Here is a 56,137-nt window from a genome sequence, read left to right as displayed (position 1 = left end):
CGTACCACAATAAGTGTTGTTACTTATCCAACCTTAGGCTGGATTTCTCATGTTACTATTCCAACCTTAGGGTTGAGGGTCGAAAAGCGCTAAGACGGTCGATGTTCCACCGGAAACCATTTCTATTCAGCCTTAGCCTCACCTCCTGATCTGCATTTAGAGGCTATGCGATAGAAGTGACAGAATTAGTATGTTAAGGAGAATAGTCGCGTTCAGTTCGGTGGGGAGTAAGAAGAATCGTCGATCTGCTCGTACATCTCATCCGGGAACGGAAGGCTCCCATAGATCGAGTACGGACATTGGTCGCGCCCGATGCAGTACCGCTGCATATCATCATTCGTACAATTAATCGGGAGGGAATCTCACCGCCGATATCGTTGGTGAGTTCATACCGGATCTAGTACTCCGTCGTTTCTTCGTCGTACCAGGGCCATCGCGAGAGCAGGTCTTTCACGTCGCTGATGAATTCCTCTGTGCTGGCGTCTCGGTACTGGGGAAGCCACCACGCCATCCGCACCAGATTGAACAGATCCTTCCGGACCGGTTTCTTCCCCTGGAGACGTTCGTGATCGACTTCAGGATTATACTCGCTCGGCCCCTCATGATCGTCAGCCCCAGGTACGTATCTACGCATCGAGTTGGGCAGCAAAGAAGGTCCACGGGAGGTCAGTCTCGTCCTCGTTGGAGTCGTTCTCGTCTTCCAGCGTCTCGGGAACACCCCAACTGTCGACAACATCGAAACCGGCATTCCGTAACTGGTCCCGGGTCGCTTTCGCTCCAGCGATGTTCCACTGCATCTCAACGCCACTATCGAGCCAATCTGGATTTTCACCAATCCATTCGGTGGTCCCTTCGCACACGAGGACTCGACCACTGGGGCCCAAGACGCGTGCAAACTCGTCGATTACGGTCTGATGATCCTCCATCGGGACGTGGATTAATGACCAGTAAGCGATGACGGCATCGAAAACACCGTCATCGAATGGAAGGGCAGTCATATCGCTCTGCAGGAGCGAAACACCGGGGGCGTTCTGCCTGGCAAGCTGGAGTTGTTCGCGTGAAAAATCAACGCCGATAGCCGTCGTTTCGGAACTGATTCGCGGAAGAACAGGTGTTCCCTGTCCACAGCCAGCGTCGAGAATGCGAGACAATTCCGAGCACGAGTCGAGAAATTCTGCTAAGACTTCCATTCCACGACCATCTTCGGAACGATGGGTGGCGTACGCTTCACTCATTTCATCGTATGCGCGACGCACAGCTTCCTTCTCAACCATCAACGAGAGATATCGAGCCAGAACGATTCAATCTTTGGAGTGGCCTGCTCATGTACGCTCGATACGTAGCACGAACTACCGATGGCCTGAATCGTCGTGCTGATTTTTGTCGCATCACGGTCAAAGTCCTCCGAGTCAACTAGACCGTCACGTTCGATACCGGTGTCGAACGAAACGTCGAGGCAGAGCCGTCGACGACTAACTGACGTGAGCGGCAATCTCACCGCAGCGACGAGGTCTCGGTCCGTCGGTGCCGGTCACTGTCCATCAGTAACGACACGACAGTGATACCGACATCCGAAAACACGGGAGCTTCGACTAGCCATGACACACTACGTGATGGAACGCTCGATGCTGCATCGGACGTGACGGCAGGCCGACGCAAGTGATATCACAATCACTGCTATTGTTCTCGTCCACGCTCCGCCACTGACCCATGGGGCGGGTGGAGGCAACACGAGACGCTTACGCCAGTCAGCCGTCGATTGCACGCAGAACGAGAAACCACACGCAGAGCGGAAAGAGAGTGCCGTTCCGGACTCCCTGTAGTCGTCCGTCACTCCAATGGCTGTCGTACGGACGTCTAGATTCACGAGCCGTATAAAGATTGTTCGTATAACTAATTGGATTAAATTTCTATATAGAGGAATCAGCACGTGATCACAACCGATAGTACTGCAAACGACCGTTATCTACGGGAAATTATCCCCCCGTCCCGGGGGTGTTGTGAGCGTCTCTGGGACGACGAGAACACCCAGGATTGTGATATTACTCTCGCAATCAGGAGCCTCTATCGGCGAAGAAGACCAAGTGCCTCAGGGTGTGACCTCGAGGCGATTTACTGGCAGTGCAGGCGAATTTCCTTCAGTGGCCGGGATGCGTCGCGATGTCGGCCCAGACGAGCCGGTGGTCCGAGGCCGTACTGACGTCCTCGCCAAGGTTCTGCTTCGTTGCGTTCTTGCTTGGCCAGACGACCGATGAGGCGCGAAGCGAGAGGTCTGGGGAGGGGAGGACGTAGTCAATCTGTTCGACAACGCCCTCGAAGTCACCGCCGAACCGTGTTGCAGTGGGGAGACCGCGTTGCACCCCGCCTGGACTCGTTGGGAGGCGGCCGGTGTAGAAGTCGTCGTTGTCGACGAGGAACTTCTGGGCGGGATGGAGTGGCCGCTCGTCCCGACCCAGACCTGGGCCTGCATTCATGTCACCCATCAGAACATAGGAGGCGTCGTCGTCGAGACCGCCGCGGACGCCACTGTCGTCGTAGATGTAGTCTTCGCCAGCGACGTAATCTGCGAAGAACCGGACTTCGTCGTGGTTCCACCTTCCGTTGAAGTTGTTCGCCCCGTCGAAGCCGGGTGGCGTCGGGTGCGCGAAGAGGCCGTGGACCGTGGCCCCCTCAACCTCAAACGGGATATCGATGTGGGTCTTCGAAGGAAGTCGATAGACGTCGAGGTCCTCCTCTGTGAGGTAGATTGCGGTTTCGTCGTCCTCGGGGTCCGTGACGACGCCTTCTTCGCCCGCTACCGGAATGAGGTTCCCGGGCATATCCGCCCAGTTGAACGTCTGGAAGGAACGAACGCTCGACGTGTCGATTGGGTATTTGCTCGCGATCGCGAATGCATAGTGACCTGGATACACCCCGAACCCGAACGCGTCACCCGGCCGTTTGCCGAACGTCCCGTCTTTGTTGAAGTCGTAGTCCTGTTCCGGGAGGACGCCTGTGTTGCTCTTTGGCTGGAGCGTGTATTCGTAGTCAATGCCGTCGAGGTCGTCCCGTTGCGGGACGCTGAGGTAGTTCTCAACGAACGCGTCGATGTTTGTTCTGTCGGTGTATTTGTCCTGCTGGAGGTTGTTAGTGAGTTCATTGACGACGAGGATGTCTGGCCGGACCTCCTGAATGACTCGGGCGGCCGCTTCAGCCTGCGGATCGCCCGGCTTCTGGACCTGCTCTGTCTCTAGTTCGATCACGTTGAACGCCGCGTAGCGTGTCCCACGATTCTGTTTTCCGTGTCGGGTCCGCTGTCGACCGCTCACGGTACCGACAAAACCGGCTGCAGTCGCTGTGCCACCGATCGTTTTGAGTAGCGCTCGTCTGGTCTTAAGTCGAACCATCGAGCGCACCAATGTTACTCCCCCACATCAATATTTTCAAAACAATAATTATGGTTAGTAGGGGTGTTGCGGGACGCCGTCAAGAATCCCGAGAATGGTGGGTACTGGAATGGCGATCTCGAAATCCACGAGAGCCGCGTCGGTGAGGACATGCTGTAGGCGAGTCACCGGCCGGCGGCTCGCGTTCTCACTGGACTTCCGTGCTCACAGGCCTACGAGAACGGTGTCGTGCCGCAGGAGACGATCGACGACCTCGTCGAAACCTACTGTCTGCATCTCACCAACCGCGTCACGAACACCGAGCACGAGCGTGGCGAGGAACACATCCGCGAGACGCACACGAACCTTATCACTGACCAGCTCTACGAGAATCCGTCGCCGAACACGCCGACACCCTCACCGACTTCGACGCCTGGACGCAGGCCAGCGCCGACATCGACGCCACAGACGACGAACTGCGAGACGACTGGCAACACGACCTCGTCCGCTGGCTCGAAGACATCGCGCGGGCAAAGCACGCCGGCCGCACCTCTGTCCCGGAACTACGTCGTGGCGACTACGAACGTGATCAGGCCGACTGTGAAGAGACAACGGCGTATTGACGTCGAATAGATGCCATGTGCACTTGTCGATACGACTGTGCTCTTTACAGCCGCCTACCAGCAGGATAGTGCACACGCTGACGGACTGCAATAGTCCGGGGTGTCGATGACGGGTCACTACCGGAGGCAGTAATTCTCGACTTTATTCTGGTGGAGACGTTGAACGGACTGACGACACATACAGGACATGAGGCGGCTGTCGACTTTCTTGACCGAATCGAAGAAAATGCTCACTTCCACGTTGAATCCCTAACTGCAGATACGTTCGCGACAGCGATAGCCCTCTTTCGACAGCGCCCACCATTTTCGTTTGCTGGTGTCACTCTCGTCGCCTATATGCATGCTGAAAGATTAGGATATTTGTACGTATTCAATGATTATTTTGGTGCCGCTAAAGATATCTATCCACTCGGTACACCGACGAATCCTTCTGATCTCTAAAGTGGTCCTCGGCTTCCGATGGGACGAGGAATTCGTCGGCGTCTATCGGTTATGAGCCAAAAGAGGTAATTCATTGTATTGCATATATGTTATTTTATATACTATTAATCGTCAAAAAAGTTGCTGTGCATACGCCTTCATCACTCGGCGCTCGATGCGCTGAAGACGGTCGCTTACTGTTCCGGGAGAGAGATTCAAGGACTCGGCGAGTTCTTGGTGGGTCGTCTGTCGCGGTACTTCATAATAGCCCGCTTGGATAGCGTACTTGAGCAGTGCCTGCTGGCGATCAGTCAACTGAGCGATTTCATCATCTTCACTCGGGTGAACGTGCTTGATCTTCTCGACAGAAATATTAACTGTGCTAGGGAGATCAGCAGTTGCACCCTGGATACCTGTACTTGTTCCGATGACCGTGATCTTGGTCTCGGGGGTTTCACCGGTTTGTTGATGTACCATCGGCCAGTTGACGACGAGATCGTGATGATACAGAATCGAAATTAGTTCCTCAACCGGCTCGATATTCTGATAATGAGCATAGACGAGGCTGTACTCATCAGTGCCTGTGATAGCATACTCCAGTACCTGATCGTTCGCGTCGAATAGTTCTTCAGCGGCCGCGAGATTGCCAGTCAGCCTGGATAATCCGATGAAATACTCGTTCGCTGACGGACCTAGGTATCGAGTTGATTCGAGGGAAACTACGTCAGACTGGTGTATTGAATTGAAAATAGCAGTCTGTTGCGTCTGAGAGAGCAAGATAGTAGCTTGGCGAAGCGTTTCAGCCGGCATACTGATCTTTTACAGTGTGCGTACATAGTAGTGCGGACTTCTACCCGGGTAGGTGATGGCGTTAATCCATCCTAGTATGCTAGAAGTTAGTCTCATCAGTTGTACGAGCATACTTGCTCTTGATGAGCACGGACCCAGCGATTAAGGAATTCCCTCCGGGACCGTCTGGATTGCCGATTGTTGGTGCGATGCCGCGTTCGATTCTGGGCGGGTTAGAATTTAGGGAACGGATGGCACGTGAGTATGGTGATATCGTCCACTGGAAAGGTCCCGGCGATCATTTCTATCAGCTTAATCACCCGGAAGATATCGGGCAAGTTCTTGTCCATAATAATACCAACTATGTAAAGGGCGAACAGTTCCAGCGCGTCCTCAGGCCGCTAACCGGTAACGGCATTCTCAACAGTGAAGGTCAGGAATGGCGGCGGAACCGTCATCTCATCCAACCTGCGTTCCATCCCAATCGGATCAATGTCTACGCAGAGATGATGACAGACCAGACCGAGGCAATGTTGGATGCGTGGACGGATGGAGAGACACGCTCCATCCACGAGGACATGATGGAGTTAACGCTCCGAATCGTCTCTCAGGCGTTATTCGGGGTTGAGATCGACCGCTACGTGGATGATATTGAATCCGCAGTCAACACGTTCCTGCCCGCAACGTCCAGCCTCTCGAATCTCCTTCTTCCGGAGAGTGTTCCACTCCCGTCTCGCCGAAGGATGGCGCAGGCTCGTGAAACGCTCGACAGTGTCGTGACCGAAATCATTCAGCGGAAACGCGCCAACCCGGGTGAACACGACGTCATCTCGATGCTACTTGATGCACGTGATAATGACGACAATCCGCTAAGCGACAAACAAATTCGTGATGAGGCGATCACCCTCATTACTGCGGGTCACGAAACCACTGCGGTTTCGTTGACCTATACGATGTATCTGCTCGCTCAACACCCCGAAATCGAAGAGAAATTTGTCAGGGAGCTCGATGCAGTGCTCGACGGTGAGCGCCCAACAATGGGCGACTTGTCCGAGCTAACCTACACCGAGCAGATCGTCAAAGAGTCAATGCGGCTGTTCCCTCCAGTACCAAGCATTGTTCGAGAAGCGAAAGAAACGGATCAGATCAGCGGTTATCGGATTCCAGAAGGTGCGAAGATCTTCCTGAGTCAGTGGGTCGTCCATAGAGACAACCGGTGGTACGATGACCCGCTCGCGTTTCGACCTGAGCGTTGGGCGAATGACATGCAGTCCTCGCTGCCTCAGCTTGCATATTTCCCGTTCGCCGCTGGACCGCGTCGCTGTATCGGTGATCGGTTCGCGATGCTCGAAGCCCGACTCCTGCTCGCGATGATTTATCAGAACTACCATCTCGAGCTCAGATCTGATCGGAATCTAGAGGTAGTTCAGACAATCACCTCGCGCCCGAAGGAAGATATTCGAATGACAATTCACGAGCGCTGATATCGCTGTCTATGGCTGTGTGTACAGGAGGGTGCGGGCACGTACAGAAAATGGTTCTCGTGGGCGAACGGTCTCCGAGTAGTACGAACACGGTAGGAATCGCATGAACCGCCTCGGGGCGTGACCCCGAGGCACTCGGCCTGCTCCGCCTGTAGAGTTAGGAGCCTTGCTTAAGGAAGTCCACATTGCGGAATTCGAACCGGGCCCCGCCACTTGCACTCTCAGTTATCCGACATGACCTCCCATACACTGTCGCCAGTTCCTGCACGAACGCCAACCCCAATCCCGTTCCACCCTCGCTGGCGGCCGTCGTCATGCCCACCTCGAACACGTCTTCCCGTTTTGCCGCGGGGATTCCAACTCCGTCGTCCGCTACGAAAAACCCGTCCTCCAGCTCACCGATACGGACCGTGACATCTCGCCCGCCGTACTGGACGGCGTTCTCGAACAGGTTCCGGAATAGGTGGCGGATGTACGTCCGATCGGCCTCGATTCGGGCATCGATGTCGAGCCAGTCCGTGAACTCGGCAGCCTTTTCGACTATCCGCCGCTATCTTGATGCAACGGATCTCCGTCAGAGACGGAACCGTGAGATATAGGACGACAGGCTGTCTCTCGGTGGATATGTCTCACGAGCGCGTCACAGTCTCACTCGATGCCGACGCGAAGGCCGCTCTCGACGATCTCACCGACCGAACAGAGGGGGGCCAGAGCGCGGTCGTCAGACGGGCGCTGACGTTTTACGCGGCGAATTTCGAAGCGGTGAACTCGACGAGAAGCGCCGATAATCTCGCAAACTACTATAAGATGCTTTCGGGCGGTGAACACGTTCTGCTGGACGTCGATTTCTTCCACGCGTTTCTCGACGATATCGATCTGGACGACCGCGACGAAGCGTTTATCGAGACGGTCGATCGGGTTTCCGAGTATCACGCCAGCGAGTACGCCGAACGGTTCGACGACGTCGGTGAAGTGCTGGACTGGCTCTCGCTATGTGGTTTCCTCGCCGTCCGGAACTCCGATGGAGATACGTACCACGTCGTCTTTCCCTCGGAGTCGATGCGGTGGTTCATGACGCGGTTCCTCCGGAAGAGTTTGACTGACGCCTCGTTCGACGTGGAGATCAAAGAGAGCGTCTCGAAAATTCTCGTTCGACAGCAAGGATGATCTAAGTTCACACGGCGTATGAAGTCGTATGATTGCGTGTTCACTGATATTAATAATTCTTTTTGTGCAGAAAAGACTGGCCATCGATAGTCATTCACATGATACACGGACTCACGGAACGGCTACGATCAATCGGCCCTGGAGCGATGGTCGCGGCAGCCTTCATCGGTCTAGGTATGGTAACGACCGCGAGCGTTACCGGTGCCGCCTTCGGCTACGCCCTCATCTGGACGCTGGTGTTCTCCATCGTCGCAACCATCGTCCTGCAGGAGATGAGCGCCCGCCTTGGCCTCGTCACAGGCGAGGGTCTCGGCGAAGCACTCCCGAAACAGTTCGAGAACGAGATTCCGCGAGGGTTCAGCATCGTGCTCGTCGTCTCCGCGATCGGCGTCGGGACCGCAGCCTACGAAGCCGGAAATATCCTCGGCGGCGCGGCAGGTCTCGAGGTCGTCACCGGCATCAGTTCCAACATGTGGGGCCGGTGATAGTACTCGTCGCCGGTGCGCTCCTGTGGACGGGCAAATACGAGTACATCGAAAAAGCGCTCGTCGGCCTCGTCGTCGTCATGGCTACCGCGTTCATCCTCTCCGCTATCATGGTCGGCCCCAGCTGGGGGGACCTCGCAGTCGGATTCGTTCCCGCGATTCCCGACGGATCGCTCTACCTGGTGACTGGCCTCATCGGTACGACCGTCGTCGGATACAACCTCTTTCTCCACGCCTCCAGCGTCAGTGATCGCTGGGAGGGAGCGGGTAACCTCCCTGAATCACGGACCGACACCGTCCTCTCTATCACTATCGGCGGGCTCATCACCATCGCCGTCATCGTCACTGCCGCCGCCGCCTTTCCCACCGGTACAAATCTCGACAACATCGGCCGGATGGCCGAGCAACTGGAACCGCTCGCAGGGACCCACGCGAAATGGCTGTTTAGCATCGGTATCTTCGCTGCAGGGTTCACCTCTTCCACGACCGCTCCGCTCGCGGGAGCCTACGCGACTGCTGTGGCACTCGGCTGGGAGAAAGACATCTCCTCGACGAAGTTCCGGGCCGTTTGGGGAACGATCATCGCAGTCGGCATCCTGTTCTCCGGTCTCGGCTACAGTCCCGTCAGGGTCATCGTTTTCGCGCAGGTCGCCAACGGAATCCTCCTGCCCATCGTCGCCATTTTCCTCATCTACGTGATGAACGACGACGATTCGCTCGGCAAGTACACGAACGGGACGTGGTCGAACGTCGCAGGTGGAATAGTGACCCTCGTCGTTATCTGGCTCGGTCTCCGAACGCTGTTGTCCATCGCTAACATTCAGCTCCTGTAAAATGACAGAACGACCTCGACTTGGTGCAGACGTAGGCGGAACGTTCACCGACGTAGTACTCGTCACTGGAGACGACCTCGTTACGGCAAAGGTTCCGAGTACTGCCGACCAGAGCGTCGGTGTGATGAACGGCATCCAGAAAGCGTGTTCCGAAGCCGGCATCGACTCGTCCGCTGTCGACGAGTTCACGCACGCGATGACGGTCTCGGTCAACCGCCCTTCTGGAGAAGACGGGCGCAAAGACGGCGCTCGTCACAACCGAAGGCTTCCGCGACGTTCTCGAAATCGGCCGACAGGACCGTCCAGACCTGTACGACCTCTCTGCGAGCCGTTCGGAGCCGCTGGTTCCGCGACGTCGCCGCTTCGAGATTCCCGAGCGAGCGACGCCGAACGCCGTCGAAGAGACAGTCGACGAAAAAGCCGTCCGCGAGGTCGGGGCACAGATTCGGGACAGTACCGCCGAAAGCGTCGCGGTCTCGCTCCTCCACGCGTATGCCAATCCACGCAACGAGAAGCGAGTCGTCGAGATTCTCGAGGACGAACTCGACGTCCCTATTTCCGCCTCTCACGAAGTGCTCGCAGAGTTCCGGGAGTACGAACGGACGTCGACGACGGTCGTCGATACGTACGTCACCCCGAAGATCGACAGTTATCTGGGACGTCTTACCCGCGACGCTACCGAAAAGGGACTCCCCGAACCGCTCGTCATGCAGGCCAACGGCGGTATCGCTGACGTAGACACGGTCCGCGACCACGCCGTCACTACTACGATGTCCGGTCCGGCAGCCGGTGTCGTCGGCGCAAACGCTGCCGCAGGCAAACTGGTGGACGAGCGCGGCCTGCGCGGGCTCGTCACCTTCGACATGGGTGGGACGTCAAGCGACGTGAGTCTCGTCCGCGACGGGGAAGCCGAACGGACGACCGACGCGGAGATCAACGGCCAACCCGTCCGGACGCCGATGGTCGACGTGACCACCGTCGGCGCGGGTGGGGGGTCTATCGCGTGGGTCGACGACGGTGGCGCGCTCCGCGTCGGTCCGCGGTCGGCAGGCGCAGAGCCTGGCCCAGCCTGCTACGGGAAGGGCGGTACGGAACCGACCGTCACCGACGCAAACCTCGTCCTCGGCTACATCGGCGACAGCACGGAACTCGGCGGCGAACTCTCGCTGGACGCGGGTGCAGCCTACGATGCACTCGCCGAACTTGCAGACGAGGCCGGCCTCGACGGAGCAGTCGAGGCTGCACAGGGCGTCTACCGCGTCGCGAACGCGAACATGGCCCGCGCGATTCGCTCGGCGACGGTCGAGCGAGGCCACGACCCGCGAGAGTTTGGTCTGGTCGCGTTCGGTGGCGCCGGGCCGATGCATGCGGGTGCGCTCGCTGCCGATCTCGACATCGGAACGGTCGTCGTGCCACCTGCGTGTGGTGTTCTCTCGGCCTACGGACTGCTGGCCGACGACGAGAAACACGACGCCGTCCGTACACATCGCGTCGCGCTCAACGAGGTCGATCCCGAACGCGTCGACGACCTGTACGAAGGGCTCGAATCCGAGGTCCTCGAGGAGGCCCGCGACGTCGCGTCGGCGAGCATTCAGCGTCACGCCGACCTGCAGTATGCTGGTCAGAGTTTCGAACTCTCGGTCGAGGTCGGTGACACGTTTCGTCCGACGCGGACCGCCGAGCGCTTCCACGAGACGCACTGGTCGACCTACGGTTACCAGATGGACGAACCGGTCCACCTCGTGAACTTGCGGGTGACCGCGACGACTACCCGGAGCGACCCTGTCGTCGCCCACGAGTCCACGGAGGGAGAACGGTCCGGAATCCGCGAGGCGCGATTTACCGATGGAACGGTCCACGAAACGCCGGTCTATCGACGGTCGGCGCTGCCAACCGGTCAGACACTCGACGGTCCCGCCGTCGTCGAACAGGCCGAAAGCACGGTCGTCGTCCCGCCCGCATGGACGGCCGAAGTTCGTGCAGACGGGTCGCTCGTCCTCACGGAGGAAGAGACATGACTCAGAACGACACCGAAAACGAGAGCCACGTCGATCCGGTCACACTCGAAATACTGCGAAACCAACTCGAAGGAATCGCCGAAGAGATGGGGCAGGTCCTCATCCGTGGGGTGTACTCGCCGAACATCAAGGAGCGGCAGGACTGCTCGACAGCGCTCTTCGATGCCGACGGACGAATGATCGCCCAGGCAGAACACATACCAGTCCACCTCGGCGCGATGCCCGAAGCCGTCGCTACAGTCCGTGAACGAGATCCCGAACCCGGGGAAGTCTGGGCGCTTAACGATCCGTACGACGGCGGAACCCACCTGCCGGACATAACGCTCGTCTCGCCACTGGCCCTCGACACCGACACGAAAACGGAAGACGAAATCATCGGCTACGCCGTCTCTCGCGCTCACCACGCCGACGTCGGCGGATCGACGCCAGGAAGCATGCCCGCCGGTGCACGCGAAATCTACGAGGAGGGCATTCGTCTGCCAGGCGTACGTCTGGTCCACGACGGTGACGTCGTCGAAGACGTGTTCGAGCTGTTCCTCGCAAACGTCCGTACGCCCGACGAACGTCGAGCCGACATCCGTGCGCAACTCGCAGCCCACGACCGTGCGACGGAGCGACTCGGTGACCTGTTCGACAGCTACGGCGAGACCGTTCTCGACGCCTTCGACGCGGTCATCGACTACTCGCGTGAACGCATCGAATCCGAACTGGCTGAGTTTCCCGACGGCACCTACACCGCCCAGGACGTGCTCGAAGGCGACGGCGTGACCGACGAGGACATCCAGATCGACGTGACGGTGACCGTCGACGACAGTACTCTCGACGTCGATTTCGCAGGGACTGCGGAACAGGTCCGAGGGAACCTCAACGCACCGCTCGGGGTGGCCAAAAGCGCGGTCTACTTCGTCGTCCGCTGTCTCACGGATCCCGAAATTCCGCCGAATCAGGGCTGCTACGGTCCCGTTACCGTCGATGCGCCCGAGAGGTCGCTCCTGAATCCGACATCGCCGGCCGCAGTCGTCGGGGGAAACGTCGAGACGAGTCAGCGAGTCACCGACGTAGTGTTTGCGGCGCTCGCTGATGCAGTTCCCGAGAGGGTACCTGCACAGGGACAGGGCACGATGAACAACCTCATCATCGGCTCTCGCGACGGTGATTTCGCCTACTACGAAACCATCGGTGGTGGCGCAGGTGCGACGAGCGAGGCCGACGGTCTGGACGGCGTGCAGGTCGGAATGACGAACACACTGAACACTCCCGTCGAGATGCTCGAAGCGGAGTATCCGCTGACGGTGGAACGCTATGCTCTTCGCCCCGGGACCGGCGGGAGCGGCGAGTATCGCGGCGGACTCGGTCTCGAACGGTCGCTCACTGTCGGGCGTGATGCCTCCGTCTCGCTCCTTACCGAACGTCGACGTTCCCAGCCGCGAGGCGTCGCTGGCGGTGAGAACGGTGCTACCGGCCAAAATCTTGTCGACGGCGAACCCGTCTCCGCGAAAACCACCGTCGACGTGGAGGCAGGGACTACCGTTACGGTCCGTACACCCGGTGGTGGCGGACACGGGGCTCCTGCCGACCGCGATCCTGAAGCGCGAGATCGCGACCGTCAGGACGGTAAAATCGAGGACTGAGTCCCTCCCCGGCCGAACTCTTCGACTTGCTTTCGTAGGAGTCCCCCTGAATTCGCTGCACCTGAAAGATAGAAGCTCCGTCTGCCTACCAGTCCGCTGAAGGCGTTCAGTTCGTGGTGTGCATCTAGCGCTTGCTGAAGGACGGTCGTATGCCTGACACGGAGTCCGTCGCCGAAGAGTTCGAGCGAGCGCAGACAGCACTTGCTGACGCAGAAATCCTGCAGAACGGCGACGGCTCTGACGAAGTAGTCGTGAATCGCGTAGAGCGTTTGCGTGCGCTGGAACGCAATCACTGGGTTTTTGCACCAGAGCGTGGCAGACAAGCGTATGCGGCTTGCACGATTGCTCACTCCGGACGGCCCCGTCACCGGCAGGTACGACGAAGGCACCATTTATGCCACCGACGGTATCTACGAGGTCGGTGTCGATGGTCGGCTTCTTCCGCCCTGCGAACCGAGCGCACTCTACTGCGTCGGCCGCAACTACGCCGAGACGCTCGAACAGATGGAGTACGAACGTCCGGAGGAGCCGGACTTCTTCATCAAGCCCCCGGCGAGTATCGTTGCGGACGGCCAGTCGATTTCGTATCCGTCGTGGACTGACGAACTCACCTACGCCGGCGAACTGGTGGCCGTCATCGACGAACGGTGTCGGGACTTGACACCCGAGGAGGTGCCCGAGGTAGTTCGCGGGTACACCGTCATGAACGACGTCGACGCGCTCGACCAGGTCGGCCGCACTGCGCGAAAAGCGTTCGACGGCTCTGCGCCGCTCGGGCCGTGGATCGAAACCGAGGTCGACCCGACGAATATCGACATGGAGACGTACGTCGGCGGCGAAAAACGGCAGGAGGCGAACACGGAACTGATGCTGTTCGACCCGTACGAACTCGTCGCACATCTCTCGGAGCGGTTCACTCTCCGTCCGGGCGACTGTATCGCGTTCGGTAGCCCGGCGAATCCCGGTCTCGTCGAACCGGGTGACACCGTCGAGATAACGTACGATGGCGTCGGAACGCTGACGAACGACGTCGTCGACGCGTCGTTCCCGTAGGCGGCGAGGCCGATGTGAGGGTGTCAGTGAGCGCTTGGAAAGATTCGTTCTGCCTACGACCGGTCGTCAGGTAACCCATCTTCGTGGTCAGCCATCAATCCGAGAAGCGGCGCAATCTCGTCGAAGGTGCTCGAGCGGACGTGTCGTAGCTCTCATTTCAATCTGGTCGGGAGCGTCGATGTCGAAGCTAAGCTGTACCACGACGCGAATCGTGGAGTTCTCTGGCCGAGAGTACGATTCACAGCCAGGGGGGGAGGATACTGCAAACGTGTTATCCGAGTCTCCGGGAGTTCTTCGGCTTCGAGTGACGGAGACTGTTAAGCACCGACGTTCGTGAGGTCATCGGACTGCGCGGCACCACCTCCGAGATATTGCTCTAAAAGAGCAAACCCGGAGTCGAGCGTGATAGCGAGTAGGGCACCGGGAACTGTCCCAGCGGACGAGTATCGCAGTAGCTCCGGGACCAACACGAGCTTGACGTGAGTCCAGAGCACAGTGAGGAACAGGCGGTTCAACCGTCTTGCACTCTGTTACCGCTACAGAACAGGAGTCTCCGATCGTTTGTCTTTACGAGTAGCCGTCTTCCATCTCGACCACCTCATTCTGTATCCCGATCACGTAGTTTGCGCCGTTGAATTTTCCCGGTCGTCGTCGTCGGTAAGTCGGCAACGAACTCGATTTCGCGAGGGTACTCGTATTTTGCGAGTCGGCGTTTGACCAACTGCTGTATCTCGCCGCGGAGATCGTCATAGTTGTCTGTGGCAGCGCCAACGGGCTGGACGAACGCTTTAATGATCTCACCGCGAGTGTCGTCGGGGACCCCCACGACAGCGACTTGTTCGACGCCGGGATGTTCGAGAATTGCGCTCTCGACCTCACCGGGTCCAACGCGGTAACCCGACGTGATAATGACGTCGTCGTCTCGCGCCTTGAACCAGAAATAGCCGTCCTCGTCACGGTAGCCGAGATCGCCAGTCAGGTGCCACGGCTCCCCACCATCAGCGGCATCCACGCGCACCGCTTCGGTCTTCTCGGGGTCGTTCCAGTACTCTCGGAAGATGACCGGATCGTCGCCGTGGCGCACCGCAATCATACCAACCTCGTCGTCCGGTACACGCTGGCCGGACTCAGAGTCGATGACTGCCACCTCGTGTCCGGGAACGGGCTTGCCCATACTGCCGGCCCGTGCCGGAAACCACTGCCGACAGTTGGTCACCAGCAGGTTCGCCTCCGTCTGCCCGTAAAGTTCGTTCACGACGACGCCCTCCAACTGATCGGCAGCCCAATCCAGAATCTCGGGTGTCAACGGCTCACCCCCCGTGCAGATGGCCGCCAGCGAGAGGTCGAACGTCTCGGTGGGGTTCGCGGTGTTCATCATCATTCGGATGGCCGTCGGCGGGAGGAACGCGTTGGTCACGTCGAATTCCTCGCAGAGGTCGAAGGCCGTCTCCGCGTCGAACCCCTCCATCGGGTAGCCGACGACGGGTTGTCCGTAGTGCCATGCCGGGAACAGGAGGTCGCCCAGCGCACCGATCCACGCCCAGTCGGCCGGCGTCCAGTACACCGAGTCGAAGACGTCCTGTTCGAAGTACATACGGAACGCGGCGCAGTGTCCGGCCCAGAGCCCATGGGTATGCAGGACGCCTTTCGGCGGCCCGGTCGAGCCGCTGGTGTACATAATAATCGCCGGCGTCTCCTCGACCGTAGCAGCAATCTCGAACGTCTCTGGCTGGTCCGCGTGGAAGGCCTCGAACGGTTCGGCGTCGTCGGGCGTATCGTCGGCGCCGACGGCAACGACGTGTTCCAAATCCGGACACTCTCCTCGGACTTCCCGAACCGTATCGAGCATCGATTCGTCGGCCACGACCACGCGCGACTCGCTGTCCGCAAGACGATACCGGAGAGCATCTGGCCCGAATAACACCGACAGTGGCAGCGACACCGCCCCCAGTTTCCAGCATGCGAGGTGTGTCAACGGGTTCGCCGGCTTCTGTGGTACTACTACCGCGACGCGGTCGCCGTACTCGACACCGCGCTCTGCGAGCGCGTGGGCGACTTGATTCGATAGTTCGTCCAATTCCTGGAACGTGTACGTCTCTCGCCGGCCGTCGGGATAGGCCTGATAGAGCGCCGGCCGGTCGGCGTCATCGTGCTTACGCAGACAATCCCATGCGATGTTGTAGTCGTCGGGGAAGTCCCAGGCGAACTCCTCGCGTGCCTGTTCGTAGGTGTCGAAATCGAGGGACACGTGCCAAACCATCGGCATCCCGTCTTTGAATTCATATGGTATAGAACCCCACGACTAGCGCGGCGGACCTACCTGCATGGAGTTTCCACGGTCTGTCAACGAAACAGCCGGGGGTTGTAATAGCACTCCCCGGAAGGAAGCGAAGCCCAGACGTGGCTGCTTGTATCGAGAGCCACGTGAACAAAATCTATAAAACTGAGTAGAAACGTTCCGGTTTGAATCGGGTTGGTTCCGTTTGTTCTCCTACCTACGCCTATATTTCTTTTCTTTATACGAGAAATATACCGTGTGGGATGGATGGAGACGATGACGGACGGACGAAGAGAGGCGACGACGCGCCGTGCTGTTCTCAAAGCGGCCGGTTCGACCACCGCAAGTGGAGCGCTGGCCACGCTGTTCGCGCAAAACGGAGCTGTCAAGACGGTCACGCCTACGAAGCCGGACGACCATAATTATCTCCACGGCTACTTCGGCGGGTTCGGGCGCGTTGCCGAAGAGGCTGTGGACTTCCTCGTCCATCTGGGTGACTTTGGCTACGAATACGCCGGAGACGGCCAGCAGCCCGGCCGAGATATTCGCCTCCGCAGCGGGAAGGATATCGCCCACGGCCTGGAAGACTTCCGGCATCTCTACCGGACGTACCGGAGCGACGAACTCCTCCCTATCAGTAGTCGATACGTACGTGGTGCGTATCTATTACTCGTTGGTCAGTTGACTCACTGTAATGGTTACCACTAAATCGGGTACTGTAGTATCCCGACAGAGAGCGCACCAACGGACATATTGTCCGGGAATCTCTTAGTTTGGATATGACTGCCACAGTCGTCGAAGTGGAAATCCCTGCTACTCAATTTGCTCTTAGCCAGTCTTTCTCCGAACTCGAGGGATTGAGATGCGAAATCGAGCGGATCGTGGCCGACGACGACACCCGCGTTATGCCGTTCGTCTGGATGAGTAGTGACGAGAACACGCGCGAGGAGATCGAAAGCGTGCTCGGAAAGGATTCGAGCGTCGAAACTATCGATCTCCTCGCGGATCTGGACGAAGAGTGGCTGTATCAGATGGAGTGGATCGACCAGATCGAGACGCTCGTCCAGATTCTCGTTACAGAGCAGGGAACGATTCTCGCGGCAACGGGTGACGACCGCTGGTGGAACCTCCGAATCCTGTTTCCCGACCGGGAGGCGCTCTCACGAACGCACGAGTACTGCGAAGAGAACGGCCTCACGCTCGAGATTCTGAACATTTATCACCTGGACAAAGGACGGCAAGGTCGCTTCGGACTCACGGACGACCAGCAGGACGTACTGACGCTCGCACACGAACATGGCTACTATCAGATTCCTCGCGAGTCGACGGCCAACGACCTCGCCGATGAGTTGGATATATCGCACCAGGCCGTGTCCGAGCGCTTGCGTCGTGGGCACGAAAGCCTCGTGAAGAACGCGCTCATCCTCGGCCAGGGTGCCGACGACCCGGACAAAAAATAACGTACGCTCCGCCTCTCAACCTTTCAGTTCCCTTCTCAGGATGGTTCTCTGCCTTTTAACGCCTATGTAGAAGGGATACTCGCCGGATACGAGAGGCGAGCTATTTCGAACGAATCACGCCGTTCTATCGTCGAAGTCGAACGTCTCCTCGCGGAGGTGTGGCGCTCGGCAGTGAACACCGTTCCAGCGCGGCTCTTCGAGCCGTTTCCCCTTTTCCGGGCGTTCGTGCGTGCCACTCGCCTGGATGGAGTTTCCCGGCAGTGACGAAGCAGCGCTTCCGGAGTTCTCAAACGACCCTGAACACGCGCACCGTGTCGCGCTTGCTCGGTTCGGAGACGAGTTGGGCGAGGCCGAGGTCGGAGAACACTCGCTTCCAGTTACGGTAGTAGAGCGGGAAATCGTCGTTGACGTAGCTCACTTCCTCACCCGCCCGGCCGCGCTGGGGACTGTTCCCCTCGTTCTCGGCGGTTATGAGCAGATCGCTGGTAATGCGAGTCAGCTCCTCGAACACCCACTCGTTGTCGGGACGGATGTGCTGAAGGGTTTCCACCGAGTAGACGACGTCGAACGCATCGTCGGGAAACTCGGGGACGACGTCTTCGATCGCCCCGGTGTGAAACGTTCCCGTCGCGGCGAGTTTCGGGTACTGTTCGGCCATCACGTCGAACGATTCGTCGTTGATATCGATACCGGTGAGATTCTCGAATCCGTTCTCGCGGAGGTGGGCGAGATGACGGCCGGAGCCACAGCCGACCTCGAGGATCGCGGCATTCTCACGCGCGTAGTACTCGACCACGGTGGCGAGGGTCTCGCTCACCTCGTTCGGCCCGATCTGGGCGTAGTACGCAGGCGAAAACTTTCCCGAGCGTTCGGCCCAGCCGTGATAGTCGTCGTCCGGTTCCATACAGACCGTCTCGTGGCCAGGGAGTTAAGACCCATCTTCGTCACGCATGGGAATGCCAACATCGACTTCTATCGGCGCGAACGCTCTCAGTCCGAAGAATCCCGTGAGCCGATAACGTCGACCATCGGCCAACTGAAGACGCAACCCAGCGCTTCGGTGACAGATATGCATCAGTCGTCGACCGTCGCTCGAGTCGACGCATCCGGTGCAGGAGCCGGTGGCTCGTGGGTGCCGAAGTCCGGATGCGTCTCTTCCATCCACAGATACACGACTGCGCCGGAGACGAACATCAAGATGGCAGTCATATAGAAAGCGGCCTCAGCGTTCACGAACTCCATCGAGAGGCCAATCAGAATCGCGCCGACGCCATAGCCGGCGTCGCGCCACATCCGGTAGACGCCCATCCCTGCCGACCGCCAGGTCGGGTGAGCAGCGTCGCTCGGGACCGTCATCAGGTTCGGGTAGAGCAGCGCCATCCCGAGCCCGGAAATTCCGGCCAGGGCCGCCCATGGGAGGTAACCGTCGACAAACACCATCCCGAGGACGCCTGCGCCGGCAAGGAACATCCCCGCGACGACCGGCGGACGTCGGCCGATGCGGTCGGCGAGCCCACCGGTCCCGATCTGGAGGAAGTACATCGCGCTGTGGACGCCGACGACGACACCGACGGCTTCGATTGCGAGGCCCTGACTCGTGAGATACAGAGGGACGGCGATCCAGAACAGCGTGTCAACGAAGTTCTCGAGGTGGCCGGCCTGCGCCGCCGCGAATAGCGTCTTATCGCCATAGGTTGCTCGCTTCAAAACCTCGTTGAACGGGAGGTTCGCATCGTGGTGGTCGTCGTCGCCCTCCAGCTGGGCGAGCTGGACCGTCTCCTTGATGAGGAAGACCGAGATGAGGAACGCTAGCACCACGACGGCGGCGAGGAAGTAGAACGGTTCCGGCCGAAGATTGGTCCGGCCGGCAATGACGCCCGTGATCCACGCTCCAGCCGCGACGCCGGTGTAGCCGAACGCCTCGTCGATGCCGACGGCGAGCCCGCGCTGGTCGGGGCTCGCGAGGTCGATCTTGGCGTTGATCGCCATGCTCCAGGTTAGCGCTTGGTTAATCCCCAGCAGGATGTTCCCGACGGTGATCCAGCTCCAGCTCGGCGCGAAGATGAGGATCACGGGAATCGGCAGCGCGGTGAGCCAGCCGAGAATGAGCACTGGCTTGCGTCCGTACTCCTCACCCCACTTGCCGGCGTAGAGGTTGAGCAGCGCCTTGACGAAGCCGAACGAGACGACGAACGAGCCGATGACGAAAAACGACTCGACGCCGAGTACCTCTTCGCCCAGGACTGGCACGACGGTGCGCTCCGAGCCGATGGTCAACCCCGTCGCGAACACCAAGAGGACGTGTAGCGAGAACTGTCCGAGATGCTCGCGAATGCCCTGTTTCAGGTCGGTTTGCCCGCTCATGGATTACTCGGCTGCACAGCGGTCGGGCCCCGGTTCGGACAGTTCGTCGTCGGAGACGTCGACGTTGATGCTGCCCTTGATGTGCCAGTCGTCGTAATCCTCCCGGTGGCGAACGTCGAGGACGAGACCGTCCCTTCGTCGGCCCGTAACCGTTCGCCGAGTTCGTCCGGACTCACTTCCGTCATCAGTGTTCACTCGTAAGGGGTGTTTTTGAATATAGGTGGTGCCGGTCATGACCGGCATAGATATTTGGATGGAGACTGAATAGTAGTGTATGAGCCTGTACGAGGCCTCGTTCCGGGTGAAACACGAGTGTCCTTACCGGGAGATTTCGGAACGGCACCCGGACCTCACGATACGCGAGTGGTATTTGAGCGACTGTCAGGTGCTCGAAATCACCTCCTCGGAAACGCCGACGGACGACCTGCTCGAAGAGATCGACGACCTGGGAACGATTCTCCACCGGTCGGTCGACGATTCCGGTCTGCACGTCGTCACACAGTCCTGCCTCTGTCCGGTCGAAGGCTCTATCATCGACCGATTCGAGGAGTACAACTGCCTGTACCAACCACCGACGATTCACCGCCAGGGCTGGGAGCACTACACGGTGATCGCGTTCGACGAAGCCGACGTTCGGGCACTGATTCGGAATCTGGAGTCCGACCGAGACATCGACGTGCTCTCCAAGACCGCCATCACGGAACAACGGATTCCACACAGTATGTTAGCTCCGGTCGATCAGCTATTCGAGGAGATCACCGAGCGACAGCTGGCAGCACTACGGTTGGCCCTTGAGAGCGGGTACTACGAGCAGCCCCGGAAGACGTCGCTACGCGAGCTGGCCGATCGGACGGCCGTGGCCCGTTCGACGTACGAAGAACACCTCCGGAAGGCGGAGAACAAACTCCTCACGAACGCGGGAGAGTTCCTGCGGTTGGTGACCGCAACCTCCTCGGGAGACCCTCTGCAGGTCGATCGGTCGGGGACGCCCGAGCAGAGCGCCGACTGAACGCCACGTGTACTCGAAACGGCCGCGAAGTTAGCCGACGGTAAGCGCTTTACCGCCGTCTTCGACGACGCGAAGACGAATACGTCGACCGCGAACAGGTGTATCGGCGAGGGAGAGAAGCCGGACTGTACGATCGAGAATTTGCCCGCAGGCCGACCTTTCGCTGGCGGAACAACCGGTCGGACACGTACTACCGGGAGGGAATCGCGACGGAAAAGCGAGCAGCGGCGATGCTACGACTCGCGGAGGAGATCCACCGGCACGTCCTTCAGCTCGCCGGGAAGAGCCACGAGTGCATCTGTAGCGACGTATAATTCCACTATCCTCTCCCGCGAAGCGAGCCGGCAGTCGTCCGGGACCCCTATCTCGGCCCGGGGAACTCCTCGAAGCCGTCGATGGAGATATGCACGCCGTTGCTCTGGTCCGGCTTCAGGACGTACTCCGTCGGGTACCGACCGTCAGTGAAAAACGCCTCGGGCGTCGTCACGTCCACAGACGTCTCCTCGTCGAGGCTGGCGAAGAACTCGGTCGTGACCATCGGCTCGACGAAGTGAATCCGCCCCTCTCCATCACCCTCGAAGACGGGCACCTCTCGCGTCTCGTCCCCCAGTTCCAGCTCTTCGACGCCGCTCGGGTTCTCCGGGTCGATACTCGAATCGTACGCCCCGTAGACGTACGTGTGGGTGAACTCGCCGTCGTTGAACTCCGGGGCCGTCCCGTCGAGCAGATGTTCGCCCATCTCGGGCTCGATGAGACGCGAATCTTCGAACACGAATCCGGACGGGTGCTGTTCGTCGGGAACGTCGTAGGCGGCCACGCCCAGTGGGATCCCTTCCACGGCGTCTTCCGCCATCATGTAGAAGTGGAAGTCGAAGTGAGGGACGGTGTAGATATCAGGTGGCGGGTGTCCCACCGGGTTGAAGTGGAAGCCCATGAACGTGAACTGAAGCGTGTCTACCGCATCCGGGAACGAAAGGTGGGCTGCAACGCTGTCGTGCGGTTTCGATTCGTCCACGTCGACCGACGCGAGCACGCCGTCGTCGACGTGAACACCCAACGACGAGAGTTCCTCTGCCGAGTTCGTCGTCGCGTACGCCGTTACGGTCCCGTCCCCGACGTCGACTGATTCACCCTCGTGAACCTCACGATCTTCTTGTTTCACGCTCGCGCCGACGGTGCCAGTTGCGAGCACCCCACTCGCCAGCACAGCCCCCGTCTTCAAGACGGTTCGCCGGTCGATGTGTCTCGCTCGATACGTTCGTGCACGTCTGGTTGGCATAGTACCCCGCTCTCTAGGAGCGGACTACGTGCATCGTCGTCGTAAAACGCTAGTATAGTTTCTCAATTTTATGTGTGGATACAGCGATTACTATCGATTTCGAAACCAGCGATATCGGGCGACTCGAACTGCAACCGACCGTTAAAAGTCAAGGGTGTATCAGGACGACGGACCCCGACTTTCGGACAGCGAAGGACGCGGCACTGGTGGAGCGTCCCGTTCGAACTACGGACGTGTGTGGTCGGAGACGAAGGGAGCGCGGACGGTCAGAGGTCGTCCTGGTACGCTACCGGATCCCGCGTCTCGCAGTGCGGGCAGCGGTTCCGATAGCGCTCCAGATTCGTCCCGCAGTACCGGCACGTGTAGTCGCCCGGCGGCGCGTCCTCGTCGCTCCGGCCGTCGAAGACGCCGGCGCGCAGTGCCAGCGCGCCGCCGACCGCGACCACACCGACGGCGACTCCGAAAATGACCGGCAGGCCGACGGTGCCGACGACCGGCAGCATCAGCGCGTCCGGCGTTTCCAGCAAGCGGCCGCCACCGCCGCCAAGGAAGCGCCCGCCGGTCGACAGCAGGACGAACAGTAACAGGAGCCGGAACAGACGACCCCGACCCGGACCTCGGTTCCCCCTCGGATTCATACAGGTTCTCGGGGTCGAGCGGAGATAAGGCTTCGGCGTGACCCGAAACGGTTCGCCGGCACAGCCTCGCGGCGACGTCGCCGGGCCACGTCGACCGCCACGACTCTCCGTCGGTCGTCCACCGTTCCCGGCGACGTCTCGGGTGCTTCCGGCGGAAAACGCCGGCGTCGACTCAGACGGCCCCCCTCGTCAGGTGAGTTCGGGGAAGAAGCGGCCGTGGAAGTCGAACGGGATAGCGTGGGGGAGTCGCGCTCGCGCCAGTTCCGACAGCGACTCGCCGTCGAGGACGAGGAGGTCGGACCGCTCGGCGGCGTCGTCGAGTGCGACGACGAGCACGACGCCGTCGTCCTCGCGCGTGCCAGCAGGTCGCGGGACGAAGATGGGTTCGCTGTAGTGGTCGTCCGGGTCGCCGAACGTCGCGGTGTCTCCCGTCTCGGCGTCGATTTTCACCACCGACCCCGGCCACTCGGTCACTGGGAGGTCGGTTCCCTGGGCGTACACGTAGCGGTGCTCGCGACACCAGCGCGCCGGCGAGACGGTCGGCAGCGCCGTGCCGCGGTACAGCTCCGTGCGGTCGACGGCGGGCGAAGCGGGGTCGACGCGGAACCGTTCGAGGCGGCCGCCGAGCGCGTCGAGGTCACCCGATCGCAGTCCGTCGAGGTAGAGGCTGTCGATGGCCGACGGGTCCGGCACCGTTTCGAGGTCGAGCACGAGTTCGTCGCCGTCCTCGTAGGCGTTGGCGTGATGGAACCCGAAGAACGGCTCGGTCCGCGGTTCGGCGACGAGGTCGCCGCTCGCCCGGTCGAGGACGAGAAACCGGGTGCCGCGCTCGGGTTTCCACTCGAAGTTGTCGACGAACGGACCCTGCTTGCCGGGCCTGAGGAACGCCATGGGGTCGACGACGAACGGGAACTCGGTGAGCACGACGTAGTTCGGCGTCAGCGCGAAACTGTGCATGTACGCCGGTTCCTCGACGGAGACGGAACCGACGTGGTCGCGCTCGGTCGGGGTCGACATCGCGTAGACGTGGTACTGGCTCGTCGGGCCGAACGCGACCTCGAAGTTCACCATCTGGTCGGTCGCCGGGTCGCGGTTCATGTGCGCGCAGGCGAGGCGACCGCTCGGTTCCGGCCCGTCGTACCGGACGTGGCCGCGGGTTTCCAGCGTCTCGGGGTCGAACGCTACCCAGCGCGGTGTCTCCGTCAGTGCGAGATACCGCTCGCCGACGCGCTCGGCGATGACGTTTGCGTTGTCGTAGGGGTCGTCGAGGACGAACGACTTCAGGCGCTGGCGCAGCGTCGTCTCTCCGGTCGCGAATCCGCCGTCGAACTCGCCGGCCCGTGCCGCCGCGTACGCTTCCGTCCGCAGGAATCGGTTCCGGTAGGTGACGCCGTCGTCGAACGTGTACCGGTGGAGCATCGCCAGGCCGTCGAACCAGTGGTCGACCGACCGTCCCCCGAGTTCGAACGCGCCGGGGCCGTTGCGGACGAGGCTTCCCGAGAGCCAGTCGGGCACCGTCCCGTTGACCGACAGTTCGCGCGCGACCTCGTCCGTAATCGAGTGGAATCCGAGGGCGTGCTGGCGGGCCATCCGTCCCTACCAGGGTCGCTACTCCCCTAAGAGTTCGGGCGTCGGCGCGCCGTTGCAGTTCCTGCTATCGATCGTCACCGTCCTCGGAATCGCGTTCTTCTGGGGCGTCCGTGCGTGATTCGAGCCGTTCAGCGCGATGTCAGCGCACCAGATCCACCGATCGTCGACATGACCTAACGTTGATTGACGTGGCCGTCGTTCTAGAAGCATGGCCGAGTTTCCAGACGAAAGACAGCTCGTCGTACGGGCGCAATCTCAGCTGGACCAGTGGACGAGCAGTGCCCGGATAGAGGCGTACGCCGAACTGTTCGAGGGCGACGATTCGATCCTCTCCCCCGAAGAGGTGCAACTCCTCGACGCGCTCGACTCCGAACTGGAGCGACGGGGCGGCGATGGCGTCTGGGGAACCGATCGATACGGAATCCACACCGCGGGAACCTCGAGTTCCGACACCTCGCTTGGAGTCGTCTGCGTCTATCACCCACAGATCACCAGTGACTCCGTCCTTCGTGGGAGAGACAGTCTCGACGACGAGACCGAAGAGCGGCTCAATGCAGCACTCTGGCGATACAGCGAGCGCGTCGCGACACTCATCGAAGAAGAGCTCGACGAGTTCATCCGTCAAACCCAGAGCTGAGCCCCGGCTGAAGTTACCGTACCGCCCGTCTCAGTCGGGATTGTACGTGACGGTTCGCCCCCAGCTACTTATCTTCCCCCAGAGGCCCGAACGCATGCATTCGAGTTCGACGATCTGGGAGTTGTCGACGAACAGATTCACGTTCGGGCCGAAGTTCTTGATGTACCACTCGAACATTTCGGGGCCCGGGGCTTCGAACACCAGGTTCTCGATGCCCAGCTCGTTGGCGATCTGGTAGGCGACGTCCGTACGCCATTCCTTGACCTCTTCGGTGATGCCCTCGGCCTCGACCATCAGCAGGTCGGCACCGGCTTCGAGGTGGCGCTTGCCCTCCTCGATGGCCTGCTCGGGGCTCTGTTGCCCACCCCGCTCCAACTCCTCCGGGTCGGAGGCACCGCCAGCGCCGAACTGGACGTTGATCTCGGGTTTGGGTTTTACGTCGTACTCCTGTACCAGGTCGGTGAGTGCCACCATGTCGTCGGTGCCGGTGGCCAGGAATCCGCTGGAGATCTCGACGATGTCGAAACCGAGGTCCTCTGCTTCCTCGATGTAGTCTTCGACCTTGTCGTGGTCGCGCACGAGGACGTTCTCGATGAAGCCACCGGTCGACACCCTGACGTCGTGCTCGTGGCAGACGTCGATGAGTTCGCGGACGGCGTCCTCGGGCATCAGCGCGAACGACCCACCGCTGAATTTGTAGATGTCGACGTACCAGCCCATCGTCTCGAGGATGTCCCGGAGCTCGCGGGGCCCCATCGGGTCGTAGTACGGCCCCCGAATCTCGGTGATTCCCATCTCTCGAGGTTTGTCCGGTCGGTCGTTGTGGTGCAGGAAGTCGAAAGCTCGGTCTCCCATTGGCATGGGAGTCATTAGCACGACGGGTGTTTACTTAGTGACTTGGGCTCAGCGAGGGACAGCGCGTTTCGTTCGAGACGTCCCCGACGGGGGCGACGGCGCGACCGTACAGCGGTAACCGTCGTCTCTGTGCAAAAACATACAGAGTCAGAAACAAACGTTAAGAGTTTTGCCCGTTCTTTTTCGGTAGAGAGCGATGTTGCCCGACGAACGACGCAGACGAATCGTGGAACGAGTGACCGAAGAGAACGGGTGTGCCGTGTCCGACCTGGCGGAGACGCTCGACGTCTCCGAGGCGACCATACGACGCGACCTGCGCGAACTCGAATCAGAGAACGAGGTAGAGCGGTCCCACGGCGGGGCGCTTCCCGTCACGACGGTCGGCCAGGAGCGAGAGTACGGCCGCAAGGAAGTGCGGAACCTGACGGCGAAACGGGCGATCGCGACGCGCGCGGTCGAGGAGGTCCGCGACGACGCGGTCGTCTTCCTCGACGCCGGGACGACGACGATGCAGGTCGCAAACCGACTCGAATCGGACGGTCCGACGGTGGTCGCGACGAACTCCCCGCACATCGCGATGTCGCTCGGCGACGCGGACACCGAGGTGAAGGTGACGGGCGGGACCCTGCGCTCGAAAACCGGTTCGCTCGTCGGCCCGACGGGAGAGACGTTCCTCGAACGGACGAACTTCGACGTGGCGTTCGTCGGGACGAACGCGGTTCACGCCGACCAGGGTCTGTTGACGCCCAACGAGTCCGAGGCACGGATGAAGCGGCTGATCTGCGAGGCCGCCGAGCGAGTCGTGCTCGTCGCGGACGCCTCGAAGCACGGGAAACGAAGCTTCGTCCAGTTCGCCGCCCTCTCCGACCTCGACCTGTTCGTCACAGACGAGCGACCGAGCGAACCCCTCGACGACGCCCTCGACGAGGCCAGCGTCGCGATCGAGGTGGTCGACGCGTGATACTGACGATTACGCCGAATCCGGCCGTCGACCAGACGGTCTCGCTCGACGAACCGCTGTCAGCCGGCGGTGTCAACCGGGCGACCGACCGGCGGTTCGACGCCGGCGGAAAGGGCGTGAACGTCTCCGGATACCTCCGGAAACTCGGCGTCGAGACGGTCGCGACCGGATTCGTCGGCGGCTTCCTCGGCGATTACCTCGTCGACGAACTGGACACCGCGAACGTCCCCAGCGAGTTCGTCCGCATCGACGGCATCACGCGACTCAACACGACGGTCCTGGCCGAAGACGGCGAGTACAAGATGAACCAGCGGGGGCCGCCGCTCGGCGAGGCGGCCGTCGAGGACCTCGTCGCGACCGTCCGCGACCGCGACCCCGAGACCGTGCTGGTCGCCGGAAGCCTCCCGCCCGGTCTCGACGCCGACGCGGTCGACCGCCTCGCGACTGCCGGCGACTGGGCCACCGCTATCGACGCCGGCGGCGGACTCCTCGGCACGCTGGAGGCGAACTACGACCTCTGCAAGCCGAACCGGGAGGAGCTCGCCGCCGCGACGGGCCTCCCGACCGCAACGGTCGAGGAGTGCGCGGTCGCCGCGGCCGAACTACGGGAACGCGGGTTCGAACGGGTCGTCGCCTCGCTCGGCGCGGACGGAGCGATACTGGTGAGCGGCGAGGGCGCCTACTACGCCCCCGCCCTGCAAGTCGAGGCCATCGACACCGTCGGGGCCGGCGACTCCCTGCTCGCCGGCGTCCTCGCGGCGTTCGACGCCGGCGAGTCCGAGCGACGGGCCCTCGCGCGGGGCGTCGCCGCTGCGGCCCGCGTGGTGTCGACGGAGGGGACCGAACCTCCGCCGTTCAGAGACCTGCACGTGGACGGCATAGAAATTTCCCCGATTTCGACGGGGAAATGAGCAGTAGCGTTCGTCCGGAAGCCGAGTTCGCCGGTGATTTCGTCGTCTGTATCCGGCATTTACGGCATTACCGACAGAACCAATCAAAAACCTGCATACCCGAAAAGTCTATTTTACCCCAACTAAACATAATGATCATACCCCATGGCAACTAATAACTCGGACGTCAGGGCACAGATGACATCGCTGAAGGAGAACATCATGACGGGCGTGTCGTACATGATACCGTTCGTCACCATCGGCGGTATCTTCCTCGCGCTCGGGTATGCGTGGTCCGGCTTCTTCGGCGTCGGAACGGAGTCGGTCTTCGACGCGACCGGTTCGACCGGCTGGTTCCTCGCGCAGATGGGAACCGCCGGACTGGGCATCATGGTGCCGATTCTCGGCGGTTACATCGCGTACGCCATCGCGGACCGACCCGGGTTAGCACCTGGACTCCTCCTGTCGTACGTCATCCAGCAGTCGACCGTCGTAAAATCGGCCGGGAACGCGCTGGGCCTCCCGGCCGGCGAGGCGGCCGCCGGCTATCTCGGCGCGCTCGTCGCCGGCCTCCTCGCCGGCTACGTCGCGCGCTGGATCAAGAACTGGAACGTTCCGGGTGCGATCAAACCGATGATGCCGGTGCTGATAGTTCCGCTCTTCACGACGGCCCTGCTGTTCCCGTTCGTCATCTTCGTCGTCGGCGTCCCGGTGGCGATGGCGAACGCCGTCCTGACGGACTGGCTCACGGGACTCCAGGGCGGCCAGGCGCTGGTCGTCGGCGCCGTCCTCGGCGCAATGATGGCGTTCGACATGGGCGGCCCCGTCAACAAGGTCGCGTACACCTTCGCGCTGGGCCTCGTCGGCCAGTCCAACGGCGCGATAACGGGGCCGATGGCCGCGGTGATGATAGCCGGGATGACCCCGCCCCTCGGGATGGCGCTGTCGAACTTCGTCGCGCCGCACAAGTACGCCGAGGAGATGTACGAGCAGGCCAAGTCCTCGACCGTGCTCGGCCTCTCGTTCATCACCGAGGGCGCGATTCCGTACGCCGCCGCGGACCCCTTCCGCGTCATCCCGTGTCTGATGGCCGGGTCGGCGTCGGCGGGTGCCGCTGCGATGGCGCTCGACGTCGGCATCAAGGCACCGCACGGCGGCATCTTCCTGTTCTGGATTTCGAACCGACCCCTGCTGTTCCTCGCCTGTCTCGGACTCGGGACCCTCGTGACCGCGGGCGCAATCACGCTCGTCAAGCCCGACTTCGAGGAGCAGATTCAGCGAGACGACGAGCCAGCGGCCGTCACGACCGACTGATCCGAACGGATTCCACGACACCATGCAAGGACACGACCTCGACGAACTGCTCCCACCGGAGCACGTCGAACTGACGGAACCGCCGACCGAGAAGGAACGAGCCATCGAACACCTGCTGGACGTGCTGGTCGACGCCGGACGGGTGACCGACCGCGAGCAGGCGCTCGACGACCTCCTCGCCCGCGAGGAGGAAGCGACGACGGGCGTCGGTCACGGCATCGGCATCCCGCACGCCAAGACGGAGGCCGTGGAACGGCCGTCGCTGGCGTTCACCCGGTCGTCCGAGGGCGTCGACTTCGACGCGATGGACGGCGAACCCGCGACGTTGCTGTTCATGATACTCGTACCCGAGGACGCCGACGACGACCACCTCGAAGTCCTCAGTTCGCTCTCGCGGGCGCTGATGCACGACGAACTGCGAGAGACGCTCCGGGCAGCGTCCTCCGCCGAAGCAGTCCGGGACGCACTCCTGGACGAACTCACGGAGGTGGCCTGATGCCCACGCGCACCGTCACCGTCGTCCCCGAGGCGGGACTGCACGCCCGCCCGGCGTCGGAGTTCGTCGAGGCGGTCGGCGAGTACGACGCCGACGTGACCGTCGCCCCGGTGGACGGCGACCCCGTGAACGCCGAGAGCATGCTCGCAGTCACCGGCCTCGGCGTCGAACACGGCGACGACGTCGTTCTCGCTGCCGAGGGCGACGACGCCGAGGCCGCGCTCGCCGAACTGGAGACCGTACTCGCGACGCCGGAGGACGAGGGATGAGCGAGGAACGAACGTCGCTCGCCGGCGTCGGCGCTACACCGCGCAGCGGCGTCGGCACCGCCGTCCGGTACGCCCCCGACGACGCCCTCGACCTCGACGACGCGACGAGCGCCGACGTCGACCCGGAGACGGAGCGCGACCGCTACGAGGCCGCCGTCGAGGGCGCGAAAGCCGACCTCGAACGGGAGCGCGAGCGCACCGCGGCGGAGGTCGGCGAGCAGGAAGCCGCCGTGTTCGACGCGCACGTGAAGTTCCTCGAAGACCCCCAGATTACCGACGCCGTCGAAGAGGCCATCGAGGACGGACATGGTGCCGAGCACGCGGTCCGGAACGCCTTCGAGGATCCGATCGAGCAGTTCGAGGGGATGGACGGGCGGATGGGCGAGCGCGCCGACGACCTGCGCGACGTGCGCGACCGCCTCCTGCGCGAACTGCTCGGGACCGAACGGACCGGCCTGGCCGAACTCGACCCGGGGAGCGTCGTCGTCGCCGAGCGACTGACGCCGAGCGACACGGCGCGACTCGACCCCGACGACATCGTCGGCATCGCCACCGCGGAGGGGGGTCGCACTTCCCACGCGGCCATCATCGCGCGCTCGCTGGCCATCCCCGCCGTCGTCGGCGTCGGCGACGCCCTGGCAGCCGTCGAGGACGGCGACCGGGTGCTCGTCGACGGCGAAGACGGTGAACTCGTCGTCGACCCCGACGCGGAGCGCGTGGCCGCCGCCGAGCGCGACGACGCCGCCGACGTTCGCCGCGGGCCGGTGACGACGACCGACGGCCGGGCGGTGGAGGTCGCTGCCAACGTCGGCGGCCCGGACGAACTCGCCGTCGCCGTCGAACGGGGGGCCGACGGCGTCGGCCTCTATCGCACGGAGTTCCTCTTCCTCGACCGCGACGAACCGCCGACCGAGGAGGAGCAGTACAAGGCGTTCGTCGACGCGCTCGACGCGTTCGAGGGCGGGCGAGTGGTCGTCCGGACGTTCGACGTCGGCGGCGACAAGTCCATCCCGTACCTCGACGTGCCGGAGGGCGACAATCCGTTCCTCGGCGTGCGCGGCGTCCGACTCGCGCTCGGGTCCGCGCGCGACCTGTTCGAGACGCAGTTGCGGGCGCTGTTGCGCGCGGCCGCCACGGAACACGGCGACGCGCTCGCCGTGATGTTCCCGCTCGTCGCGACCGTCGAGGAGCTGACGGCGGCGCTCGACGCCGTCGAGTCGGTCGCGGCGGCCCTCGACGACGAGGGAGTCGAACACGCCGTCCCCGAACTGGGCGTGATGGTCGAGACGCCGGCGGCGGTGATGAACGCCGCGGAACTCGCCGACCGCGTCGACTTCCTCAGCGTCGGGACAAACGACCTCGCGCAGTACGTCCAGGCCGCAGCGCGCGACGACGACCACGTCGCCGACCTACACGACCCCCGCTACCCCGCCGTGCTCCGGGCGATAGCGCGCACGGTCGAGGCCGCGCGCGACGCCGACGCTTGGGTCGGGATGTGCGGCGAGATGGCCGGCGTTCCCGAGAACGCCGAGTTGCTCGTCGGCCTCGGTCTGGACGAACTCAGCGCCAGCGCGGTCACCGTCCCCGCAGTCAAAGAGCGCGTCGTGGAGACGACCTACGGAGACGCGGAAACGCTCGCCGAGCGAGCGCGTTCGGCCGAAACGCGAAGGGAAGTAACCGAACTCGTAGAACCATGAAAATCGTCGCAGTCACAGCCTGTCCGACGGGAATCGCACACAGCCAGATGGCCGCCGAGAACCTGGAGAACGCCGCCGAGGACGCCGGCCACGACATCGAGGTCGAGGTCCAGGGGTCGATGGGGACCGAGAACGAACTCGGCAGCGACGACGTCGCCGCCGCGGAGGCGGCGATAGTCGCTGCGGACACGGCGGTCGACGAATCCCGGTTCGCCGACCTCCCGCTCGTGAAGGTCCCCGTCGCCGAGGCGGTCAACGGCGCCCCGGACCTCGTCGAGCGCGCCGTCGAGGCGGCCGAAACGGGCCAGGACGTCGACGACCCAATCCGCGCCAGCGGGGACGGCGCCGAGGGGTCGAGCGACGCGGGCGGCGGGAGCGATGACGGCCGCGAGCGCCGCGGCGGCGACCGGGAGAAGAGCATCCTCGTCCGACTGAAGAAGTTCCTGAGCGGGTAGTCCCGACTCGCTTTTTGGACGCTCGTCCTCGTCGCCGTCCGGCTCTACCGTCGTCGCCTTCGCTATCCGGCACTACTACGCCGCAACGAGGCCGTAACTCGGCGTTAACCGTCGTTATCGATGGTTTGAACGGAGCGACGTTCGGCGTCGGACGGCGTACGGTCGCGATACGCTCCGCGATACCGTCTTCGGAGGAACACGAGCCCGTCACCGGGCAGCGAGTGGTCCGTCAGCGACCGGGCGACGGTTCGCTCGCCGAACCGGGCGATTCGCCGTCGCGGTCGACCGCGTCCCGCGGCGAGGATGGGAAGACGCGTCCGACGTCGACGGGTCCACAGCCCCCGCCGTAACGGTGAAGGTGCCAGGAGAGGTCGGACGTTCCGTCGTCGGAGGAACAGTCGAACGGTCCCGCAGTCGACGGGGCGGCGAACTGGGTGCCGACCGCGAGACCGGCGAGGAGGGCGACGAGAAGCGCCAGCAGTCGGTATCGACTCACGAACGAACACCGTCCCGGCGCCATGGCGGTGACGCGAACGGGGGGGCCCGTTTCGAGCAGCCGCGACGCTCGACGGGGAAACGGTCCCCTGCGGCGTCGAGTCCCACCCTCCCCGGAGGGGCCCGCGCTCCGTACGCGTGCGCGGTTACAGTATCCACGGCGGTTCACCGACGCGGTCGACCGACTGGAACCAGTTCGGCCGGCAGTCCTTCCCGCCCCGCTCGACGCACTCGTCGTGAGGCGCGGACTGCGCCGGTTCGGCGTTCACCACCGCCGAGTCGTCGGGAATGGCGTCGGTCGGAGTTCCCGCACCGACACCGGTCAGGCCGACGAGGACGCCGCCGAGCAGTACGACGGTCAGCGCGAGAGCAGCCTCGTTCGTCGGTCTCATCGCGCCACCTCGGGCGTGCGTCGGCGACCGCTCGTATCGGTGCCCCCCGTCCGAGCGCGTTCGGGAGCGTGCTTGCCATCGGCGACTGTCATCGGTTTCTCTCCGCAGAGCGACGGCAGTTCGGAACTTAGTTATTTTCCGAGGAAGTTCGCGGAAAGCAGCGTTACTATCTTCGACGTCTTCGATAACGAAGGATGCCCGGCGTCATTTATAGGATTTTATACAAGTAGTTTGGGGCGCCCGTCGTTTATTCGAGCGGCGGCGGCGGTCGAATCGCCGCGAACGCGGTCCGACGCCCGCGAACGGGAACGAACCGTCGAAACTTTGCTATTCTCACCCAAAGTTACTCTGTCTGATTTGATACGTGGGAGCGACGGCGAAACCGCTGCGCACGGACTGACGGGGAGGAATCCGGTTAAGTCGGCGCGGGGACATCTGTAACCCGGATGTCGCTCCGCCGAAGATAGGTTAGTTTCAGTTATGCCGCGAACGGTCGTAAACCCTGCCGAGGACGGTAACTGAACGGTGAGAACGGTCGTTCGGGTTAATACCGGGTCCTGCCGTTGACGATGACCGGGTGGTTTCGGGCGAGACGACTGCCGTTCCTGCACGTCGCGGCCTACGCACGTGTGGGTTGGGCTCGGCCACCCGGAGAAACAAAACATGAACGTGAAACAGATACTCGGCGTACTGGTCGCACTGACCGTCGCCACGACGATGTTCGCGGGCGGAGCACTTGCACAACCGGTGGACGACGACAGCGTGACCGTCGACCAGGATGCGACCGCATCGGTTAGCCAGTCTCAGGACGTCAGCCAAGCGAACTACAACACTCAGCTCGGTTTCGCGGCCTCGGACGGGGATAAGAAGCACCATAAGAAGCACCACGACGGTAGCAGCGGTGACGCCTCCGTCAGCCAGTCGAACGAGCAGTACAACACGAACATTCAGGCAGCGTCCGCGTCGGCCAGCAACACGGCTGACGTGACCGTCACGAACGAGGACGACGACAACGACTTCCCGCCGGGACCGCCGTAAGCCCGAGAGATAAACGCTAACAGACCTAAAAACTATGAATCTGAAACAGACCCTTGGCGTACTGGTCGCATTGACCGTCGCCACGACGATGTTCGCAGGCGGAGCACTTGCACAACCGGTGGACGACGACAGCGTGACCGTCGAGCAGAGCGCGTCCGCTAGCGTCGACCAGAGCCAGACCGTCACACAGTGGAACGACAACTATCAGGAGGCCAGCGCGAGCGGCAGCGGCGCGAGCGTGTCCCAGTCGAACACGCAGTCGAACTATAACGAACAGATCGGCATAGCGTCGGCCAGCAACGAGGCGACCGTGGACGTAACGAACGAGGACGACGACAACGACTTCCCGCCGGGACCGCCGTAATCCCGTCGGCAACTCAGAGTACTGAACGCTGATACTCATTTTTCGTGGGACTTCGACCGCGCTTCGAGCGAGAGCGCGGGTACTGTGAGACGATACGGAAGAAGGACGACCGCTCGGTCAGTCCAGCAGCGCCACGAGGTCCGAGACGTCGTGTTCCTCCAGTTGCAGCACCGTCTCGACGATTTCCTCGCGGCGGCCCTCGTCGTAGCGGTCCGCGGTCATCCGGTCGAACTTCGCCTCGACCTGCTCCCACGTCATCGAGGCGTTGGGGTGGCCCCGGAACTCGTCCTTCTCGATGGTGTAGACGGTCCCGTCGGCCAGTTCGACGGTGACGACCGCGGGCATCTCGCCGTTCTCGAAGCGCTCGGTGAGCGCGGGGTCCTCCTCCACCTCCACGGTGCGAAGCAGTTCCTGCACGTCGTCGCGCCGGATGCGATCTGGGTCGTACTGGGCGTTCGTCATCTCGCGGTCGACGAGCGCGGCGGCGAGCATGTAGGGCAGCGAGTGGTCGGCCTGCGCCTTCGTCTCGACCTCGTAGCGCGACCCCTCGCCGCCGCCGATGATGAGTTTCGCGCCGGCGAACGTGTCGAGGTGGATGCGCTCGACCTCGCCGGAGTCTATCTCCTCGCGCTCCGCGAGTTCGATGATGCCCTCGACGGCGGACTGGGCGTACGTCTCCGCGACGTACCGCTTGGTCATCACGTCGTGGACGCGCTCGCCCGGCGAGAGGTCGACCTCGAAGTCGGTGCCCGCGACCACCTGGTTCCAGCCCTTCCCGCCCTCGAAGAGGTTCGTGGGGCCCTCCATCCCGTTTCTCGCCAACATCGCCGAGTAGACGGCGTTGCGCGCCGTGTTCGCCGACGCGATGCCCTTCCACTCCGAGATTCCCTCGGTGCGGGTGACCCGGAGCGCGTTGTGCGCTGTGCCGGCGATGCCGACCGCGGAGCGTGTCGCCTCGCGGTCCAGGTCCAGCAGTTTGGCCGCGCCGGTAGCAGCGGAAATCACGGTGTGGGTCACGTGGTCGAACCCCCTGTCGCGCACCGGCGCGTTCCAGGCGAGTTCGCCCTGGACCTCGTAGGCGACCGCCAGGCCGGCCAGCAGTTCCGCGCCCGAGCGGTCGGCGTACTCGCCGCACGCGACCGCGGCGGCGACGTTGTCGCTCGGGTGCGGCGTCTCCCCGGGAGCGAGAAACGAGTCCATGTAGTCGAGATAGCGCACTTGCGCGGTGTTCAGCATCGTCGCGTCCGGCGGCGACGCGGTTCCGCCGCCCCAGAGTCGGCAGTCGCCGTCGGCGTTCAGTTCCTCGACGGTCGTCCGGACCTGCTCGACCGGTTCCGCGCCCATCGCGCCGACCGCGATGCCCACCGAGTCGAGGACGCGCTTTTTCAGTTCGTCGACGGTGTCCTCCGAGAGGTCGTCGAAGTCGGTTCCCCTGACGAAGTCTGCCAGTTCGGCGGTCGTCGTCATGCAGACCGTCTGCGACGGGGACGAGCAAAAGTGTGTGTCTGCGGTTCGGGCGCTGGCGGCGTTGATTTCGCCCCCGACGCGGCTGAGTCTCGCGCCGGTCGGAGGGCGCGGCAGGTATCGCAGTGTTACCTGATGCGAGCCCGAACCGGTTTACGCGTTCGCCGAGAAGACCGTCACCGGGCACCACAATGACGTCAGAAACCGTCGCGGAAGAGGAGGGCGTCCGTCCCGTCGTCGAATCGTTCGAACTGATCGGCTCGCAGTGGCGGTTGGTCGTCCTCTACGACCTCCACGGCGAGGAGAAGCGGTTCAACGAACTCAAGCGCTGCACGGGAGCGAGTTCGCGCACGCTGTCGCGCGTGCTCGACGACCTCCGGGAGACGGGGTTCGTCTCGCGACGCACGGAAGCCGACGCGCCGATAGCGACCTACTACAGTCTCACCGAGAAGGGCCGGTCGCTCTGTCCCGTCTTCGACGCGATGGAGGAGTGGGCGGCGGAGTGGCTCGACTAGTTCGAGTTCCGCTGACTGATGGTCGTCGTGTTGTACATTTGACGGCTCGTGCCGGCCGCACCGAACTTCGGCACGTCGACCCACTGGTAGCCGAACCGCTCGTCGGTCCGGTGGTACACCGGCAGGAACACTACGTCCTCCCAGTTGGCCTCCTCCATGGTGACGTACGCCTCGTTGCGCGCCTGCGTCGCCTGGTCGCTCGGCGCGGTGTTGTTCTGAATCTTCTCCCACGCCTGGGTGGCCTGCTGGGCCGCCTGCGTGTCCGACCAGTTGGTGTACGAGAGCGGTGCGGACTGGGACGTGTCCGTCGCCGGCGGATACAGCAGGTTGAGGAAGTTGTCCGGCGCGGGCCAGTCCATGATCCAGCCGAGCGTGTACGCGCCGAGGTTGCCCTGCCGGCCGCGCTGGATGAGCGTGGCGAACGGCGACTGCTGCAGTTGCACGTTGATGTGGGCGCTCGACAGCTGGTCGCGGATTATCTTGGCGATGGACTGCCACGTGCTCGACTGGTAGGTCGTCAGCGTGAACTGGTACTGGTTGTTGGGACCGTAGCCGGCCTCCTCCATCACCTGTCTTGCACGGCTGAGTTGCGACTCGTTGTACCCGTACGGGTAGTTCTGCTGGGCGTGCTGGGTGTACTGCTCGGGCCCGCCGGGGTAGATGCGCGGCGGCGTGAAGTGGTACGACCCCTGGCCGCGTCCCTTGAACACCTGTTCGACGGCGACGCGCTGGTTCAGCGCGTACGCGACGGCCTGCCGGGCAGGTTTCTCGATGGCGTCCGTGTTGAACCCGATGTAGAAGGAGTTGATGGTCGGCACGCCGAGGTACGTCATCGTCTCGCCGTTCTGGACCGGACCGTACGTCCCGCTCTTGCGGCCGAAGTCGTCGGTGTTCTCGACGTTCACCTTGTTCGGGTCGAACTGGGCCGTCGGAATTTGCTCGTTGGTCACGAGGTCGGCGTTCCTGTTCATCGTGTACGTGAACGCCGCCTGGTCGTCCTCGATGATGGCCCAGCGGACGCCGCCGATCTGTGCCGTCTCTCCGTGGTAGTCGTCGTACCGCGTGACGGCCGCCTCCTGGTTGCTCTGCCAGCGGTCGAACTGGAACGGGCCGGCCCCGATGGGGTTGTTCGTGGCGAACTGGCTGTGCTCCATCTCGCCGTCGTACCCCTGGATGTCGCCGACGATGCCCTCCGGCAGCGCGGCGAATGCGGTGTACGCCAGCATCTCGAGGGTGGCGTGGAACGGCTCCTCCAGTTCCATCCGGAAGGTGTAGTCGTCCTGGGCTTCGATAGCTAAGGTTCCCGGCTCGTAACTGCCGTCGTCCGTCGTCTCGTGTACCACACCGATGGAATCGAGGATGAACGACGCGCGTCGGGAGTTCTCAGAGGCGGCGAGCCGTTCCCACGAGTAGACGAAGTCCTGCGCCGTCACCTCGTCGCCGTTGTGGAACGTGGCGCCCTGCTTCAGGTTGAACGTGTACGTCGTGAAGTCGTCGGAGACGTTGAACTCCGTCGCCAACTGCTCCTGGACCTCGATTTGACCGTTCGGGTAGTTCATCAACGAGTCGAACAGCTGCTGAATGACCGTACCGGACGCCGTGTCCGTCGCCCGGATGGGGTCCAGCGTCGTCATCGTCGAGTTGATGAGCTGGAGCGTCCGGTCGCTCCCGCCGCCGTCCTGCTCCGTCCCCTGACCTGTCGTCTGCTGCTCGGTGGTCTGTTGTGCGACACTCTCGCCGGCTATCGCGACTGCCGACGCTGCACCACCGGTCGCCTTCAGGAAGCGTCTCCGTGTTACGTTGGATTTCTCTGACATCCGAACAGAATTCACGACCGTTTGCCATATGTAGTTAATTCTTGATATGTAGACCGACCTCTGTTGATAAAGTGGACAGTAGAGAGCATCTTTACGGCTTACTACGCGAATTTTGAAAGTTAGTAGTGGCGTCGATGAGACCGAGATGCGGCAAACGGTTCCTGTCAAGTGAGCGAGTGGGAGGCGTATGCCGGGACGCACGACCTCGCCGCCGGTTCCGGCGTCCCTCCGCCAACTTCGCTCCGGCGCGAGCGACGTTACAAGGAGAGCGTTCTCGAAGATAACAGTCGTCCGACAGGCGGTAACGACCGCGTTGTGCACCGAATCGAGACGCCGGCGGAGTTCAGATTGCCGACAGTTCGGGACAGTCGACGAAGCCGGACCGTATAGTCTCGGCGCGCGTGGACGACCGTCGGGACGGTGGCCAACCGTAGAAGACGGCACGACGCGCTCGACTCCGCCGTCTTCGAGCGGGGATTTTACATTCCAGGGTGAGCACCGACTGCGGCGGGGAAGACGGGAGCAGCGAGGTCGACAGGTCGAACAACGTTAGCCCGAACGGAAAAAAACGTCACCGCCCTCTGTTGAAACGCAATGGCACTCAGTGAACTCGACGTGGGAGACGAAGCGGACCAGTGCATCGACAACTGCTTCGAAGCCGTGCAGGCCGCGGAGTACTGCGCCGACCAGTGCGCCGACGAGGGCGAGGAGATGGCGAAGTGCATCCGGCTCTGCCGGGACGTCGCCGACATCGCCAGCACGCACGCCCGGTTCATGGCGCGAAACTCCAACTACAGCGAGGAACTCGCGGAAGTCTGTGCCGGAGCCTGTGAGGAGTGCGCCGAGGAGTGTTCGCGCCACGACGCCGACCACTGTCAGACCTGTGCAGAGGTCCTCTCGGAGTGCGCCGAGTCCTGTCGGAACATGATGGCGTAGAGCGCAGCCACTCCCCAGCAGTCAGGTTCGGTCGCTCCATTCTTCGCCGATGCGAGACTCGGACGAGCGACGGCGTCTCCGCAGAAGTGCCGAACCGGAGATGGCGCGACTCGTCGCGCGCCGTCGTCAGGCGGCGCAGTTGTTCGGACCCATCTCCAGTTCCGTCGCCTCCCGCTCGCCGTCGACGTGCTCGACGCCGCGGTTCACGTCGATGACCGTCTCGTAGTTCGACGGCTTCTCGGGCGGGTCGCTGGACAGTCGGTCGACGAACGCCGCCTCGTCCAGCTGGAGCAGGTCGAGACTATCGAAGAGGTCGCCCAGCGTCGCCGCCACCGCCACGCCGGGTTCGCCGTTCTCGTAGCGTCCGTCGGCGGTGACGGTGAGGTGGCCGGGGAGCACCGTCGCGTCGTCCGGAAGGTCGCCCAGCGTCTCGTGGAGCGTCTCGTACAGCAGTTCCGCGCCGCGGGCGGCGTCCGCCTCGCCGAACTGGAGTTCGGTGCGGCCCACGGAGTCGACGAACAGGGTGTCGCCCGTGAGGACGAACTCGTCGTCGACGACGTAGTTCATCATTTCGGAGGTGTGACCGGGCGCGTGCAGCGCTTCGACCTCGACGTCGCCGAGTACCAGGGTGTCGTCGTCCGCCAGCGGTTCGTAGTCGTACTCGACGCCGCACTCGGCGGCCTGCCGGCCGAGGTGGTAGGGGACGGAGAGCGTGTCGGCGAGTCCGGGACTCCCGGAGATGTGGTCGGCGTGGACGTGGGTGTCGAGGACGTGCGTGATGGTCAGGCCGTGTTCCGCGGCAGCGACCTCGAACACGTCGGTCTGGCGCGTCGCGTCCACGACGGCCGCCTCGCCCGCGCTCTTCGATCCGACGAGGTACCCGAGACAGCCCTTCGCGCGGCGCTGGAACTGCAGGACGACCAGGTCGTCGTCGCGGGTCTCGACCGGGACGACCTCGTACACCTTGCTCCAGTCCTCCATGCCGCCCTTGACGACCGTCACGTCGTCGTATCCGCGCTGGTCGAGTTCGAACCCAAACGGCGTCGACGTCAGCCCCTTGCCGCACATCGTCACGACGGGCCCGGAGTCGACGAGCGCCTTCACCCGCTCGGCGTCCTCCTCGCTCAGTCCCTCGCGTGGGTCGAAGGGGACGTTCTCGGCCCCGCGGACGTGCCACGCCTCGTAGCTGTCCTCCGGACGCGTGTCGATGAGCGTGAACTCCCGTTCCTCGTCGATCCAGTCCGCCAGTTCGTTCGCGGATATTTGCTCTACCATTGGAGTGTCCCTACAAGACCGTTTAGCGGTTCAGACGTAAACCGATTTTTGCGCCTCTACATTTCGAGCGGTCCCGACGGACGAGGCGGACGATATCGCCGGCGAGAGGGTCAGCCTGGAGACACAACGGCTAATCGTCTGGAGGTAGTCGTTCGGGATATGGCCACGAGAGACCAGACCGATTCCGTGCTGCGGGTCGTGCTCGTCCTGTTCGCCCTCCTGCTCCTGTTGCCGGTGGTGATGATGGTCGTCGCGTTCCCGATGATGGGTGGCTGGATGATGGGTCCGGGGTACGGCGGTCGAACGCCGCTGTGGGGCTGGGCGATGGCGCTCGTCGCCGTGCTCGTCCTCCTGGCCGTCGGATACGCCGTCTACCGCCTGCTCGCTGGCGGGGAGAGCGGCGGCCTACGCGCCGACCCCGCCCTGGAGGAACTCCGGATGGCCTACGCGCGCGGCGACATCTCCGAGGAAGAGTTCGAGAGCCGACAGCGGCGACTCAGACGCGACCGGGACTGATTACTTCTCCACCACGCAGTCTTCGAGTACGAGCACGTCCAGCCCCATCCCGAAGAAGTCCTTGAGCGCCTGGGTCGGCGATTCGACGATGGGTTCGGCGTGGTCGTTGAACGAAGTGTTGAGCACGACAGGAACGCCTGTGATGTCCTCGAACTCCGAGATGAGCCGGTGGTATCGTGGATGCTGGTCCTCGCGAACGGTCTGCGGTCTCGTCGAATCGTCCGCCGGGTGAAGGACGGACGCCACGTCGTCGGTGGCGTCCGGTTCCACGTCGAACGCCTGTATCATGAACGGAGCCGGTTCCGCGTCCTCTAGGTACGTCCCTGCCGCCGATTCGAGCATCGACGGTGCGAACGGTCGCCACTCCTCGCGATGCTTGACGAACTCGTTAACGCGGTCGCGGGAGTCGATGGTCCGCGGGTCAGCGAGGATGCTCCGGGCCCCGAGCGCGCGCGGTCCCATCTCCATGCGGCCCTGGAACCAGCCGACGATGTCGCCGTCCGCGAGACGCTCGGCCACGTGGCGTTCGAGGTCGTCCGGGCGCTCGTACCCGACCTTGTTCGTCTCCAGCAGGTCGACGACCTCGTCCGTGTCGTACTCGGAGCCGAGGTAGACGTCCGTCATCGGCGCCACGTCTGCGGGCCGCTGGTCGAGCCAGCCCGCGCCGAGGGCGAGTCCCGCGTCGTGTGCGACCGGCTGGACGAAGACGTTATCGATGCCGTTCGACTCCCGGAACCGCTGGTTCATCTTGCAGTTGAGCGCGACGCCACCCGCGACCGCGAGGTCGTTGACGCCGAGCGCCGTCGCGTACGTCTCCGCGATGTCGACGACGGTCTCTTCGAGGAGCTTCTGGGCGACGTACGCGAGGTCTTTCTCCCACTGGTCGAACTCGCCGGGCGTGTCGTTGCGAGGGCGGCCGAACGTCTCCTCGAGCTTGCGGACGCCGTAGCCGGTCCCCCAGCGTTTGGTCAACGCCGTCACGTCGTAGTCCACCCCGGTCGTGACCAGCTCGCGCAGCGCCGTCTCTATCTCGGCGTTGTCCTCGCCGTACGGCGCGAGACCCATCACCTTCCCCTCGCCGTTGAACATGCGGTACCCGAGGTACTCGGTGACGGCGGCGAAAAAGAGGCCGAGGCTGTTGGGGTGTTCGTACGTTCGCACCCGCGAGAGGCCGTTCGGGGTGCCGCGCCAGACGACCGTCGAGTCGTACTCCCCCTTCGCGTCGACGGTGAGCACGAGCGCCTCGTCGAACCCGGACGGATGGAACGCGCTGGCGGCGTGACAGGCGTGGTGGGACCGCGTCTCGACTGACGGCACCGGCGTGCCCACGTCGGCCAATCTGTTCCGGACTTGCCGGGTCGGCGCGAACCGACTCCGAAACTGCGTGACGACGGTGTCCTCGAGCGCCGACAGCGTCCGGGCGACGCTGCCGGCTTCCACGGCGTCGCGGAGGTAGTGCGGGAGGATGTTCGAGCGAAGTTGCGGGTCGTACGGGAGCAACACTCGGTCGACGTCCGAGAGTTCGAGGTCGCGGTAGTCGAGGCAGGTGCGAATAGCCCGCTCGGGGAACGTGTCGGACGCGTGTTTGTCCCGGGTGAGTCGTTCCTCTTCGATACCGAAGACGGCCTCGCCGTCCTCGAACAGGACCGCGCTCGGGTCGTGTTGGCCGTACAGTCCGGTCGCCGGCTTGAACGAGAGCGCGTACCTCATCAGTGTTCGTTCTCCGGCGCTTTATCGGGCGCGTGAACGTACACCCAGATGACGTCGCCGTCCTGCAGTTCGTACGACGTCGGGTCGACCGCGGTCGCCCGCTGGCGAACGACGACGTTCGTTCCCCGGTCGCGCTCCCGATAGGTCCCGTCGTGGTCGCCACCACCGGCGTATCGGACGACGTGACCGTCGTCGTTCCGGTACGTGATGTCCGGTAGCTGCTCGAACACCTCCGCGAGCGTAATCGGGTCGCCGTCGCTGGTCCACCGGAAGTACGGCGGGTCGCTGTTCTGGAACTGGAACCGCTTCGTCCCGGCGCGACGGTACTTCGACGCCGAGAAGTCCAGCCGACGGTTGTTAACGTCGAACATCATCTTCCCGGACCGGGACGCTCCGCCATTCGAGGAGTCGCCGGTCGAGACGCTGACCCAGTACTGGTCGTCGTGTGCGACCTCGTGCCGGGTCGGATCGATCTTCTCGGTGCCTTCGTGAATCGACACTTCGGTACCGGACTGGCCGCCGTGGTACGTCGTTCCCTCGTACTCGACGACGTGGTTGCCGCCGCGCTTCGAATACGAGATGCCCGGCAGGAGGTTCAGGCCGCGCGCGAACGTGACGACCTCCTTCTCGTTGCTCCACTCGTTGGGACCGTGCGAGGAGTCGTGGAAGTGGAAGTACACCGTCTCGGGGCGCTGCTGTTCGATGTTGTCGAGGTAGTACTTCGGCCGGTCGAAGTCGACGAGTTCGCCGTCGATGTCGAAGAATAGCTGACCGTGCCAGTGGTAGTCGATGTACCCCGGTTCCTCCGAGGTCGTCTCCGTCGTCTCGGTCGTCGTCTGTTCCGTCGTCTCGGTCGTCGTCCGCTCCGTCGTGCGCGTCGTCGTTCTCGTCGTGGTACGACTGGTCGTTCGGCTCGTCGTGGAGGGGTTCGATTCGTCTCCCAGTCCGGCACAGCCGGCGAGACTGGCGAGCGTCGCTGCGGTGCTACCGAGGATAGCGCGTCGTGTGCGTCGTTCGGAAACCATGTTTGGTAGAGAGTCGAAACGGACGTCGGGTACTGTCGACGCCGACGTTCAACGTCGTCGGTAATCGACGGCAGTCGTCTGGCGTGCCGTACGTGGGCGTGCTCGGGGGAGGACTATAGAACGAGAGGGGCGTTCTCAGGACGAGAAGTCGCGACTGCCTTTTAAGTCCCGTCTGGTGAGCACGGGGTACCGGCGCGTGACGTCGTTCGGGGCGTCGTAGTCGACGCAGTCCGTCGGGTTGTGGGCATTAGACCGTCCGTCGCCGGTGCGAGCGATTCCGCACCACTACCGGTGTCGTTCCCTAGCGGGACGGCGATTCGTCGACCGCCGCCGTACCGGAGCGCTCGACGAGAGCGCGACGCGAACGGCGCCGTTCGCGTTCGGCGCGGTGGCTGCCCGGTCGTCGAGTCGGACGACCGGGACCGGACTCAGTTCTCGGGCGGGTGGATGGCGATGTGTCCGTCGCTCTGGATGAACACGCGATACCCCTTGAACGTGAACGAGACGTGCCCACCTGCCGGCGGAACGCCGTCCGCTATCGGGCGGAACAGGCAGTCGAGGGCGTCGGGGTCGAATCGATCGTACAGCGGGTCCATCTCGGTCGGGTCTTCGTCCATCGCTTCGGCGACTGCGGTCATGACCGTCGTACTGAGCGGCTCGCTCTCGTCCCAGTCGTGTTGCGTGTGGTACGTTCCCGATCGGGGGCCCGCACTCCACGCGTTTTTGTCTGTCTTGCTCATGGGAATCGTCCCGTACGACACGGGGGTCTGCTACACACTGGATACCACCTGAAATTGTATAAATCCCTGTCAGACATAGGACCTGTATCCGTCAGACAGACCGTCGTCAAAACGGGGGACGGGGTGGGAGTGGCGGTCGGAGGGGCGTCTTACGCCACGCCGTCTTGCGTTCTCGGGTTCGCCCGGGCGGGGACCGTCAGCCGCGACGCGAGGTTTCTCCCCGCTCGGAGCGTGTGACCGCCGTTCAGTCGTCGCCGTCGGCGACCGCATTCGGCCGGAGGTACCCCAGTTCCGGGTCGACGTTCCACTCGCCGTCGAAGAAGCCGGCGGCGCGGCAGGCGTTCCAGCACTGGTACCGGACCGAGTCGTCGTAGATGGCGTAGTCCGCCGTCGCCTTCTGCGTCGGAATCCAGTTACGGACCCGGGTCAACCGCACGCCGGCAAGCGACGTGCCGGTGTCGACCTGCACGAGGTTGTCCGGATGCTCGGGGTTCGGATAGACGAACTCGACGCCGAGGTTGCCCGAGTACTCGCGGTCGCCGACTGCTGCCCGACCGTCGCCCACCTCGACCGGGAAGCCGTCCGCGAGGCGCCGATACACCGCGTTCGAGGACGGCCGGCCGAACAGCACGAGGTTGTGCTCGGCCATCAGCGCGTCGTCTACGGCGGTGTCCGGGACGACGGTCGCCTGCGCCCGGGCGCGCTGGACGAGGCGCTGGGAACGGACGTTGGCGAGGTTCCGATTCGTGGCCGTCTCGCCGTCGTCGCCCTGCGTGCCGTAGACGAGATAGTAGGGGTCGTGGTGGACCTCCGTCAGCGGGCCATAGCGGTCGGGCGACTTGCGCATCGCCGGCCAGTCCGGTTCGGTCCGGGAGGCCGACGGTTCGCCCCGGAGGTCGAGGTAGACGCGCTTGCGGCCGCCCTTGGCCGGCAACCGGATTCGGTCACCGTTCACGGTCGCGGTCGGCCGACCGCGGACGCGCACGCCGGCTTCCCGGAAGACGCGGGGGTCGACCGAGAGGACGGCGACGTTCTCCGCCCGGATTTCGAGGCCGTCGTCCGTCACCCGGGCGTCCACCTTCGTCGGCGCGTGGACCGTCTCCTGGTCGTGGACTGCGACCCAGTACTTCCGGTGTTCGACGCGCAGGTTCGTCGTGAAGAAGTGGACGTGTTCGGGGTAGGGGTCGCGGCTCGTCGAACGGAGGAAAGTCCGGAGGTCCGGATGGTTCACGCAGTCGGTTCCCTCGCCGATGCCGGCGTCCCACCAGTGCGACCTGCCGGGGACTTCGAGGAACGCGACGTCCACGGCGTCGGGGTCGGGCGTCGAGTAGCGTTCCCCGACCTCGCCTCGCACCGAGAGGCCGCGGTTCGCCAGCGCTCGCAGGTAGGTCCGGGGATGCATCGTCGGGACGGCGGCGTCCTCGCCGCCGTGGAGCGCGAAGACGGGGAGAGTTCCGTCGGCGGCGTTCCGAGTCTTCGGGAGTGCGAGGTTCTTCTGGAGCGCCGTCTCCTTGACCGCCTTCAGCCGCGGGAACGTGTGGAGTTCGTCCCGGTTGTACGTAGTGGTGATGGACGTCTCGTGGTCGGTCCACCCCGCGGAGGGCGCGAGACCGGCGAACCGGTCGGGGTTCGTCAGTCCGACGTGCCAGGTGCCGTGGCCGCCCATCGAGTGGCCCGCCAGGTAGACGCCGTCCTCGTCGACGTCGAAGCGCTCTTTCATCTCCCGGATGGCTTCGAGGTCGTCGAGTCGGCCGAGGTCCTCGTGGTCGTAGTTGACCGGGCCGCGCGCGCCGGGCGCGACGACGTAGGCGTCCTCGCGCTGGACGTTCGCTCCCGCCATGTTGATGGAGGGGACGTTCGCGCCGTGCAGCGAGACGATCAGGTCGTACGGTCCCGACGACCCGCTCGGTTCCCGAATCGAGAACTCCTGGACGCTCCCGTCGTGTCGGGAGACGAACGTCGTCTGCCAGCGCGTCTCCTCGGGCGTCTGGACGCGGAGAGGCACGGCGCGCTCGTCGGTCGCCCCGCGCGCCGCCGCTCCGACATCTCGAATGCGGCGACGGCGTACCCCTTGCCGTAGAGGACGCCGCCCACGCCGAACCAGTCCTGGAAGTCGTCGAACAGGCCAGACGCGCCCGTCAGCGGCGTCAGTTCGCCGCCCGTCGGGTCGATGCGCTCCGAGAAGTCGAGCGGGACGGAGGACTCGCCGCCCCCGGGGAACAGCCACCCGGTCTCGACCCGCGTCGCTGGTACTGGAACGGTCCCACGACGTCCCACTCCGACGGCGTGAACGCGGCGTCGACGGGGGTCACGTCCGCCGTTCCGGCACTCGTCGTCCCGTCCTCGTCGACCGCTGCGGGCCCGACCGCCGCCACCGCCACCGCGCCCGCCATCGATTGCGCGAAGGCGCGGCGAGTCAGTTCCGCCTCCATGACGTGCTAGTTGGTATCGTCCATCACAGGTTAGTTATTCTATACTTATGTTATAAATATTTTAAATATATACTGTACTTTACTATGATGTCGCCTCGATGCTTCTTCCCGTGCGACTGAGTGTCCGTAACAATGGAGTCGCCGGCCGACGACGCGACGGCATGGACGAACGGAGCCGGGACGCCGAGTGGTGCGTCGTCCACCGACCGACGGCGAGCGGCGCGGGTAGCGGGACCGTCGCCGACCGGACGCTGGCCGGAAGCGCCGAGTACGTCCGGCGCGCCGGCGACCCGGCGACCCTCCGCGACCGAGCGGGAGCGCTGGCGCGACTCTACCGCCGGGATGACCACGGACTGGCGTTCGCATTCGAGACCGTGACCGACCGGCGCGCGACGACCGTCGGCACGCCGGTCGCGCTCGACGTCGTCTGGACCGTCGAGGGGCGGGTGACGCGGGTCGCGCGCCTCGGCGCGTGGCGAGACGCCGCGCGGGGAGCGGGCGAGGTGGTGGTCGAACTACCGGAAGGAGCGGCAGAAGAGGTCGCCGTCGGCGACGAGGTGGTCGTTCAGTCCCAGTCGACGCGTTCGACGGCGTAGCTTCCGCATTCGGGGCACACCTGGTACTGCACGTCGAAGTTACTGCCACATCCCTTGCACTCGTACGGCGGGGCGTCGTCGGAAGCCCCGACACCGAGTCGACTCATCAGTCCCATGGTCGCCGGTTCGGAAGTCAGGAGTATATAGATCAGCAGACCGGAGCGGAAGTGAAACGGGCGACCGTGACGCCGGTTCCGGACCGCTTCGTCGCTTTTGTTCCGTCGCGGAGCGGTCGGTGTTCCAGCGGAATCCTCCCGACCGTCCGCCCGTCTCCCCGTAGCGGTGGGCGTCGCCCTGGAGATGGGAGGACGACGAGCCAGAGCGACTCGCGTCCGCGTGGCAAGTGTGGAGTCGGCGAGGAACTTCTTGCCTTCCCCGGACGTACTGCCAGCGATGCCAGAGTTCGACCTGCTCGTCCTCGGCGGCGGAACGGGAAACGTCGTGGCCTCGGCGGCGGCCGGGGAGGCCTCGACGTCGCCATCGTCGAGGTGGACGGCCTCGGCGGTACGTGTCTCAACCGCGGGTGCAACCCGTCGAAACAGCTAATCCACCGGGCCGACGTCGTCCGGACCGTCCGCGAGGCGTCGGCGTTCGGGGTCGACGCCTCGCTCGACGGCGTCCGCTTCGCCGACATCGTCGACGACGTCATCGGGGACGTCACCGAACAAGCCGAGTCGAAGGCCGCCGACGCCCGCGAGGACGACAACGTCACGTTCTACCAGGCGGAGGGTCGGTTCGTCGACGAGCGAACCGTCGCGGTCGACGCCGACGACGGCGAGGAGCACGTCACCGCCGACAGGGTCGTCCTCGCCGGCGGATCGCGACCGACGGTTCCGGACGCCATCGACGGCACCGACGACGTCGAGTTCCTCACGAGCGCCGAGGCCATGCGCCTGCGGGACCTCCCCGACCGACTGGTCGTTGTCGGCGGCGGCTACATCGCGGTCGAGATGGGCTACTTCTTCGGCGAGATGGGGGCCGAGATGGCCATCGTGGGCCGGAGCGACGTGCTCCTCTCGCGCGAGGACCGCGAGATTGCCGAGCGCCTGACCGACGCCTACGCCGACGACCACGAACTCTACCTCGGCCACTCGGCGACGGCGCTCGCCTGGGACGGCGACGAGACGGTCGTCACCGCCGAGACGGACGACAGCGACGAGGTCGAGGTTCGCGGCGACGAACTACTGCTGGCGACCGGCCGCCGGCCCAACTCCGATAGCTGGAACGTCGCGGCGGCCGGCATCGAGACCGACGAGAAGGGGTTCGTCGAGACGGACGAGTACCTCCGGACCTCCGCCGACGGCGTCTGGGCCATCGGCGACGTCGCGGGCAACTACATGTTCAAGCACTCCGGCGACAAGGAGGCCAAGTTCGCCATCGAGAACGCCGTCAGGGGGAACCACCGCGAGGTCGAGTACCCCGGGATGGCCCACGCCATGTTCGGGTCGCCGCAGGTCGCCAGCCTCGGGAAGACCGAGTCGGAACTCGACGGCGAGTACGAGGTCGGCCACTGCGAGTACGACGACACCGTCCTCGGGTCGGCGCTCCGGTCGGACGTCGGCCTGGTGAAGGTTCTCGTCGCCCCGGACGGCAACGTGCTCGGCTGTCACGTCGTCGGGCCGAACGCCTCCACGCTCGTCCACGAGGTGAGCACCGCCGTGGCGGCCGGCGCCGACGCCGAGCGCATCGCCGAGACGATTCACGTCCATCCGGCCCTCTCGGAGGTCGTCCAGGGCGCGTTCCGGGACGCCGAAGGGATGGAGGTAACCGGCATCTGAGCGTTCGGCGCGTCCGGGACGGACGACGACGGGACCGAGAGGGGACGTCACCGCCTGAAGCGGAGGACGGACGCACCGACGAGCGCGCCGACGGCGAGTACCGCCACGCCGACGAACGGACTCGTTTCCGATTCCGCGGCGGTGGTCGCGGTCGGCTGGAGCGTTTCCTGGCCGGTCGTCGCTCGACCCGCGGTCTCCCCGGTCGTTCCGGCGTCCTCGGTTGCCGTCGCCGTCAGGTCACCGGTCGTCTCGCCGGGCGTCGGCTCCCCTCGGGTCGTCGTCCGCTGGTCGAGACACCCTTCGAGGGCGTCCTGTTCGACCGCAGCCACCTCCTCGCCGGTGGCGTCGAATATCGACGCGTTCACGAAGACGTACTCCTCCAGACCGAGGTCGGTCGTCGTGTTCGTCCACGTCCACAGGTCGGGGTCGTCCGGCGAGATAGCGAAGTCCTCCGGGGCGACGTCCCGCGTCACCAACCGCCGGTCCTCGGGGTCGGCCGGGTCGACGACCACCGCCTGCAGGCGGTACTGGCTCCGGTTCGTCGTGTTGAACCAGACCTGCGTGCAGGTGAGGTTCGCCTCGAACGTCTCCGCGGCGGGCGTGGTCTCCGGAGGGGTCGTGACGTTCGCCGTGCCCGGCCCCGGCGTCGTGAGCGGGGGCAGAGTCAGGTTCGCGGTCCCGGGCCCGGCGGGCGTAGTCGTCTCCCCCGGTGCGGGAGTGCCACCGGGCGTCGGCGGGGCGACAGTCGGGGTCCCCGTCGTGGTGTCGTTCGGGAAGAGGTCGACCGTGCCGGTCGTTGCGTTCGGGAACAGTTCGACGGTGCCGGTCGTCGCGTTCGGCGGCGCGGCGGTCGTGGGGACCGCCGGCGGGAGAAGCGCCGTCGTCGCAGTCGTCGTTGTCGTGGTCGTCGTGGTCGTTGTCGCAGTCGTTGTCGTCGTCTCGTTCGCCGGCGTTTCGGCGGGCGGCGTCGTCACCGCCACGGTCTCGGTCGTTCGCGTCGGTGCGGTGGTGGTCGTCACGATGTCTTCGAAGTCCGACGCCTCCTGGCGGGCCACGTCGGCCATCCGGGCCGGTTCGACGTCCGGGTCCTGGGCGACGAGGCCGGTCGAAGCGAACACGCCGTCGCGGGCTGCACCCCTGATGCGGCGCTCGTCGGTCACGTCTCGTTCGACCGCTGCCAGGGTCGCGCCGCGAGCGGCGCCCAGCGTCGCCGACTGCATCTGCTCGACCGTCACGTCCTGGCGCTGGCGGACGCCGCCGCTCGACGCTCCGCGCGCGGCGGCCTGAATCTGGCTGACGCTGGCCCGCTGGGTCTGTGAGAGAGCGCCGACGGCGGCGCCGACGGTCGCCGCCTGCACCTGGCGGATGTCCACGACTTGCACCTGCGTGACGCCGCCCTGGGCCGCCCCCGCGGCGGCGGCCTGCACCTGCTCGGCGTTCACCACCTGCTTCTGGACCGCGCCGACGACTGCCCCTCGCGCGCTCCCCCGGGCGGCGACCTGAATCTGGACGACGGTGACGACCTGAACCTGGACGACCGTCAGTACGCCGCGGGCGGCGCCTTGCGACGCCGCCTGCACCTGTTCGACCGTCACGTCCTGGCGCTGGACGAGCGCCCCGCTCGCCGCGCCGAACGCCGCGAACTGGAGCTGACGGACCGACACGCGCTGGCTCTGCGATATCGCCCCGGTCGCAGCGCCGCGGGCCGCCGCCTGTACCTGTTCGACCGTCACCCGCTGGCGCTGGACGACGCTTCCCCGGGCCGCGCCCATCGCCGCCGCCTGCACCTGTTTGGGGTCGGCTCGCTGGCCCTGGACGAGCACGCCGCGTGCGGCACCGACCGCGCCGGCCTGGACCTGGTCGATCGAGACCCGTTGGCGTTGCACGACCGCACCGTACGCCGCGCCCTGCGCCGCCTCCTGAATCTGGGCGACGGTCACGCGCTGGTTCTGGACCGCGCCGGCGACGGCGCCGCGCGCACCGCCCCGGGCAGCGACCTGGACCTGTTCGACGCTCGCCCGCTGACTCTGGGCGACCGCTCCGTGGCCGGCGCCGAACGAAGCGGCCTGAATCTGGCTGACGTTGGCCCGCTGGGTCTGGATGAGTGCTCCCTGCGTCGCACCGGCCGTGGCGGCCTGTATCTGGCTGACGTTCGCACGCTGGCTCTGGAGCAACACCCCGTGAGCGACGCCCTGCGTGGCGGCCTGAATCTGGCTGACGTTGGCCTGCTGGCTCTGGCTCACGACCCGGACGGCGGCCCGTGCCGCGGCACGCCGCTTCTCGTCAGGAACCGAGGCACCCTGTAACTCGGCGAGTCGGGCACCCCGGAGAACGCCTCGCGCGGCGGCGCGCTGGCGTGCCGCGCTCCGCTCGTCGCTACCGGTCTGCTGGTCCGCGAGCGCGTCGGCCCGATGAGAACGGTCGTTCGTCGCGGCGATTCCCATCGTGGCGACGCCCGCACTCGTGACGAGAGCGACGGCGAGCAGGAAGACGAACAGGCGTGTCGCTTGTCGACCCATGCCCCTGGTCACGCGGGACGACACGTTCAAGCCACGAATCCGTTAATTCCGTTCACGGAGCCGTCGACGCTCGAATCGCACGCTACGTCTCGGCAACGGCGAGAGTCCTCCGACGGGGGCCGGCAACTCGGCGGTACCGCTACGAAGAAGGCGAGGGCCTTCCGACGCGTCCCGTTCGAAACCTCTCGACGAGACGGAGTAACGACCGTTACTGCGGTGGATACGGTCGGTCGTCGAATTCGGTGGCGCCTCGTCGCCGCGGAGAGCCGACTTCGCGCCGCGGTCTTGTCGGACCGTCGCTACCGCTCCCCGAGGAACCGTTCCGCGGTTCGCCGGAAGATGTCCCGGTAGGCGGATTCGGGAAGGTCGCGGTCGAGCAACCCCCGCCGTTCGTCGTCGTAGGCGTACGGGAGGTTTGGGTAGTCCGACCCGAACATGATGGAGCGAGCGAGCGACGAGAGGGTCTCGTCCGTCACAGTCGCCGGGTCGAACCCGAGGAACTCCTCGGACCGCGGCGACAGTGCCATCGTCGTGTCCAGGAACACCTGGTCGTGCCGTCGTGCGAACTCGACGAACTCGGGCGTCTCGTACGCGCCCATGTGTGCAGCACACGCGCGAACGTCGGGGAAGGAGTCGACGAAGCGGGCGAACTGGTCGGCACCGACGTGCGGACTCGCCTCGAACGTCGGGGCGGTCCCGGCGTGAAACAGCACCGGACGGTCGTACTCTGCGGCGAGTTCGAACGCCGGCGTCAGGCGCGGGTCCGCGGGGCCACACCCCTGGACCGGGCACTGGAACTTCAGACCGCGCGCACCGGCCTCGAAGGCCCGACGAACGACGGCGTCGACGTCGTCGTCACCGTGGACGGTGGCGAACGGAACCGCCATGTCGGACCGGTCGGCCGCGTCGAGCACCCACTCGTTCAACTCCTCGGCGACCCCCGCTTCGTGGGCGTACGGGAGCGCGAAGTACCGGTCGACGCCCGCCGACCGCAGCGCGGCCTCCATCCGCTCCCGTTCGGCCGGATGGTCGAACGTCCACCCGGCCTCGCGCGAGAGCGACTCGCGTATCGCAGCCATCAGTCGCGGCGGCATGAGGTGAACGTGCGCGTCGATCGCACCGGCGACGGACATACGAGTCGATTGCGAGGCCACGCGCTTGAATCGTGGGGTCGTCCGCGTGCCGACGGCGACCGTGCGAAACGCCGGAACCACGAGGCCGGCGTCGAGGAGTCCGGTCGCCGCTCGCCGCGCTCTCCCGGAAGTTCGTCGAGAACGGACCGCAGGTCGTCACGGGGCCGAAAGTAATGGACGGCGTCGTTCGCTCGTCACGTCTCGATGCAGACGTCGGTGTTCGGGATGCAGACCGTCCGGGCGTCTCCGCTCGACTCGCATCCCCGCGCGTGGCGGAGTTGCCGAACGGCGGTCCGGGCCGCAATCGCGACGGTCGCGACCACGGCGGCGGCGACCGGGTAGCTGAGAGCCAGCATCGCGCCGACCGCCACCGCGGCGACCACCACCGTCGCCGTGAGCGTCTGGCCGAGGCTGTACGTCGGGTTCGGGCCGCGGTCGATGTCCGGGCGCTGGGTCGGAATCCGTCTCATCACGTCTAGACGGAGGAGCCCCACCACCTTAATGATAATCTGAATTGCATTTTTGTAGCTAGTCTTACTGAAATCCGTTTAAGCGACTCCATCGAGCGTGACGGGCGTTGAGGAGCTGGGTCGGTACAGTCGCGACGCTCACCGGTGGGCGGCCGAGTCCGAGGTGGTCGTCTCCCGCGCTCGGGCGACTCACTCGACGTGCTCGGAGAGGAGAGCGGCCCGCTCTGACCGTCCCAGTCGCTCGTACGCCTCCGCCTCGTATCGGAGCGACAGGACGGGAACTCGAACGCCTCCGGCGTCCACGAACACGCGGTGTTCGGTGACGTCGACCGGGGGCTCCCACGTTCCGTCCGCCCGGCGCTTCTGCACTCCGCCCATGAGTTCGACACGAACGCCGTCGAGTTCGAGCGCCCCGAAGTGAGAGCGAATCGCCGTCGATTCGGAGAACGAGACGGGGTCGACGACCTGCTCCGCGAACCGTTCCGCTATCTCGTAGACCACGTCCCCGGTCGTCTGCACGTCGACGTCGTCCGGACTCAGGGGAACGCCTTGCAACGCGAAGCCAGTGCTCCCGGTGACTGCCCATTCGACGTCGTCGTCGAGCGTCGTCGAAAGCGTCCGAAGGGCGTCGAGGTACCGCTCGTCGAGCGCCGACATCTTCGTCCGGACGTACCGGGAGCACCGTGATAAGTGTCCGTCCGGAGTTCGCGCGAACGAACACGAGACCGACGGTGCGAGTTGCCCGAACGCGGTCCGTCCTCGGAGACCGGTTCGCACGCGAGAACTTTCACGAAAGCCACGCCAAGGCTTAATGACTCGCCGAGAGTGGTGGGAAGTAACAGGAACCATCTGCGGTGACCATGACCGAACCTCCCGACTGGATGCGCCCGGTGGACCGGGACATTCTCGCGGCGCTCGAACGCGCGCAACCCGAGTACGTCCCCCTGCTCGCCAATCGTCTCGGACTCCACCTCACGTACGTCGAGCGTCGATTCGAACGACTCGTGGAACACGACTTCGTCGAACCGGTCAGCGGCGAAGCCGTCTATCGACTGACGTCACGCGGCGAATCGCTCCTCGACGCCGAACGAGAAGCCGAATGACCGCTGCGCCCGAACTGCGGAAGCGTCGACCGGTCGTGACCGCGCTCGAACCGTCGTCGCCGCGGCCGGGACGGCTCGACGCCCGGATGTGGGGTCGACGCTACTCGTCGACGCCCTCCGTCCCCTCGCGTAGCTCGGTCCGCCGAATCTTGCCCGTGACGGTCTTCGGGAGTTCGTCGACGAACTCGATTTCGCGGGGGTACTCGTGTGCCGCCAGTTCCGACTTGACGTGCGCCTGGACGTCCTCCTTCAGGTCCTCCGACGGGTCGTAGCCGTCGGAGAGCACGATGTAGGCTTTCACGATGTTGCCGCGCTCCGGGTGCGGTTTCGGCACGACGGCCGCCTCCGCGACGGCCTCGTGCTCGCCGAGCGAGCTCTCGACTTCGAAGGGGCCGATGCGGTAGCCGGAGCTCAGGATGACGTCGTCGGCGCGGCCTTCGAACCAGAAGTAGCCGTCCTCGTCGACGTAGCCGAGGTCCCCGGAGAGATACCAGTCGTCGACGAAGCAGTTCGCGGTCTTCTCCGGTTGCTCCCAGTACTCCGCGAAGAAGCAGGGGTAGTCGCCGCGCTGGGCTATCTCGCCCGTCTCGCCCGGGTCGAGCGGCTCGCCGGTGTCGGGGTCGACGACGGCGGCCTCGATGCCCGGCAGGGGTTTCCCCATGCTCCCGGGGCGGACCTCCATCGTGGGGTAGTTGTTGATTATCATGTTGCCCGTCTCGGTCTGGCCGTACGTGTCGTGGATGGTGACCCCGAGCGTCCGTTCGCCCCACTCGACGACGCCGGCACTCAGCGGTTCGCCGATGGAGAGCGCGTGCCGGAGGTCGAGCGAGACGTCGTCGAGGAGGTCGTCGTTCTCTCGGAGCATCCGGTAGGCGGTCGGGACGCTGAAGAGGACGCTGATGGGGTACGTATCGAGGAGGCCGGCCCAGGTCTCCGGGTCGAACTCGCCCTCGTAGACGAAGAGGCTGGTTCCCCAGAACCACGCGCCGAGGGTGTTGATGGCCCCCGTGAGCCAGCCGAGGTCGCCCGTGCTCCAGTAGAGGTCGCCTTCCTGGAGGTCGACGGCGTATCGCTGGGTGGCCGCGACGCCGCCGACCCACCGGTGTTCGTGGAGGACGCCCTTCGCCGGGCCGGTCGTGCCGCTCGTGTAGTAGAGGAGCGCGTCGTCGTCGCCGCTCGTGTCGGCAACGTCGAACTCGCGGCCGGCGTCGGCCATCGCGGCGTGGTAACTGACGTCGCCGCGACGGATGCCGGTCCCGTCGTCGCTGACGACGATCACGTGTTCGACGGAGGGGACGTCGTCGAGGGCGCTGGCGACGGTGTCGCGGTTGGCGGCGGTCGTGACGACGACCTTGGCGTCGCAGTCGGCGAGGCGGTCGGCGATGCCGTTCGGTCCGTACCGTTCGTTGATGCTCCCCCAGACCGCGCCGGTCTTGAGCGTGCCGACCAGGGCGACGTAGTGTTCGGGGACGCGAGGCATGTAGGAGAACACCCTGTCGCCGTCCGCGACCAGGTCCGAGAGGACGTTCGCGAAGCGGTTCGATCGCTCCGACAGTTCCCAGAAGCTCACCGTCTCGCGGTCGCCGTCCTCGCCGACCCAGTAGAGTGCGACCGTCTCGCGATTGTCGGCGTGGCGGTCGACGGTCTCGTGGGCGACGTTCAACCGTTCGGGTGCGTCCCAGTCCGCTTCGGCGAACACGTCGTCCCAGTCGAACGTCTCGCGCAGGGAGTCGTAATCTTCGAGATTGTGCTGCGACAT

52 protein-coding genes and 5 pseudogenes are annotated in these 56,137 nt (G+C 64.1%); 27 read left to right on the top strand and 30 right to left on the bottom strand.

Annotation, left to right across the window (positions count from 1 at the left end; genetic code table 11):
• Positions 1–212 precede the first annotated feature (212 nt).
• From ACRYA2_RS15595 to ACRYA2_RS15580, 4 genes and pseudogenes are all read right to left on the bottom strand, one after another.
• Positions 213–565, bottom strand: a pseudogene (locus ACRYA2_RS15595) (primase-associated protein); the annotation flags it as partial.
• A gap of 61 nt (positions 566–626) precedes the next feature.
• The gene (locus ACRYA2_RS15590; protein WP_433630003.1) at positions 627–1,274 is read right to left on the bottom strand and encodes a class I SAM-dependent methyltransferase; all 648 of its coding nucleotides are present in this window, start codon (positions 1,272–1,274) and stop codon (positions 627–629) included.
• Positions 1,275–2,138: 864 nt separating this feature from the next.
• On the bottom strand, positions 2,139–3,242 hold the full coding sequence (locus ACRYA2_RS15585; protein WP_433630001.1) for an endonuclease/exonuclease/phosphatase family protein: 1,104 nt from the start codon (positions 3,240–3,242) through the stop codon (positions 2,139–2,141).
• 506 nt (positions 3,243–3,748) lie between these two features.
• The gene (locus ACRYA2_RS15580; RefSeq protein ID WP_433629998.1) at positions 3,749–3,904 is read right to left on the bottom strand and encodes a hypothetical protein; all 156 of its coding nucleotides are present in this window, start codon (positions 3,902–3,904) and stop codon (positions 3,749–3,751) included.
• 94 nt (positions 3,905–3,998) lie between these two features.
• On the opposite strand from ACRYA2_RS15580, the pseudogene ACRYA2_RS15575 reads away from it, so the two are divergent.
• A pseudogene (locus tag ACRYA2_RS15575) lies at positions 3,999–4,429 on the top strand (type II toxin-antitoxin system VapC family toxin).
• A 111-nt stretch (positions 4,430–4,540) separates the two neighbouring features.
• On the opposite strand, the gene ACRYA2_RS15570 reads toward ACRYA2_RS15575, so the two are convergent.
• Complete coding sequence (locus ACRYA2_RS15570) at positions 4,541–5,218, bottom strand: helix-turn-helix domain-containing protein (RefSeq protein ID WP_433629996.1); 678 nt, start codon at positions 5,216–5,218, stop codon at positions 4,541–4,543.
• Between the two features lie 122 nt (positions 5,219–5,340).
• Between ACRYA2_RS15570 and ACRYA2_RS15565 the strand changes: the two genes are divergently transcribed.
• Positions 5,341–6,681, top strand: a complete 1,341-nt coding sequence (locus ACRYA2_RS15565) for a cytochrome P450 (protein WP_433629993.1) — start codon at positions 5,341–5,343, stop codon at positions 6,679–6,681.
• Positions 6,682–6,838: 157 nt separating this feature from the next.
• Here ACRYA2_RS15565 and ACRYA2_RS15560 read toward each other — a convergent pair whose 3' ends face one another.
• A complete protein-coding gene (locus tag ACRYA2_RS15560) occupies positions 6,839–7,153 on the bottom strand; it encodes a sensor histidine kinase (RefSeq protein WP_433630256.1) in 315 nt (104 codons plus the stop codon).
• A gap of 152 nt (positions 7,154–7,305) precedes the next feature.
• Between ACRYA2_RS15560 and ACRYA2_RS15555 the strand changes: the two genes are divergently transcribed.
• The 5 genes and pseudogenes from ACRYA2_RS15555 (at position 7,306) to ACRYA2_RS15535 (ending at position 13,868) form a co-directional block, all read left to right on the top strand.
• Positions 7,306–7,848, top strand: coding sequence for a ribbon-helix-helix protein, CopG family (locus ACRYA2_RS15555; RefSeq protein WP_433629990.1), 543 nt, complete (start codon positions 7,306–7,308; stop codon positions 7,846–7,848).
• A 98-nt stretch (positions 7,849–7,946) separates the two neighbouring features.
• A pseudogene (locus tag ACRYA2_RS15550) lies at positions 7,947–9,166 on the top strand (Nramp family divalent metal transporter).
• A 1-nt stretch (position 9,167) separates the two neighbouring features.
• Positions 9,168–11,184, top strand: a pseudogene (locus ACRYA2_RS15545) (hydantoinase/oxoprolinase family protein).
• Entirely contained in the window at positions 11,181–12,815 is a 1,635-nt protein-coding gene (locus ACRYA2_RS15540; protein WP_433629988.1) for a hydantoinase B/oxoprolinase family protein, read from the top strand. The pseudogene ACRYA2_RS15545 and the gene ACRYA2_RS15540 overlap by 4 nt, the downstream one beginning before the upstream one ends.
• A gap of 327 nt (positions 12,816–13,142) precedes the next feature.
• Positions 13,143–13,868: a fumarylacetoacetate hydrolase family protein gene (locus ACRYA2_RS15535; RefSeq protein ID WP_433629986.1), complete on the top strand. Its 726-nt coding sequence runs from the start codon at positions 13,143–13,145 to the stop codon at positions 13,866–13,868.
• A gap of 598 nt (positions 13,869–14,466) precedes the next feature.
• Here the strand turns inward: ACRYA2_RS15535 and ACRYA2_RS15530 are convergent.
• Positions 14,467–16,128, bottom strand: coding sequence for an acyl-CoA synthetase (locus tag ACRYA2_RS15530; RefSeq protein ID WP_433629983.1), 1,662 nt, complete (start codon positions 16,126–16,128; stop codon positions 14,467–14,469).
• A 285-nt stretch (positions 16,129–16,413) separates the two neighbouring features.
• Here ACRYA2_RS15530 and ACRYA2_RS15525 point away from each other — a divergent pair, with 285 nt between their 5' ends.
• Positions 16,414–16,854, top strand: a complete 441-nt coding sequence (locus ACRYA2_RS15525; RefSeq protein ID WP_433629980.1) for an alkaline phosphatase D family protein — start codon at positions 16,414–16,416, stop codon at positions 16,852–16,854.
• 71 nt (positions 16,855–16,925) lie between these two features.
• Positions 16,926–17,606 carry a helix-turn-helix domain-containing protein gene (locus ACRYA2_RS15520; RefSeq protein WP_433629977.1) on the top strand — a complete coding sequence of 227 codons (681 nt, stop codon included), beginning with the start codon at positions 16,926–16,928 and terminating at the stop codon, positions 17,604–17,606.
• A 286-nt stretch (positions 17,607–17,892) separates the two neighbouring features.
• Here ACRYA2_RS15520 and ACRYA2_RS15515 read toward each other — a convergent pair whose 3' ends face one another.
• From ACRYA2_RS15515 to ACRYA2_RS15505, 3 genes are all read right to left on the bottom strand, one after another.
• Positions 17,893–18,510 carry a class I SAM-dependent methyltransferase gene (locus ACRYA2_RS15515; protein WP_433629975.1) on the bottom strand — a complete coding sequence of 206 codons (618 nt, stop codon included), beginning with the start codon at positions 18,508–18,510 and terminating at the stop codon, positions 17,893–17,895.
• Between the two features lie 170 nt (positions 18,511–18,680).
• Positions 18,681–19,970: an MFS transporter gene (locus ACRYA2_RS15510; protein WP_433629972.1), complete on the bottom strand. Its 1,290-nt coding sequence runs from the start codon at positions 19,968–19,970 to the stop codon at positions 18,681–18,683.
• A 3-nt stretch (positions 19,971–19,973) separates the two neighbouring features.
• Positions 19,974–20,165: a rhodanese-like domain-containing protein gene (locus ACRYA2_RS15505; RefSeq protein WP_433629969.1), complete on the bottom strand. Its 192-nt coding sequence runs from the start codon at positions 20,163–20,165 to the stop codon at positions 19,974–19,976.
• Positions 20,166–20,244: 79 nt separating this feature from the next.
• Here ACRYA2_RS15505 and ACRYA2_RS15500 point away from each other — a divergent pair, with 79 nt between their 5' ends.
• Both ACRYA2_RS15500 and ACRYA2_RS26655 read left to right on the top strand, forming a co-directional pair.
• Positions 20,245–20,979, top strand: a complete 735-nt coding sequence (locus tag ACRYA2_RS15500; RefSeq protein WP_433629966.1) for a helix-turn-helix domain-containing protein — start codon at positions 20,245–20,247, stop codon at positions 20,977–20,979.
• 74 nt (positions 20,980–21,053) lie between these two features.
• Positions 21,054–21,293 (top strand): annotated as a pseudogene (locus tag ACRYA2_RS26655) (DUF8154 family protein); the annotation flags it as partial.
• 47 nt (positions 21,294–21,340) lie between these two features.
• On the opposite strand, the gene ACRYA2_RS15495 reads toward ACRYA2_RS26655, so the two are convergent.
• From ACRYA2_RS15495 to ACRYA2_RS15485, 3 genes are all read right to left on the bottom strand, one after another.
• The gene (locus tag ACRYA2_RS15495; RefSeq protein WP_433629963.1) at positions 21,341–22,171 is read right to left on the bottom strand and encodes a hypothetical protein; all 831 of its coding nucleotides are present in this window, start codon (positions 22,169–22,171) and stop codon (positions 21,341–21,343) included.
• 353 nt (positions 22,172–22,524) lie between these two features.
• The gene (locus tag ACRYA2_RS15490) at positions 22,525–22,896 is read right to left on the bottom strand and encodes a hypothetical protein (RefSeq protein ID WP_433629960.1); all 372 of its coding nucleotides are present in this window, start codon (positions 22,894–22,896) and stop codon (positions 22,525–22,527) included.
• Between the two features lie 189 nt (positions 22,897–23,085).
• Positions 23,086–24,486: a carotenoid oxygenase family protein gene (locus tag ACRYA2_RS15485; protein WP_433629957.1), complete on the bottom strand. Its 1,401-nt coding sequence runs from the start codon at positions 24,484–24,486 to the stop codon at positions 23,086–23,088.
• Between the two features lie 208 nt (positions 24,487–24,694).
• On the opposite strand from ACRYA2_RS15485, the gene ACRYA2_RS15480 reads away from it, so the two are divergent.
• Entirely contained in the window at positions 24,695–25,123 is a 429-nt protein-coding gene (locus ACRYA2_RS15480; RefSeq protein WP_433629954.1) for a DUF7539 family protein, read from the top strand.
• A 30-nt stretch (positions 25,124–25,153) separates the two neighbouring features.
• Here ACRYA2_RS15480 and ACRYA2_RS15475 read toward each other — a convergent pair whose 3' ends face one another.
• Complete coding sequence (locus ACRYA2_RS15475) at positions 25,154–25,978, bottom strand: phosphosulfolactate synthase (RefSeq protein ID WP_433629952.1); 825 nt, start codon at positions 25,976–25,978, stop codon at positions 25,154–25,156.
• Between the two features lie 196 nt (positions 25,979–26,174).
• On the opposite strand from ACRYA2_RS15475, the gene glpR reads away from it, so the two are divergent.
• From glpR to ACRYA2_RS15440, 7 genes are all read left to right on the top strand, one after another.
• Positions 26,175–26,939 (top strand): HTH-type transcriptional regulator GlpR, encoded by a 765-nt coding sequence (glpR, locus tag ACRYA2_RS15470; RefSeq protein ID WP_433629950.1) that lies wholly within the window; start codon positions 26,175–26,177, stop codon positions 26,937–26,939.
• Positions 26,936–27,850, top strand: coding sequence for a 1-phosphofructokinase (pfkB, locus tag ACRYA2_RS15465; RefSeq protein ID WP_433629947.1), 915 nt, complete (start codon positions 26,936–26,938; stop codon positions 27,848–27,850). Before glpR ends, pfkB begins: the two co-directional genes overlap by 4 nt.
• Positions 27,851–27,994: 144 nt before the next feature.
• A complete protein-coding gene (locus tag ACRYA2_RS15460) occupies positions 27,995–29,143 on the top strand; it encodes a PTS fructose transporter subunit IIC (RefSeq protein WP_433629944.1) in 1,149 nt (382 codons plus the stop codon).
• Positions 29,144–29,165: 22 nt separating this feature from the next.
• The gene (locus ACRYA2_RS15455; protein ID WP_433629941.1) at positions 29,166–29,639 is read left to right on the top strand and encodes a PTS sugar transporter subunit IIA; all 474 of its coding nucleotides are present in this window, start codon (positions 29,166–29,168) and stop codon (positions 29,637–29,639) included.
• On the top strand, positions 29,639–29,908 hold the full coding sequence (locus ACRYA2_RS15450) for an HPr family phosphocarrier protein (RefSeq protein WP_433629938.1): 270 nt from the start codon (positions 29,639–29,641) through the stop codon (positions 29,906–29,908). The genes ACRYA2_RS15455 and ACRYA2_RS15450 overlap by 1 nt, the downstream gene beginning before the upstream one ends.
• A complete protein-coding gene (ptsP, locus tag ACRYA2_RS15445; protein WP_433629935.1) occupies positions 29,905–31,605 on the top strand; it encodes a phosphoenolpyruvate--protein phosphotransferase in 1,701 nt (566 codons plus the stop codon). The genes ACRYA2_RS15450 and ptsP overlap by 4 nt, the downstream gene beginning before the upstream one ends.
• Positions 31,602–32,060 (top strand): PTS fructose transporter subunit IIB, encoded by a 459-nt coding sequence (locus ACRYA2_RS15440; RefSeq protein WP_433629933.1) that lies wholly within the window; start codon positions 31,602–31,604, stop codon positions 32,058–32,060. Before ptsP ends, ACRYA2_RS15440 begins: the two co-directional genes overlap by 4 nt.
• A gap of 229 nt (positions 32,061–32,289) precedes the next feature.
• Here ACRYA2_RS15440 and ACRYA2_RS15435 read toward each other — a convergent pair whose 3' ends face one another.
• Both ACRYA2_RS15435 and ACRYA2_RS15430 read right to left on the bottom strand, forming a co-directional pair.
• On the bottom strand, positions 32,290–32,556 hold the full coding sequence (locus ACRYA2_RS15435; RefSeq protein ID WP_433629930.1) for a hypothetical protein: 267 nt from the start codon (positions 32,554–32,556) through the stop codon (positions 32,290–32,292).
• 145 nt (positions 32,557–32,701) lie between these two features.
• On the bottom strand, positions 32,702–32,947 hold the full coding sequence (locus tag ACRYA2_RS15430) for a hypothetical protein (RefSeq protein ID WP_433629927.1): 246 nt from the start codon (positions 32,945–32,947) through the stop codon (positions 32,702–32,704).
• A gap of 663 nt (positions 32,948–33,610) precedes the next feature.
• Between ACRYA2_RS15430 and ACRYA2_RS15425 the strand changes: the two genes are divergently transcribed.
• Positions 33,611–33,985 carry a hypothetical protein gene (locus ACRYA2_RS15425; RefSeq protein WP_433629924.1) on the top strand — a complete coding sequence of 125 codons (375 nt, stop codon included), beginning with the start codon at positions 33,611–33,613 and terminating at the stop codon, positions 33,983–33,985.
• Between the two features lie 34 nt (positions 33,986–34,019).
• Complete coding sequence (locus ACRYA2_RS15420; RefSeq protein WP_433629922.1) at positions 34,020–34,349, top strand: hypothetical protein; 330 nt, start codon at positions 34,020–34,022, stop codon at positions 34,347–34,349.
• Positions 34,350–34,466: 117 nt separating this feature from the next.
• Here the strand turns inward: ACRYA2_RS15420 and ACRYA2_RS15415 are convergent, their stop codons facing one another.
• A complete protein-coding gene (locus ACRYA2_RS15415; RefSeq protein WP_433629919.1) occupies positions 34,467–35,816 on the bottom strand; it encodes an MmgE/PrpD family protein in 1,350 nt (449 codons plus the stop codon).
• Between the two features lie 188 nt (positions 35,817–36,004).
• On the opposite strand from ACRYA2_RS15415, the gene ACRYA2_RS15410 reads away from it, so the two are divergent.
• Positions 36,005–36,328: a winged helix-turn-helix transcriptional regulator gene (locus ACRYA2_RS15410; protein ID WP_433629916.1), complete on the top strand. Its 324-nt coding sequence runs from the start codon at positions 36,005–36,007 to the stop codon at positions 36,326–36,328.
• On the opposite strand, the gene ACRYA2_RS15405 is transcribed toward ACRYA2_RS15410, so the two are convergent.
• Entirely contained in the window at positions 36,325–38,145 is a 1,821-nt protein-coding gene (locus ACRYA2_RS15405) for an ABC transporter substrate-binding protein (protein ID WP_433629913.1), read from the bottom strand. The two genes, ACRYA2_RS15410 and ACRYA2_RS15405, sit on opposite strands and share 4 nt — an antisense overlap.
• 594 nt (positions 38,146–38,739) lie before the next feature.
• On the opposite strand from ACRYA2_RS15405, the gene ACRYA2_RS15400 reads away from it, so the two are divergent.
• Positions 38,740–39,081 carry a four-helix bundle copper-binding protein gene (locus tag ACRYA2_RS15400; RefSeq protein WP_433629910.1) on the top strand — a complete coding sequence of 114 codons (342 nt, stop codon included), beginning with the start codon at positions 38,740–38,742 and terminating at the stop codon, positions 39,079–39,081.
• Between the two features lie 126 nt (positions 39,082–39,207).
• On the opposite strand, the gene ACRYA2_RS15395 is transcribed toward ACRYA2_RS15400, so the two are convergent.
• Positions 39,208–40,356 carry an MBL fold metallo-hydrolase gene (locus tag ACRYA2_RS15395; protein WP_433629907.1) on the bottom strand — a complete coding sequence of 383 codons (1,149 nt, stop codon included), beginning with the start codon at positions 40,354–40,356 and terminating at the stop codon, positions 39,208–39,210.
• Between the two features lie 159 nt (positions 40,357–40,515).
• Here ACRYA2_RS15395 and ACRYA2_RS15390 point away from each other — a divergent pair, with 159 nt between their 5' ends.
• On the top strand, positions 40,516–40,872 hold the full coding sequence (locus tag ACRYA2_RS15390) for an SHOCT domain-containing protein (protein ID WP_433629905.1): 357 nt from the start codon (positions 40,516–40,518) through the stop codon (positions 40,870–40,872).
• Here the strand turns inward: ACRYA2_RS15390 and ACRYA2_RS15385 are convergent, their stop codons facing one another.
• From ACRYA2_RS15385 to ACRYA2_RS15365, 5 genes are all read right to left on the bottom strand, one after another.
• On the bottom strand, positions 40,873–42,582 hold the full coding sequence (locus ACRYA2_RS15385; RefSeq protein WP_433629903.1) for a carbamoyltransferase family protein: 1,710 nt from the start codon (positions 42,580–42,582) through the stop codon (positions 40,873–40,875).
• Entirely contained in the window at positions 42,582–43,607 is a 1,026-nt protein-coding gene (locus ACRYA2_RS15380; RefSeq protein ID WP_433629901.1) for a hypothetical protein, read from the bottom strand. Before ACRYA2_RS15380 ends, ACRYA2_RS15385 begins: the two co-directional genes overlap by 1 nt.
• A 428-nt stretch (positions 43,608–44,035) precedes the next feature.
• On the bottom strand, positions 44,036–44,347 hold the full coding sequence (locus tag ACRYA2_RS15375; RefSeq protein WP_433629899.1) for a HalOD1 output domain-containing protein: 312 nt from the start codon (positions 44,345–44,347) through the stop codon (positions 44,036–44,038).
• Between the two features lie 244 nt (positions 44,348–44,591).
• Entirely contained in the window at positions 44,592–46,352 is a 1,761-nt protein-coding gene (locus ACRYA2_RS15370) for a prolyl oligopeptidase family serine peptidase (protein ID WP_433629896.1), read from the bottom strand.
• 142 nt (positions 46,353–46,494) lie between these two features.
• Positions 46,495–46,779, bottom strand: a complete 285-nt coding sequence (locus tag ACRYA2_RS15365; protein WP_433629893.1) for a hypothetical protein — start codon at positions 46,777–46,779, stop codon at positions 46,495–46,497.
• A gap of 161 nt (positions 46,780–46,940) precedes the next feature.
• On the opposite strand from ACRYA2_RS15365, the gene ACRYA2_RS15360 reads away from it, so the two are divergent.
• Positions 46,941–47,375, top strand: coding sequence for a DUF192 domain-containing protein (locus ACRYA2_RS15360; RefSeq protein WP_433629890.1), 435 nt, complete (start codon positions 46,941–46,943; stop codon positions 47,373–47,375).
• Here ACRYA2_RS15360 and ACRYA2_RS15355 read toward each other — a convergent pair.
• The gene (locus ACRYA2_RS15355; RefSeq protein WP_433629887.1) at positions 47,345–47,482 is read right to left on the bottom strand and encodes an FmdB family zinc ribbon protein; all 138 of its coding nucleotides are present in this window, start codon (positions 47,480–47,482) and stop codon (positions 47,345–47,347) included. The two genes, ACRYA2_RS15360 and ACRYA2_RS15355, sit on opposite strands and share 31 nt — an antisense overlap.
• A gap of 381 nt (positions 47,483–47,863) precedes the next feature.
• Between ACRYA2_RS15355 and ACRYA2_RS15350 the strand changes: the two genes are divergently transcribed.
• Positions 47,864–49,153, top strand: coding sequence for a dihydrolipoyl dehydrogenase family protein (locus ACRYA2_RS15350; protein ID WP_433629884.1), 1,290 nt, complete (start codon positions 47,864–47,866; stop codon positions 49,151–49,153).
• Positions 49,154–49,200: 47 nt separating this feature from the next.
• Here ACRYA2_RS15350 and ACRYA2_RS15345 read toward each other — a convergent pair whose 3' ends face one another.
• From ACRYA2_RS15345 to ACRYA2_RS15330, 4 genes are all read right to left on the bottom strand, one after another.
• The gene (locus ACRYA2_RS15345; protein WP_433629881.1) at positions 49,201–51,672 is read right to left on the bottom strand and encodes a hypothetical protein; all 2,472 of its coding nucleotides are present in this window, start codon (positions 51,670–51,672) and stop codon (positions 49,201–49,203) included.
• A 299-nt stretch (positions 51,673–51,971) separates the two neighbouring features.
• Positions 51,972–52,805 carry an amidohydrolase family protein gene (locus ACRYA2_RS15340; protein WP_433629879.1) on the bottom strand — a complete coding sequence of 278 codons (834 nt, stop codon included), beginning with the start codon at positions 52,803–52,805 and terminating at the stop codon, positions 51,972–51,974.
• Between the two features lie 194 nt (positions 52,806–52,999).
• Positions 53,000–53,275, bottom strand: coding sequence for a hypothetical protein (locus tag ACRYA2_RS15335; protein WP_433629876.1), 276 nt, complete (start codon positions 53,273–53,275; stop codon positions 53,000–53,002).
• Between the two features lie 189 nt (positions 53,276–53,464).
• A complete protein-coding gene (locus tag ACRYA2_RS15330; RefSeq protein ID WP_433629873.1) occupies positions 53,465–53,932 on the bottom strand; it encodes a nucleotidyltransferase domain-containing protein in 468 nt (155 codons plus the stop codon).
• Between the two features lie 203 nt (positions 53,933–54,135).
• Here ACRYA2_RS15330 and ACRYA2_RS15325 point away from each other — a divergent pair, with 203 nt between their 5' ends.
• The gene (locus tag ACRYA2_RS15325; RefSeq protein WP_433629870.1) at positions 54,136–54,378 is read left to right on the top strand and encodes a winged helix-turn-helix domain-containing protein; all 243 of its coding nucleotides are present in this window, start codon (positions 54,136–54,138) and stop codon (positions 54,376–54,378) included.
• Between the two features lie 100 nt (positions 54,379–54,478).
• On the opposite strand, the gene ACRYA2_RS15320 is transcribed toward ACRYA2_RS15325, so the two are convergent.
• Positions 54,479–56,137, bottom strand: a complete 1,659-nt coding sequence (locus tag ACRYA2_RS15320; protein WP_433629867.1) for an acyl-CoA synthetase — start codon at positions 56,135–56,137, stop codon at positions 54,479–54,481.

The organism is Halomicrococcus pelagicus, assembly GCF_050954125.1.
Note: the sequence above shows the minus strand (reverse complement) of the source record. Positions and strands in the feature narration are given on the sequence as shown.

Bases quoted from the DNA above. Each gene is read 5' to 3' on its own strand.
- ACRYA2_RS15590 (WP_433630003.1), bottom strand. From the start codon at position 1,274: ATGGTTGAGAAGGAAGCTGTGCGTCGCGCATACGATGAAATGAGTGAA.
- ACRYA2_RS15570 (WP_433629996.1), bottom strand. From the start codon at position 5,218: ATGCCGGCTGAAACGCTTCGCCAAGCTACTATCTTGCTCTCTCAGACG.
- ACRYA2_RS15565 (WP_433629993.1), top strand. From the start codon at position 5,341: ATGAGCACGGACCCAGCGATTAAGGAATTCCCTCCGGGACCGTCTGGA.
- ACRYA2_RS15555 (WP_433629990.1), top strand. From the start codon at position 7,306: ATGTCTCACGAGCGCGTCACAGTCTCACTCGATGCCGACGCGAAGGCC.
- ACRYA2_RS15540 (WP_433629988.1), top strand. From the start codon at position 11,181: ATGACTCAGAACGACACCGAAAACGAGAGCCACGTCGATCCGGTCACA.
- ACRYA2_RS15535 (WP_433629986.1), top strand. From the start codon at position 13,143: ATGCGGCTTGCACGATTGCTCACTCCGGACGGCCCCGTCACCGGCAGG.
- ACRYA2_RS15530 (WP_433629983.1), bottom strand. From the start codon at position 16,128: ATGGTTTGGCACGTGTCCCTCGATTTCGACACCTACGAACAGGCACGC.
- ACRYA2_RS15525 (WP_433629980.1), top strand. From the start codon at position 16,414: ATGGAGACGATGACGGACGGACGAAGAGAGGCGACGACGCGCCGTGCT.
- ACRYA2_RS15520 (WP_433629977.1), top strand. From the start codon at position 16,926: ATGACTGCCACAGTCGTCGAAGTGGAAATCCCTGCTACTCAATTTGCT.
- ACRYA2_RS15515 (WP_433629975.1), bottom strand. From the start codon at position 18,510: ATGGAACCGGACGACGACTATCACGGCTGGGCCGAACGCTCGGGAAAG.
- ACRYA2_RS15510 (WP_433629972.1), bottom strand. From the start codon at position 19,970: ATGAGCGGGCAAACCGACCTGAAACAGGGCATTCGCGAGCATCTCGGA.
- ACRYA2_RS15500 (WP_433629966.1), top strand. From the start codon at position 20,245: ATGAGCCTGTACGAGGCCTCGTTCCGGGTGAAACACGAGTGTCCTTAC.
- ACRYA2_RS15490 (WP_433629960.1), bottom strand. From the start codon at position 22,896: ATGAATCCGAGGGGGAACCGAGGTCCGGGTCGGGGTCGTCTGTTCCGG.
- ACRYA2_RS15485 (WP_433629957.1), bottom strand. From the start codon at position 24,486: ATGGCCCGCCAGCACGCCCTCGGATTCCACTCGATTACGGACGAGGTC.
- ACRYA2_RS15480 (WP_433629954.1), top strand. From the start codon at position 24,695: ATGGCCGAGTTTCCAGACGAAAGACAGCTCGTCGTACGGGCGCAATCT.
- ACRYA2_RS15475 (WP_433629952.1), bottom strand. From the start codon at position 25,978: ATGGGAGACCGAGCTTTCGACTTCCTGCACCACAACGACCGACCGGAC.
- glpR (WP_433629950.1), top strand. From the start codon at position 26,175: ATGTTGCCCGACGAACGACGCAGACGAATCGTGGAACGAGTGACCGAA.
- ACRYA2_RS15460 (WP_433629944.1), top strand. From the start codon at position 27,995: ATGGCAACTAATAACTCGGACGTCAGGGCACAGATGACATCGCTGAAG.
- ACRYA2_RS15455 (WP_433629941.1), top strand. From the start codon at position 29,166: ATGCAAGGACACGACCTCGACGAACTGCTCCCACCGGAGCACGTCGAA.
- ACRYA2_RS15450 (WP_433629938.1), top strand. From the start codon at position 29,639: ATGCCCACGCGCACCGTCACCGTCGTCCCCGAGGCGGGACTGCACGCC.
- ptsP (WP_433629935.1), top strand. From the start codon at position 29,905: ATGAGCGAGGAACGAACGTCGCTCGCCGGCGTCGGCGCTACACCGCGC.
- ACRYA2_RS15440 (WP_433629933.1), top strand. From the start codon at position 31,602: ATGAAAATCGTCGCAGTCACAGCCTGTCCGACGGGAATCGCACACAGC.
- ACRYA2_RS15430 (WP_433629927.1), bottom strand. From the start codon at position 32,947: ATGAGACCGACGAACGAGGCTGCTCTCGCGCTGACCGTCGTACTGCTC.
- ACRYA2_RS15425 (WP_433629924.1), top strand. From the start codon at position 33,611: ATGAACGTGAAACAGATACTCGGCGTACTGGTCGCACTGACCGTCGCC.
- ACRYA2_RS15420 (WP_433629922.1), top strand. From the start codon at position 34,020: ATGAATCTGAAACAGACCCTTGGCGTACTGGTCGCATTGACCGTCGCC.
- ACRYA2_RS15415 (WP_433629919.1), bottom strand. From the start codon at position 35,816: ATGACGACGACCGCCGAACTGGCAGACTTCGTCAGGGGAACCGACTTC.
- ACRYA2_RS15410 (WP_433629916.1), top strand. From the start codon at position 36,005: ATGACGTCAGAAACCGTCGCGGAAGAGGAGGGCGTCCGTCCCGTCGTC.
- ACRYA2_RS15405 (WP_433629913.1), bottom strand. From the start codon at position 38,145: ATGTCAGAGAAATCCAACGTAACACGGAGACGCTTCCTGAAGGCGACC.
- ACRYA2_RS15400 (WP_433629910.1), top strand. From the start codon at position 38,740: ATGGCACTCAGTGAACTCGACGTGGGAGACGAAGCGGACCAGTGCATC.
- ACRYA2_RS15395 (WP_433629907.1), bottom strand. From the start codon at position 40,356: ATGGTAGAGCAAATATCCGCGAACGAACTGGCGGACTGGATCGACGAG.
- ACRYA2_RS15390 (WP_433629905.1), top strand. From the start codon at position 40,516: ATGGCCACGAGAGACCAGACCGATTCCGTGCTGCGGGTCGTGCTCGTC.
- ACRYA2_RS15385 (WP_433629903.1), bottom strand. From the start codon at position 42,582: ATGAGGTACGCGCTCTCGTTCAAGCCGGCGACCGGACTGTACGGCCAA.
- ACRYA2_RS15380 (WP_433629901.1), bottom strand. From the start codon at position 43,607: ATGGTTTCCGAACGACGCACACGACGCGCTATCCTCGGTAGCACCGCA.
- ACRYA2_RS15375 (WP_433629899.1), bottom strand. From the start codon at position 44,347: ATGAGCAAGACAGACAAAAACGCGTGGAGTGCGGGCCCCCGATCGGGA.
- ACRYA2_RS15365 (WP_433629893.1), bottom strand. From the start codon at position 46,779: ATGGAGGCGGAACTGACTCGCCGCGCCTTCGCGCAATCGATGGCGGGC.
- ACRYA2_RS15360 (WP_433629890.1), top strand. From the start codon at position 46,941: ATGGACGAACGGAGCCGGGACGCCGAGTGGTGCGTCGTCCACCGACCG.
- ACRYA2_RS15355 (WP_433629887.1), bottom strand. From the start codon at position 47,482: ATGAGTCGACTCGGTGTCGGGGCTTCCGACGACGCCCCGCCGTACGAG.
- ACRYA2_RS15345 (WP_433629881.1), bottom strand. From the start codon at position 51,672: ATGGGTCGACAAGCGACACGCCTGTTCGTCTTCCTGCTCGCCGTCGCT.
- ACRYA2_RS15340 (WP_433629879.1), bottom strand. From the start codon at position 52,805: ATGTCCGTCGCCGGTGCGATCGACGCGCACGTTCACCTCATGCCGCCG.
- ACRYA2_RS15335 (WP_433629876.1), bottom strand. From the start codon at position 53,275: ATGAGACGGATTCCGACCCAGCGCCCGGACATCGACCGCGGCCCGAAC.
- ACRYA2_RS15330 (WP_433629873.1), bottom strand. From the start codon at position 53,932: ATGTCGGCGCTCGACGAGCGGTACCTCGACGCCCTTCGGACGCTTTCG.
- ACRYA2_RS15325 (WP_433629870.1), top strand. From the start codon at position 54,136: ATGACCGAACCTCCCGACTGGATGCGCCCGGTGGACCGGGACATTCTC.
- ACRYA2_RS15320 (WP_433629867.1), bottom strand. From the start codon at position 56,137: ATGTCGCAGCACAATCTCGAAGATTACGACTCCCTGCGCGAGACGTTC.